Annotated in this window: 50 protein-coding genes, 6 tRNA genes and 1 pseudogene (1 of these 57 cut by a window edge); 35 read left to right on the top strand and 22 right to left on the bottom strand. The window is 39.9% G+C overall.

Annotation, left to right across the window (positions count from 1 at the left end):
• Together I6L31_RS05320 and I6L31_RS05315 are read right to left on the bottom strand one after the other, a co-directional pair.
• Positions 1-43 carry the 5' end (the start) of a cell division protein ZapA gene (locus I6L31_RS05320; RefSeq protein ID WP_004987106.1) on the bottom strand. It extends 242 nt beyond the left edge of the window, so only the first 43 of its 285 coding nucleotides appear in the window; it begins with the start codon at positions 41-43; its stop codon lies off the left edge, out of view.
• Positions 40-612 (bottom strand): hypothetical protein, encoded by a 573-nt coding sequence (locus I6L31_RS05315; RefSeq protein WP_004987105.1) that lies wholly within the window; start codon positions 610-612, stop codon positions 40-42. The genes I6L31_RS05320 and I6L31_RS05315 overlap by 4 nt, the downstream gene beginning before the upstream one ends.
• Positions 613-676: 64 nt before the next feature.
• Between I6L31_RS05315 and I6L31_RS05310 the strand changes: the two genes are divergently transcribed.
• From I6L31_RS05310 to I6L31_RS05290, 5 genes are all read left to right on the top strand, one after another.
• A complete protein-coding gene (locus I6L31_RS05310; RefSeq protein WP_004987104.1) occupies positions 677-1,309 on the top strand; it encodes a UPF0149 family protein in 633 nt (210 codons plus the stop codon).
• A gap of 58 nt (positions 1,310-1,367) precedes the next feature.
• Positions 1,368-2,693 carry a Xaa-Pro aminopeptidase gene (pepP, locus tag I6L31_RS05305; protein ID WP_004987103.1) on the top strand — a complete coding sequence of 442 codons (1,326 nt, stop codon included), beginning with the start codon at positions 1,368-1,370 and terminating at the stop codon, positions 2,691-2,693.
• A gap of 26 nt (positions 2,694-2,719) precedes the next feature.
• Complete coding sequence (gene ubiH / locus I6L31_RS05300) at positions 2,720-3,925, top strand: 2-octaprenyl-6-methoxyphenyl hydroxylase (RefSeq protein ID WP_004987101.1); 1,206 nt, start codon at positions 2,720-2,722, stop codon at positions 3,923-3,925.
• The gene (locus I6L31_RS05295; RefSeq protein WP_004987099.1) at positions 3,922-5,154 is read left to right on the top strand and encodes an FAD-dependent monooxygenase; all 1,233 of its coding nucleotides are present in this window, start codon (positions 3,922-3,924) and stop codon (positions 5,152-5,154) included. The genes ubiH and I6L31_RS05295 overlap by 4 nt, the downstream gene beginning before the upstream one ends.
• A gap of 172 nt (positions 5,155-5,326) precedes the next feature.
• Positions 5,327-5,581 carry a hypothetical protein gene (locus tag I6L31_RS05290; RefSeq protein WP_004987097.1) on the top strand — a complete coding sequence of 85 codons (255 nt, stop codon included), beginning with the start codon at positions 5,327-5,329 and terminating at the stop codon, positions 5,579-5,581.
• 43 nt (positions 5,582-5,624) lie between these two features.
• Here I6L31_RS05290 and rsmI read toward each other — a convergent pair whose 3' ends face one another.
• Positions 5,625-6,470 (bottom strand): 16S rRNA (cytidine(1402)-2'-O)-methyltransferase, encoded by an 846-nt coding sequence (gene rsmI / locus I6L31_RS05285; protein WP_005005050.1) that lies wholly within the window; start codon positions 6,468-6,470, stop codon positions 5,625-5,627.
• A 12-nt stretch (positions 6,471-6,482) separates the two neighbouring features.
• Between rsmI and I6L31_RS05280 the strand changes: the two genes are divergently transcribed.
• From I6L31_RS05280 to I6L31_RS05265, 4 genes are all read left to right on the top strand, one after another.
• Positions 6,483-7,421: a penicillin-binding protein activator gene (locus I6L31_RS05280; protein ID WP_005005048.1), complete on the top strand. Its 939-nt coding sequence runs from the start codon at positions 6,483-6,485 to the stop codon at positions 7,419-7,421.
• A gap of 12 nt (positions 7,422-7,433) precedes the next feature.
• The gene (locus tag I6L31_RS05275) at positions 7,434-7,838 is read left to right on the top strand and encodes a YraN family protein (protein WP_005005045.1); all 405 of its coding nucleotides are present in this window, start codon (positions 7,434-7,436) and stop codon (positions 7,836-7,838) included.
• 68 nt (positions 7,839-7,906) lie between these two features.
• Entirely contained in the window at positions 7,907-8,608 is a 702-nt protein-coding gene (locus I6L31_RS05270; protein WP_005005041.1) for a BON domain-containing protein, read from the top strand.
• Positions 8,598-9,482, top strand: coding sequence for an alpha/beta hydrolase (locus I6L31_RS05265; protein ID WP_005005038.1), 885 nt, complete (start codon positions 8,598-8,600; stop codon positions 9,480-9,482). The genes I6L31_RS05270 and I6L31_RS05265 overlap by 11 nt, the downstream gene beginning before the upstream one ends.
• A gap of 50 nt (positions 9,483-9,532) precedes the next feature.
• Here I6L31_RS05265 and nudC read toward each other — a convergent pair whose 3' ends face one another.
• The 3 genes from nudC to dnaQ all read right to left on the bottom strand — a co-directional run bounded on the left by nudC (position 9,533) and on the right by dnaQ (position 13,630).
• Positions 9,533-10,279, bottom strand: coding sequence for an NAD(+) diphosphatase (nudC, locus tag I6L31_RS05260; RefSeq protein ID WP_004998703.1), 747 nt, complete (start codon positions 10,277-10,279; stop codon positions 9,533-9,535).
• Positions 10,279-11,925: a hypothetical protein gene (locus I6L31_RS05255; protein WP_005005033.1), complete on the bottom strand. Its 1,647-nt coding sequence runs from the start codon at positions 11,923-11,925 to the stop codon at positions 10,279-10,281. The genes nudC and I6L31_RS05255 overlap by 1 nt, the downstream gene beginning before the upstream one ends.
• Before the next feature lie 229 nt (positions 11,926-12,154).
• Entirely contained in the window at positions 12,155-13,630 is a 1,476-nt protein-coding gene (gene dnaQ, locus I6L31_RS05250) for a DNA polymerase III subunit epsilon (protein WP_035272344.1), read from the bottom strand.
• Between the two features lie 210 nt (positions 13,631-13,840).
• On the opposite strand from dnaQ, the gene I6L31_RS05245 reads away from it, so the two are divergent.
• The 6 genes from I6L31_RS05245 to I6L31_RS05220 all read left to right on the top strand — a co-directional run bounded on the left by I6L31_RS05245 (position 13,841) and on the right by I6L31_RS05220 (position 24,023).
• Entirely contained in the window at positions 13,841-17,083 is a 3,243-nt protein-coding gene (locus I6L31_RS05245) for a LysM peptidoglycan-binding domain-containing protein (RefSeq protein ID WP_005005031.1), read from the top strand.
• Positions 17,084-17,144: 61 nt separating this feature from the next.
• The gene (locus I6L31_RS05240; RefSeq protein ID WP_051070642.1) at positions 17,145-18,974 is read left to right on the top strand and encodes an extracellular solute-binding protein; all 1,830 of its coding nucleotides are present in this window, start codon (positions 17,145-17,147) and stop codon (positions 18,972-18,974) included.
• Positions 18,975-19,004: 30 nt separating this feature from the next.
• On the top strand, positions 19,005-20,078 hold the full coding sequence (yejB, locus tag I6L31_RS05235; RefSeq protein WP_005005028.1) for a microcin C ABC transporter permease YejB: 1,074 nt from the start codon (positions 19,005-19,007) through the stop codon (positions 20,076-20,078).
• The gene (locus I6L31_RS05230; RefSeq protein ID WP_005005027.1) at positions 20,078-21,091 is read left to right on the top strand and encodes an ABC transporter permease; all 1,014 of its coding nucleotides are present in this window, start codon (positions 20,078-20,080) and stop codon (positions 21,089-21,091) included. The genes yejB and I6L31_RS05230 overlap by 1 nt, the downstream gene beginning before the upstream one ends.
• Positions 21,066-22,664, top strand: a complete 1,599-nt coding sequence (locus tag I6L31_RS05225; RefSeq protein WP_005005026.1) for an ABC transporter ATP-binding protein — start codon at positions 21,066-21,068, stop codon at positions 22,662-22,664. The genes I6L31_RS05230 and I6L31_RS05225 overlap by 26 nt, the downstream gene beginning before the upstream one ends.
• A gap of 114 nt (positions 22,665-22,778) precedes the next feature.
• Positions 22,779-24,023, top strand: coding sequence for an NADH:flavin oxidoreductase/NADH oxidase family protein (locus I6L31_RS05220; RefSeq protein WP_005005021.1), 1,245 nt, complete (start codon positions 22,779-22,781; stop codon positions 24,021-24,023).
• Positions 24,024-24,128: 105 nt separating this feature from the next.
• On the opposite strand, the gene I6L31_RS05215 is transcribed toward I6L31_RS05220, so the two are convergent.
• From I6L31_RS05215 to uraH, 3 genes are all read right to left on the bottom strand, one after another.
• Positions 24,129-24,204, bottom strand: a tRNA-Glu gene (locus tag I6L31_RS05215).
• Between the two features lie 23 nt (positions 24,205-24,227).
• Positions 24,228-24,303, bottom strand: a tRNA-Glu gene (locus tag I6L31_RS05210).
• Between the two features lie 247 nt (positions 24,304-24,550).
• Positions 24,551-24,961, bottom strand: a complete 411-nt coding sequence (uraH, locus tag I6L31_RS05205) for a hydroxyisourate hydrolase (protein WP_004987069.1) — start codon at positions 24,959-24,961, stop codon at positions 24,551-24,553.
• A gap of 355 nt (positions 24,962-25,316) precedes the next feature.
• Between uraH and I6L31_RS05200 the strand changes: the two genes are divergently transcribed.
• Positions 25,317-27,548 carry an NADP-dependent isocitrate dehydrogenase gene (locus I6L31_RS05200; RefSeq protein WP_005005014.1) on the top strand — a complete coding sequence of 744 codons (2,232 nt, stop codon included), beginning with the start codon at positions 25,317-25,319 and terminating at the stop codon, positions 27,546-27,548.
• 64 nt (positions 27,549-27,612) lie between these two features.
• Here the strand turns inward: I6L31_RS05200 and I6L31_RS05195 are convergent, their stop codons facing one another.
• Complete coding sequence (locus I6L31_RS05195) at positions 27,613-28,230, bottom strand: hypothetical protein (protein WP_005005012.1); 618 nt, start codon at positions 28,228-28,230, stop codon at positions 27,613-27,615.
• Between the two features lie 58 nt (positions 28,231-28,288).
• Positions 28,289-29,092 carry an rRNA large subunit pseudouridine synthase E gene (locus I6L31_RS05190; protein WP_005005011.1) on the bottom strand — a complete coding sequence of 268 codons (804 nt, stop codon included), beginning with the start codon at positions 29,090-29,092 and terminating at the stop codon, positions 28,289-28,291.
• Positions 29,093-29,288: 196 nt separating this feature from the next.
• On the opposite strand from I6L31_RS05190, the gene icd reads away from it, so the two are divergent.
• The 6 genes from icd (at position 29,289) to I6L31_RS05160 (ending at position 37,840) form a co-directional block, all read left to right on the top strand.
• Positions 29,289-30,548 (top strand): NADP-dependent isocitrate dehydrogenase, encoded by a 1,260-nt coding sequence (gene icd, locus I6L31_RS05185; protein ID WP_005005009.1) that lies wholly within the window; start codon positions 29,289-29,291, stop codon positions 30,546-30,548.
• Positions 30,549-30,879: 331 nt separating this feature from the next.
• Positions 30,880-32,271 carry an L-cystine transporter gene (locus I6L31_RS05180; RefSeq protein ID WP_005005006.1) on the top strand — a complete coding sequence of 464 codons (1,392 nt, stop codon included), beginning with the start codon at positions 30,880-30,882 and terminating at the stop codon, positions 32,269-32,271.
• Between the two features lie 31 nt (positions 32,272-32,302).
• Positions 32,303-33,130: a PhzF family phenazine biosynthesis protein gene (locus I6L31_RS05175; protein WP_005005003.1), complete on the top strand. Its 828-nt coding sequence runs from the start codon at positions 32,303-32,305 to the stop codon at positions 33,128-33,130.
• Between the two features lie 122 nt (positions 33,131-33,252).
• On the top strand, positions 33,253-34,485 hold the full coding sequence (locus I6L31_RS05170) for a voltage-gated chloride channel family protein (protein ID WP_005005001.1): 1,233 nt from the start codon (positions 33,253-33,255) through the stop codon (positions 34,483-34,485).
• Between the two features lie 97 nt (positions 34,486-34,582).
• Positions 34,583-37,354 (top strand): M16 family metallopeptidase, encoded by a 2,772-nt coding sequence (locus I6L31_RS05165; protein WP_005004998.1) that lies wholly within the window; start codon positions 34,583-34,585, stop codon positions 37,352-37,354.
• Positions 37,355-37,516: 162 nt separating this feature from the next.
• A complete protein-coding gene (locus I6L31_RS05160) occupies positions 37,517-37,840 on the top strand; it encodes a hypothetical protein (protein ID WP_004998678.1) in 324 nt (107 codons plus the stop codon).
• Positions 37,841-37,964: 124 nt separating this feature from the next.
• Here I6L31_RS05160 and I6L31_RS05155 read toward each other — a convergent pair whose 3' ends face one another.
• Complete coding sequence (locus tag I6L31_RS05155; RefSeq protein ID WP_004987043.1) at positions 37,965-38,366, bottom strand: DUF3144 domain-containing protein; 402 nt, start codon at positions 38,364-38,366, stop codon at positions 37,965-37,967.
• 109 nt (positions 38,367-38,475) lie between these two features.
• Between I6L31_RS05155 and I6L31_RS05150 the strand changes: the two genes are divergently transcribed.
• Positions 38,476-39,108 carry a hypothetical protein gene (locus I6L31_RS05150; RefSeq protein WP_005004996.1) on the top strand — a complete coding sequence of 211 codons (633 nt, stop codon included), beginning with the start codon at positions 38,476-38,478 and terminating at the stop codon, positions 39,106-39,108.
• 42 nt (positions 39,109-39,150) lie between these two features.
• Here I6L31_RS05150 and I6L31_RS05145 read toward each other — a convergent pair whose 3' ends face one another.
• Entirely contained in the window at positions 39,151-40,611 is a 1,461-nt protein-coding gene (locus I6L31_RS05145) for a CYTH and CHAD domain-containing protein (RefSeq protein ID WP_005004995.1), read from the bottom strand.
• A gap of 227 nt (positions 40,612-40,838) precedes the next feature.
• Between I6L31_RS05145 and I6L31_RS05140 the strand changes: the two genes are divergently transcribed.
• The 3 genes from I6L31_RS05140 (at position 40,839) to I6L31_RS05130 (ending at position 42,797) form a co-directional block, all read left to right on the top strand.
• Positions 40,839-41,222: a DUF962 domain-containing protein gene (locus I6L31_RS05140; RefSeq protein WP_004987025.1), complete on the top strand. Its 384-nt coding sequence runs from the start codon at positions 40,839-40,841 to the stop codon at positions 41,220-41,222.
• A gap of 363 nt (positions 41,223-41,585) precedes the next feature.
• Entirely contained in the window at positions 41,586-42,482 is an 897-nt protein-coding gene (locus tag I6L31_RS05135; RefSeq protein ID WP_004987024.1) for an OmpW/AlkL family protein, read from the top strand.
• Between the two features lie 138 nt (positions 42,483-42,620).
• A complete protein-coding gene (locus tag I6L31_RS05130) occupies positions 42,621-42,797 on the top strand; it encodes a hypothetical protein (RefSeq protein ID WP_004987023.1) in 177 nt (58 codons plus the stop codon).
• A 92-nt stretch (positions 42,798-42,889) separates the two neighbouring features.
• Here the strand turns inward: I6L31_RS05130 and I6L31_RS05125 are convergent.
• Positions 42,890-43,272 (bottom strand): annotated as a pseudogene (locus I6L31_RS05125) (DUF2726 domain-containing protein).
• A 53-nt stretch (positions 43,273-43,325) separates the two neighbouring features.
• Positions 43,326-43,401: transfer RNA gene (locus tag I6L31_RS05120), tRNA-Asn, on the bottom strand.
• A gap of 486 nt (positions 43,402-43,887) precedes the next feature.
• Between I6L31_RS05120 and I6L31_RS05115 the strand changes: the two genes are divergently transcribed.
• Both I6L31_RS05115 and I6L31_RS05110 read left to right on the top strand, forming a co-directional pair.
• Complete coding sequence (locus tag I6L31_RS05115) at positions 43,888-44,370, top strand: Lrp/AsnC family transcriptional regulator (protein WP_004998658.1); 483 nt, start codon at positions 43,888-43,890, stop codon at positions 44,368-44,370.
• A complete protein-coding gene (locus tag I6L31_RS05110; protein ID WP_004987018.1) occupies positions 44,363-44,998 on the top strand; it encodes a YitT family protein in 636 nt (211 codons plus the stop codon). The genes I6L31_RS05115 and I6L31_RS05110 overlap by 8 nt, the downstream gene beginning before the upstream one ends.
• 122 nt (positions 44,999-45,120) lie before the next feature.
• Here I6L31_RS05110 and I6L31_RS05105 read toward each other — a convergent pair.
• Positions 45,121-45,196 (bottom strand) — tRNA-Asn (locus tag I6L31_RS05105).
• A gap of 7 nt (positions 45,197-45,203) precedes the next feature.
• Positions 45,204-45,279: transfer RNA gene (locus I6L31_RS05100), tRNA-Asn, on the bottom strand.
• A gap of 407 nt (positions 45,280-45,686) precedes the next feature.
• On the opposite strand from I6L31_RS05100, the gene I6L31_RS05095 reads away from it, so the two are divergent.
• The 4 genes from I6L31_RS05095 (at position 45,687) to acnD (ending at position 51,421) form a co-directional block, all read left to right on the top strand.
• Entirely contained in the window at positions 45,687-46,367 is a 681-nt protein-coding gene (locus I6L31_RS05095; protein ID WP_004987017.1) for a GntR family transcriptional regulator, read from the top strand.
• 44 nt (positions 46,368-46,411) lie between these two features.
• Complete coding sequence (gene prpB, locus I6L31_RS05090; RefSeq protein WP_005004988.1) at positions 46,412-47,296, top strand: methylisocitrate lyase; 885 nt, start codon at positions 46,412-46,414, stop codon at positions 47,294-47,296.
• Between the two features lie 337 nt (positions 47,297-47,633).
• Entirely contained in the window at positions 47,634-48,791 is a 1,158-nt protein-coding gene (prpC, locus tag I6L31_RS05085) for a bifunctional 2-methylcitrate synthase/citrate synthase (RefSeq protein WP_004987012.1), read from the top strand.
• Positions 48,791-51,421 carry a Fe/S-dependent 2-methylisocitrate dehydratase AcnD gene (gene acnD / locus I6L31_RS05080; protein WP_005004986.1) on the top strand — a complete coding sequence of 877 codons (2,631 nt, stop codon included), beginning with the start codon at positions 48,791-48,793 and terminating at the stop codon, positions 51,419-51,421. The genes prpC and acnD overlap by 1 nt, the downstream gene beginning before the upstream one ends.
• Before the next feature lie 45 nt (positions 51,422-51,466).
• On the opposite strand, the gene I6L31_RS18440 is transcribed toward acnD, so the two are convergent.
• Together I6L31_RS18440 and I6L31_RS05075 are read right to left on the bottom strand one after the other, a co-directional pair.
• Positions 51,467-51,601, bottom strand: a complete 135-nt coding sequence (locus tag I6L31_RS18440) for a hypothetical protein (RefSeq protein WP_005004985.1) — start codon at positions 51,599-51,601, stop codon at positions 51,467-51,469.
• Between the two features lie 176 nt (positions 51,602-51,777).
• Entirely contained in the window at positions 51,778-52,515 is a 738-nt protein-coding gene (locus tag I6L31_RS05075; RefSeq protein ID WP_005004982.1) for a hypothetical protein, read from the bottom strand.
• A gap of 576 nt (positions 52,516-53,091) precedes the next feature.
• Here I6L31_RS05075 and I6L31_RS05070 point away from each other — a divergent pair.
• A complete protein-coding gene (locus I6L31_RS05070) occupies positions 53,092-53,235 on the top strand; it encodes a zinc ribbon-containing protein (RefSeq protein ID WP_005004981.1) in 144 nt (47 codons plus the stop codon).
• A gap of 99 nt (positions 53,236-53,334) precedes the next feature.
• Here I6L31_RS05070 and yddG read toward each other — a convergent pair whose 3' ends face one another.
• Positions 53,335-54,210: an aromatic amino acid DMT transporter YddG gene (yddG, locus tag I6L31_RS05065; protein WP_005004979.1), complete on the bottom strand. Its 876-nt coding sequence runs from the start codon at positions 54,208-54,210 to the stop codon at positions 53,335-53,337.
• A 359-nt stretch (positions 54,211-54,569) separates the two neighbouring features.
• On the opposite strand from yddG, the gene glnA reads away from it, so the two are divergent.
• On the top strand, positions 54,570-55,979 hold the full coding sequence (gene glnA / locus I6L31_RS05060) for a type I glutamate--ammonia ligase (protein WP_004987001.1): 1,410 nt from the start codon (positions 54,570-54,572) through the stop codon (positions 55,977-55,979).
• 161 nt (positions 55,980-56,140) lie between these two features.
• On the opposite strand, the gene I6L31_RS05055 is transcribed toward glnA, so the two are convergent.
• Positions 56,141-56,216: transfer RNA gene (locus tag I6L31_RS05055), tRNA-Asn, on the bottom strand.
• Positions 56,217-56,454: 238 nt separating this feature from the next.
• Between I6L31_RS05055 and I6L31_RS05050 the strand changes: the two genes are divergently transcribed.
• On the top strand, positions 56,455-56,880 hold the full coding sequence (locus tag I6L31_RS05050) for a hypothetical protein (protein WP_005004977.1): 426 nt from the start codon (positions 56,455-56,457) through the stop codon (positions 56,878-56,880).
• Positions 56,881-56,913: 33 nt separating this feature from the next.
• On the opposite strand, the gene I6L31_RS05045 is transcribed toward I6L31_RS05050, so the two are convergent.
• Entirely contained in the window at positions 56,914-57,594 is a 681-nt protein-coding gene (locus I6L31_RS05045; RefSeq protein WP_005004976.1) for a GntR family transcriptional regulator, read from the bottom strand.
• Positions 57,595-57,671 lie beyond the last annotated feature (77 nt).

The raw sequence follows: 57,671 nt of genomic DNA, 5'->3' as shown, positions 1-57,671 counted from the left end.
TTTGTTCAATTAGACGCAATTCAACCATTACCTGTTCACTCATGATTGAATCTCCTCTTGGTTATCTACACTATTTTCAACACTAGGATCAGCCAATTGTTGAATTTCCTGCGCATGTTGATCTTGTTCTGTACCTAAAATAGCCAAACGCTGAATAATCGCCTCGACCTTAGATTTGGCGAGTTCATTTTTTTGAAGTAGACGTTCGCGATCTTGTTGGATGTCGTGTAATTCTTGCTGAGAGTGCTTTTGTTGTAACTGCAATTTTTCTTTAGTCACACGTAAATCATTACGTTCTGCCAAAATTTCCTGAAAACGATTTTTAAGATCAGTACAACTTTTTTCCAAACGACTATAACGATCAGCAAGGGCTGTGGCATCGATATTGAGTTGCTGAAATTGATTTTGTAACTGGGAAAGTTGTTCAGTCAGGTGTTCAACTTCTTCCTGTTTGGAGGTGATGATCCCATTTTTTTGCACAATTTGAGCATGATGCTGCTCTTCATCTTGTTGCTTTTTTTGAGTCAGTGACTCATTTTCACTTTCAAGGTGATGTAAACGCGTTTTCAAAACGCCAATATGCGCCTGTAGACGCTGTAATTGTTCTAACATAACGTAGTCGCACAGAATTGCAATCAAAGGTAATATATACGAAGTATAGAGATTGGATAAGCGAATGCAAGACGATATTTCAGGTTGGAATGAATGGTTCACAAATTTTAACGGAATTGAGGAGATTTCAAGCCCAAGTGAGCTTCATGGCTTACTAACGGGCATCGTTTGTGTCACCGAAGCACCAAGTCGTGATGAATGGTTACAAATTTTAAATACACTTAATGTCCCTCAATTAAGTGATGAAGCACTTGCACTGCTTAGTGATGAAGCAGAAGATGTTGCACATGCCTTATCCGAAGATGAACTGGATTATTTACCCATGCTTCCAGATGATGAGCATTCTTTGCAAGAACGTGTTCAAGCCTTAGCAGACTGGAGCGCGGGTGTGGTACTTGGCTTTGGATTGGCATCAGGTCATATTCGCAGTGATGAAATGGAATTGATTGAGCATTTACAGGATGTTGCTGCCGTTGAGTTTGAAGACTCAGATGATGACGAAGAAGGTGAAAATAGTTACGAAGAACTGTATGAATTTGTTCGTTTAATTCCTGTAAGCCTTTCAATGGGACGTAAAAAAATTCCAGTAGAAGAAAGTTCATTACTCAAAAACTTTCATGCCAAGAGCCAAAACGATCCTGCACGAAAAGATAACCAAAGCATTGTTGAAATGTTTACACCGCATCGTCCAAGCTAATTGGGCGATGTGAGCGTTTAAATTTTTTACCACTTGATAATTAAAGACTTATAGCCTCATGAAATTGACTCAAGCAGATTTTGAACTTCGTCGAGACCGCCTCGCTCAACACATGGGGCCAAACAGTATTGCCATTATTGAAACCAGTCCTGTTGCCTATCGTAACCGTGATGCAGACTACAAATTCCGTGCCGATAGCAGTTTTTTCTATCTAACAGGCTTCGCTGAACCTGAAGCTGTGGCGGTCATTGAAACTTTCGATACGGTGGATGATTACACCTATAGTTTGTTTTGTCGTGAACGTAACCGTGAAATGGAAATCTGGAATGGTTATCGGGCGGGGATTGATGGCGCAATTGAAGACTATGATGCAGATGAAGCCTATGCGATTGATCTGCTTGATGAAGAGATTGCGGAAAAACTATTAAATAAAGAGCGACTTTATTATCGCATTGGTCATCGTGCTGAGTTTGATGCACGTGTGAGTCAGTGGATTAAACACGCCGATGCTCAGCAACGTCGTGGCAATGGTGCGCCATCGCAAATTCTGCAATTGGATCGTATCATCGACGAAATGCGTTTGATTAAATCCAAGCAAGAAATTGAACTGATGCAAATTGCATCGGATATCAGTGCTGCTGCGCATACTCGTGCCATGCAAAAAGTTCGACCTGAAATGATGGAATATGCGTTAGAAGCTGAACTAAATTATATCTTTGGACAGCATGGTTGTGTGCCATCGTACAATAGTATTGTTGGGGGTGGAGCAAATGGTTGTATCTTGCATTATGTCGAAAATGACAAAGCACTGAAAGATGGTGATTTGGTTCTGATCGATGCTGCTTGTGAATATCAATGTTATGCATCCGATATTACTCGAACTTTTCCTGTGAATGGTCAATTTAGTCCTGAACAAAAAGCACTTTATGAGGTGGTGTTAAAAGCTCAGTATGCTGCCATTGATACGGTTCGTGTGGGCAATTCTTATCGTGAACCGCATGAAGTAGCGGTGCGTATTTTAACGCAAGGACTACTTGATTTAGGCTTGCTCAAAGGTGAGCTGGATGAGTTAATTGAAAATGAAGCATTTCGCCAGTTTTATATGCATGGCACAGGGCATTGGCTGGGGATGGACGTGCATGATGTGGGCAATTATAAAAAAGAAAATGAATGGCGCCCATACGAAGAAGGTATGGTGGTGACCGTTGAGCCAGGACTTTATATCGCACCTGATGATGAAACAGTCGATGAAAAATGGCGTGGTATTGGGATTCGTATTGAAGATGATGTGGTCGCTACTGCGCAAGGCCCGCTGGTTTTAACGGGCGCTGTAGTTAAAGAAATTGAAGAAATTGAGCAACTCATGGCACAAGCCAAACTATAACGATAAACGTATTGAGGAGTTTTACCGTGCAAAAAGTCATTATTGTCGGTGGGGGAATGGTCGGTTTAAGTCTAGCGCTAATGCTGGCCAAACAAAATATTGCGGTTCAATTGTTGGAAGCAATTCGTTATCCAAATTATGAAGATGATCAACTTGCACCGTATCATTCAAGTTTCGATGCTCGAAATACCGCATTGTCACGACGTAGTGTCATGATTTACCAGCAGCTTGGTTTGTGGGACGCTTTACAGCAGCATGCGACCCCAATTTTACAAGTGCATATCACAGAGCAAGGCAGTTTTGGTAAAGCTCGTTTAGTGGCAGAGCAGGAAAAAGTCGAAAGCTTTGGTCAGGTGATTGAAAATGCATGGCTAGGTCGAGTGTTGTTGACTCAAGTGCGTCAGCAAGCATTGATTGAACTGATTGATGGTGTGGAAGTCACTTCACTTGAACAAGATCAGCAACAAGTTACGATCCATGCTCTACGCGATCAAGAAAATTTAGAGCTTCAAACCCAATTATTGATTGCTGCTGATGGTCGTGATTCTTTCTGTCGTCAGGCGATTGGTGTTGGCGTTGATGTGCATGATTATGACCAAGTGGCGATTGTCACCGCTGTACAAACATCAAAACCGCATCAACATGTCGGATTTGAGCGTTTTAGTGCACTGGGTCCATTAGCCTTGCTACCTTTGCCGGGCGAATATCGTCGCTCTGTGGTTTGGCCTGTTAAAAAAGGCACAGAAGCTGAATGGTTAGGTGAAGAAAACGATCAGCATTTCCTCGATGCTTTGCAACAAACCTATGGGGATCGTGCTGGAAAGTTTGAAAAGACGGGTAAACGTTTTAGTTATCCTTTGTCACAAGTGCTGGCGCATAAACAAGCTGTGGGTCGTGTGGTATTGATGGGAAATGCTGCACACACCATTCATCCCGTTGCTGGGCAAGGTTTTAATTTGTGTCTACGTGATGCGGATGTATTAGTGCGTTTTCTCACTCAACATTTAACGCAATCTGAAGATATCGGTGATCCTGAAAATTTACTGGCTTATGAACAGTCGCGTTTAAAAGACCAACAACGAGTGATTAAATTTTGCGATTCAGTTGTTCGTGGTTTTAGTAATCAAAATCCCGTTTTAAAATTACTGCGTAATACAGGTTTGGTTGCGTTTGACGTTGTTCCAGGGATTAAACCACTCGTTGCCAACTATGCGATGGGGTTAAAAGCATGAGTGAAATTCTTGATGTAGTGATCGTGGGTGGTGGTCTGGTCGGTGGTTTGACCGCCTTACTATTGGCCAAAGGTGGTGTGCAAGCGACCGTATTAGATGCTGCACCTGTGCTCGATCCTGAACAGGTTAAAAATATTCTAAATCCACGGGTATTGGCACTGAGTCAGGCAACGATTCATTTATTAAAAACCGTAGATGTTTGGAATGATTTACCCAGACAGATGCCTTATACGGGCATGCATGTCTGGAATAAAAATGGCTATGGTGAAATTGAATTTGGTCAGGCATCAGCCGCTTTTCCGACACCTGATCAGGCTTTGGGTTCTATGGTTGAACCCAGTTTACTTAATTTGGTCATTCAACAAAAAATGCTACAACAGATTCAGGACTATCGTACTCAGGTAAAAGTCGTTCGTGTTGAACAGCAGGTGCAAGGTTGGATTGTTGAACTGGCAGATGGTCAAGTGTTAAAAACAAAATTAGTCATTGGGGCGGATGGTGCAAACTCTTTTGTACGTGATCAGGCTTATATTGAATTAGATGTTTTAGACTATCGTCAAGCTGCGATTAGCTGTGCCATTAAAACCACAAAACCACACCAATATGTGGCACGACAAATCTTTTTACCCACAGGGCCGTTAGCCTTTTTACCAATGGCGAGTCTGGATGAGCAGGAAAATGGATATTGGCAATCGATTGTCTGGACATTGCCTGATGATTACGCCGAGGAATATTCAGATTTAAACGATGCTGAATTTTTACAACTTTTAACTCGCGAAAGTCAGCATATGTTAGGTGAAGTTATCGAGGTTCGCTCCCGTGCGAAATTCCCGCTTAAAGCGCGTTCAGCACAGCATTATGTGAAGGCTGGTCTGGCGTTAATTGGGGATGCTGCTCATGTGATTCATCCTTTAGCAGGACAGGGCGTGAATATTGGCTGCTTAGATGCCGCAGTGCTATGTGATGTCTTGCTGCATGATCTGCAACGTGGTGTGTGGGCGCATGAACAGACTTTAGCGCGTTATGAACATGAGCGTAAGGGACAAAATCTAGCCATGATGCATAGTATGTCTACCATCGGATGGCTAGAAACGACAGAATTAAGACCACTGATTTTTGCACGAAATTTGGGCTTAAATCAGGTCAATCATTCTCCTTTATTGAAAGATGCCTTTATGCAACAAGCCAGTGGTTTACCGAGTTTAAAGAACACGCGTTATGCAATTTGACAAGAGAGTAGATATTTTTTAAACAATCATTTATATATTATTACCAATATGGTTAAAAAAGATACGAATATGGAGTAAAAGCCTCTTTGCGAATGCCAAAGAGATTGCTACATTTCTTCGTAATTTATGATGAGTCTCATAAAACATTTACTGATCATGATGGGGAGCAAAAATGACAGATACAAATGATTATGATGAAGCTGAAGATTCAGCTGTCGATGAAGATGAAGCCAAAGCGGCTGAACGCGGTGCCAGTGATAGCGAAGAAGGTGGAAATTTAAGTGACGCTGATCTTGCTGAGGCCGAAAGCCTCACCGTAACTGCAAAGCAAAAGCAACGTCAGGCACTTGAAGATGAGATTGCAGCCTTTCTCGCCAAAGGTGGAAAAATTACTGAAGTGCCTGCTGACGAAGAAGCAAGACATTAACCCTAAGCATCACTTCGGTGATGCTTTGTTTTTTTGAAGTGATTTAATCCGTCTGATCTTGATTCAGATCTAGTGCGCGTTGATACGCCACTTTCTTTTTTACGCCTGTTAAATCGGCTGCCAGTTGAGATGCCGCTTTAACTGATAAATCTTGCAATAACCGTGTGAGCAATTGATCCATTTTTTCCTGATCGAGATCTTTGTGTTCAGGATTACCACCGACCACCAACACAATTTCACCCTTTTGTTGATGATGATCCTTTTCAATAAATGTCACTAACTCTTTTAAGGTCATTTTTTTAATGGTTTCAAAGGTCTTGGTAATCTCACGGGCAAAACCCACTGGACGATCTTCACCAAAAATTGCGGCCATATCTTTGACGCAATCTAAAATACGATGCGGCGCTTCATAAAAAATCAATGTTTGCGTTTCATCTTTGAGTTTTTCAAGTTGACCGATTCGCTGTGATGACTTAGAAGATAAAAAACCTTCAAAACTAAAACGATCGCTTGGCAGTCCGACTGCACTCAATGCTGCTATTGCAGCACATGCACCAGGTACAGGCGTGACTCGAATACCATGTTCCTGTGCGGCACGAACCAATTTAAAACCGGGATCACTGATTAATGGTGTACCTGCATCACTAATGAGCGCGACATTTTTGCCTGATTGAAGCGTCTCGATCAGTTGTTCAATTTTGTTACTTTCATTGTGATCATGGCATGCGGTGAGGGGTGTTGATATATTATAATGCTTAAATAACTGCGCAGATTGACGGGTATCTTCTGCTGCCACAATAGAAACTGATTTAAGAATATCAATAGCCCTAAAGGTCATGTCATCCAAGTGCCCAATTGGGGTTGCTACAACAAATAACTGAGCACTCATAAGGTTTACTCCATGTTGAATAATAAAAAAAAGTGGCTGCTGGTCGGTTTTGCAGCTTTTATATCTCAAGCGCAGGCTGAAGTGTTGGTCATTCTACCTGAATCGGGTCCTATGGCGCGAGCCACAAGCAGCATTAAGTCTGGTTTTATGAGTGCGTATGCATTGTCTGAAGATAAAGTACCGCTTAAATTTATCAATTCTGATAAAAAAACGATCAAAACCATTCTGGCTAAACATCTTAATAATAAAACCCAGTTGATTGTTGGACCATTGGCTAAAAATGAAGTAGAGCAAATTGTCGCGATTAATCCCAAAGTCCGAGTTTTGGCTTTAAATGAAGTTGAAACGCAATCACCTAACGTGATCCAGTTTAGTTTGTCCAAACAAGATGATGCTTATGCCTTGAAACAGATTATGCAAAAAGACAAAGTTTCACAGTTGCTCGTATTGCGCCAAACAGGTCGAGAGCAGGACAGTGAGTTGTATCTGATGTCGATTATGTCGCAGTTTGGTCAATCTGTGGAAGTGGTTCAAGAGATACCTAAAAAGCTAAAAAAGGGGCAGGGATTATTGCTTTTGGGAGATGATGCGTGGATGAATCAGCTTTCTCATCTACCTAAAAATAATGTTTATGCTCAACCGACCGCTATTGAGGAAAATCAGCCGATTCCAAATGGGCTAAAATTTTGTGATGTTCCTGCTTTATACGAACATCAGTGGGATGATGTTGCACAGGCTTATTTGCAGCAGCCTGTCAGTATGCCGTATCAGCGCCTGATTGCTTTTGGAGCGGATGCATGGATGCTCGCGGAACTTTATTTAAAAACCCCAAAAATTCAAAATTTCACATTACAAGGGCGTACGGGCGATCTGGATGTGAATGCGCAACGAGTGACACGAATTCCGCATTGTTATCAAAAACAAAAAAATAACATTTTACAACTTCAATAACGAAGCGTATCCATGACAACCAATCACCAACATGCACTCGGTCAATGGGCGGAACAGCAAGCAATGGTCATTTTACAACAACGGGGCTTTCGACTGGTGACGCAAAATTTTCATTCTCGATTTGGAGAGGTGGATTTAATTGTGGAGCGAGGTCAGGAACTTGTTTTTGTTGAGGTTAAAGCACGTTCATTGGGTGGCTATGGACAGGCCAATGAAATGATCCGTCCTACTCAACAACGCAAAATTATTCGTACTGCTGAATATTTTTTGATATGTCATCCAGCCTATGATCAGTTTTATTGTCGTTTTGATGTAATTTGTTTTGATTTTCCACAGAAAATTGCAAAAACAGTACAGCAAGATTTTTCTAAACTTCGATATGATCAGCAATGGATTGAAAATGCATTTACTTTGTAACCAGAGTTCATTACTCTTGAGCGAGATGCAAACATGATTTCAAAACAGTTTTCAGGGAGCTTTGCTGAGTGTTTAAACGTATTGCAATAACGGCGTTGTGTGTCGCGAGTTTATCTGGCTGTGCCAGCTTTATTTCTGGTGGAACTGGATCTGCGCCAGTGGGTACAGAAAGTGGTGCACGTAGTTTGGGTCAGGTGTTTATTGATTCTTCTATTAAACGTACTGCAAGTATCAATTTATATAAACTTGATCCGCGTTTTAAACAGTCACGTGTCAACATTGAAAGCTTTCATAGCAATGTTTTATTGACAGGGCAGGTTCCTGATGAGCATCTTCGTCAATTGGCTGAAGACAATGTTAAGTCAATGAGTGATGTAAAAACAGTACATAATTATATTACTGTAGGTCCTCAAGTCAGTTACTCCACTATCATGCAAGATTCTGCTGTAACTGCAAATACACGGGGTTTGTTGGTCCGTGCACCAGTGGTTTCTGACACCAAAGTGTTGGTGCATACCGAAGATGGTGTGTTGTATGTCATGGGGCGCTTAAATACGGCTGAAATTAATGATTTGAACGATGTCCTGCAAAAAGTAGGTAACGTGACAAAAATTGTGACCTTGATTGATAATATTGACCAACCAAATGCAGGTACCACCGCGAGTTCACTAGTTGCAAGTCCGATGGTGGGCAATGCAACAGCGCAACCAGTGGTGCAAACACCTGTTGCCATTGATCCTGATCAAGGTGAGCCTGTGAATGCTCAATAGTCCAAACAAGATCTTGAAACAATTACAACAGCGATTTGAGCAAGTCAAACATCACTATCATGAGTTTCGCTTATATGATTTGGGAAGCTATGCGCTTAATTTTCTAACACCCAAATCGACTTATATCGCGCAAAAGAATATTGCTTATGGGCTTAAAGCACGGCAGCGTCTGGATTTATACCGCGCAAAAAAACCATTAAAACAACAGCCCCTGATGGTATTTATTCATGGCGGCGCTTGGCAGCATGGCGATAAAAAAGATTATGGCTTTATAGGGGAAAGTTTTGCTCGCGAGGGATATGATGTCGCTGTGATTAATTATCATCTTGCGCCTGAATATATTTTTCCAAGCTATATTGATGATTTGGCATTGGCGCTCAATTTTCTGGATCAACATAAAACTAAACTGAAAATTTCAACTGAAAATATAATTTTGATGGGACATTCTGCTGGGGCATTTAATGTCATGTCAGTGGTGTATCATCCACACCCCAATTTAGTCCATTGTCGGGACAATATTAAGGCAATTATTGGAATTGCGGGACCTTATCACTTTGATTATAAGGGTGATCCTTTGGCACAGGATGCATTTGATCAGGAGATTCCGTATCAACAGGTCATGCCTTATTATTTTGTCGACTCTAATCAAATTCGGCATTATTTATTAATGGCGGAAAATGATCAAATTGTTGCAGCAAAAAATACGATCGATTTTGATCATATTTTGAGACAACATGGCAATCATAGCCACATTGCGATTATTCCCAAAACAGGGCATATCTCCATTATTGGTACCTTATCGAGTTTATTTAGTCGATATTTTAAGACCAAACGTACTATTTTGAGTTTTCTAAAAGAGAGTCTGGAAACCTAAAATAAAGCTTCCAGATTTATCTTGCTTCGACCAGCGTTATGAGATTTTCATCAAGCTTGATGATGCATGACTTGCATAATCATGGCATGCGCAATACTTCCTTTAAAAGGAATTTCAGGCAGTTGATCAAATTTAAAAAATTTCGCATCGCTAATTTCTTCTTCCTGAAGCTTGATCTCGCCTGAATCGTATTCTGCCTGAAATGCAATCATGAGATTACTTGGAAAAGGCCATGGCTGACTGGACATGTAACGAATATTTTTAAGTTTTAAACCGACTTCTTCTAGCGTTTCACGTTGTACTGCTTCTTCAAGTGTTTCACCCACTTCAACAAAGCCCGCAATCAGTCCATACATATTACTTTTATTATGTGCATTTTTAGCCAGTAAAACTTCATCCTGACCTTTGGTAATAATCGTAATGACGCAAGGCTGTACACGTGGATATTGGTGATAACGACAGGCAGGGCAGACCATGGCATATTCGGTAGGGTGAATCTGGGTTTCATGGCCGCAGTGACTACAAAATCTATGATTACGTCGCCATTCGAGCAATTGAACTGCACGGCTGGCTTTTTGAAATTCATCGACAGACCATAAGGTAATGAGTTGTCGAATCGGGATCAGTTGTAGGCCTGCTGGGATAGGTTCATGCTCTAGTAAATCACGGGCAATGACTTCATCACCCGCTTTAAACTTTAAATCACTTGCCAGTGTTGCAACTTTGGGAAGTTGGTAATTTTCATCGACAAGCAGTTGTTGATTATGAAAAATATAGGCAAGTGAAAGTTGTGACATTAGGCCGCCGCTGTTTGTAATTTCTGACTATTTTCCAATGCTACATCAAACATCGACTGTAAAACAGGTTGTTTATTTTTTAAATTGTCAATCAGCATATCCAGACTTGCTAACACGTTTAAAATCAGACAAATTTGTTCAAGATTCAGCGTTTGTTGTTGTTCGTTTCTGCTATGCACAAATTCCGCAGTGTTTAACAATGCAAGTTGTTGCTCCTTACTTCCCAGAAATAAGGCTGCGCCTGACAATTCTTTTAGATGAACACATAAAGGTTCAAGCAATGCTGCTTCTGGTTGTTGCTCATACTGTAATAGCATTTGAATGACCATTTCAATCAAGGCCTTACTTTCTGTAAGCAATACCTGATGCGCTTCATCCAGACGATCTAATGAAATATTCATATTGTTGACACGAAGCTGTAAACGGCTAGATAAGTAATTGCGCTCCAAAATGCCAATCGAATTCATCGCCGCCAATATACTTTTCATCAACTGCTGAGCATAATTTTCATCGTTAAGAATTGTCGGTTGATTCAATGCTTCAGACTGACGATATAGCTCTTGATAGGCTTCATTGAGATTTAAGACTTTAAACACGTTGGCCAGATTTTTTAAACTTGTCTGTAAATCCTGAATTTTTTCTGTCGACATATTTTGATAGTTATATTCAATGTCGTGACGAATTTGAGTCATGGCATCGGTAATCAGCTTACTGGCAGTATGAATGGTGGTGTAATCTGGGCCATACAAATGACGACTTAAAACTTCAAGTTGGGTGTCCGAAAGTTGCTCATCACCCATATTGAGTTGTTGGCGAATGTGTTCGGAAATCTCGTCTTCCTGACTGATGCACAGACTCAAAATATCGGCAAGATCTGCGCTAGTTGCAGTAAAATTCTCGGGGTGTTGAAGAAACTGTCCTATATTGGTTTCTAACTGAATAAAAACACGTAAACGCGCCTGATTTAAAATGAGGTGATCAAGATAACCCAGTGCAATATTGACTAATTCCCAGTATTGCTGACTAGGCGTATTTCGCGCAAATGATGCAAGGTAAACGCCAACAATTTTAATTGCCTGAAAATCCAATGATTGCGCAGTATGTTGAAGTAGTTTATGCAAGCTTAGTTTATAAAGTTGATGCACATAAGCTGATTTTTCTAACTCAGGTGTCGCTGCTAAATTAAAATTAGGCTGGAAACAATCCAGTAACGGTAAAATCTGTGCGCCTTCTCGTGTTTGTGGTTTACCGAGAGCGAGTTCAAGCCGATTAAGAGTATCGATTAAAAATTGGGGAACTTTGACTTCACGTAAGCAAATAAATTCGATGTAGCGTTTCAGCATAGTGGTGCCTTCACTCAAGGCAATCACATCCTGAGTCTGAATATTGTGCGGTTCAGACATAATTTTGCGCATCAATGACGCTGAGTAATCTGTAATGAGTGCCAAGCGTGGCATATCAATCATGGCTAAAATACGAGCGCATTGTTCAAATTGATTGAGTGCATCATCGATACCAAAAGGCAGCGTTTGTTCTTCTGCCAATGTACTCACTGCGTTTTCAACCAATTTGATTGAATTATCAATTTCATTTTTTATTATCAATAATGCAGTTGGGTCGAAGTGAATAGAGCTTTGATAAGACATGTAAGCTGCACCTTTCCTATGTTATTGGTGTCAAATTGCCTGACAGACCAGATTAAATCCCAGATCACCAAACATACACATGCATCCCCACACATGCTGTCGTATGTTATTGATTGCTAAGTTCAGGGTGACTTGGGTGATCGGTTCTGATCATCAGCACTTTATTTATCAACTAATATAACTGAACTTTTAAGGCTTGGAATACTAAAACCCAAGCTTACTACGAATTTTATTTGGCAAAAAAGCAAGGCTTACCCTGTTTTTCCTCAAATTGTTTGACCCAAGTCTCATGTCTTGCTAATTCTTCGGGTTCAGGCAAAATCACAGGCAGATCAATCTGCACACGCTGTCTGCTATTTTGCTGTCCATGATTTTCATTTTGTGACAGGGCATCCATATCAAAAGAAACCTGTCCACCTGTCATGGCCAGATAGACATCGGATAAAATCTCGGCATCTAGTAACGCACCATGGAAGGTACGATCACGCGCAGGAATGTCGTAGCGTCTGACCAATGCATCTAATGAATTTTTTTGTCCCGGATGCTTACTTTTAGCCAATGCCAAGGTATCGGTAACAGTACACACTTCTGAAAGCGCAACTAAACCAGCGCGTTTGAACTCGGTATCCAAAAAGTTCATATCGAAGGTGGCATTATGCGCAATGATTTCTGCACCTTTGAGATAATCAAAGAGTACCTCTGCAATTTCTGCGTATTTAGGCTTATCTTTGAGAAAATCATCGCTGATGCCGTGAATATTTTCAGATTCACCTACAGGTTTTTCAGGATTGATATAAATATGAATCGAACTGCCTGTTAGCTTACGATTGATCATTTCAATCGCACCGACTTCAATTATTCGGTCACCATCCTGAAAGTAAAAACCAGTGGTTTCTGTATCTAAAATTAGTTGGCGTGGGCCTTGAATATTTAGGGTGGCTGCTGTTGTTACCACATGTGGATGCGTTTTGCTTTGATCGATACGGTTATTGGTTAATTGGGTTGCTGTTTGTTCTGGTTCACTTGCTGACCCAACTATCTTTTCATTTTCTATTTCTACCAACGCTTCATCGTCTGTAGGGTCTATAGGATATTCATTGATGGTTAAATCTTCGCTATCAACGTCATGATTATCAAAAGCATCCTCGAGAACATCTAGTCCAAACGGGTCATCGAGCAGCCAGTCATTTTCAGATTTTTTTTTTGCCTCGGTCTTTATTTTTGCATCTAGTGGAGTCAGTTGATGTCCTATCCATTCAGCTTCAGGCACGACCACATGCTGCTTTTCAGGATGCTGCACGCCTAAATTGGCCAGTTGATCTGCCATTTCATTGCCTGCATGTCCTGCATGTCCTTTAATCCAGTTCCATTCGATGTTCCGCCCAGCACAAACTTGATCCAGTTGTTGCCAAAGCTCAGGATTTTTGACATCTTTCCAGTTTTTCTTTTTCCAACCGTGAATCCATTCAGTAATGCCTTGTTTGACATAATTGGAATCTGTCCAGATGATGAGTTTTGCATCCTTTGGACAAAAAGAAACACCTTCAATGGCAGCGGTCAGTTCCATGCGATTATTGGTGGTTTCAGCTTCACCACCAAAGAGTTTGTGTTCAGCATCTTGAGTAATGATATAGGCACCCCAACCACCTAAGCCAGGATTACCCTTGCAGGCACCATCAACATAGAGCGTGATTGTTTGTGAGATCATATCAAACCTAAAACTAAAAAAATGAACTTAACGTCCCGTATTGTATATGCAAATCGTGCTTTTCGAGCCGTAGATTCACTGTTTTTTTTAATTTCTTGTAACATTTCCACGCAATTCACGTTAAATTATTGCCTTGTCTAAGCGACATGCTTCACTACAATGGCATATCAAAGAATTAAACTTTACGCGAGTTGTTTGGAACATTTTATGTATAAACCGACCAATATGGTGTGGCAATTTCCCGCAGCATCACTTTTTAAAATTACGATATTGGCTTCTGCTTTGGCAGCATTGGGTCTCACCACTGGCTGTTCCTCAACTCCACAGACTGCAAAAACAAATACAACAAAACAAGTTGGTGGTTCAGGATACCTGGATGCCAGCAGTCTGGATTCACTTGAAGATTTGCTTTCTGCAACAGATATGCGTGCGGTTGAAGGTGATCGCTTACAGATTTTAAAACACGGTGATGTCTGGAAGCGCATGACCGTTGGTTTTAAAATGGACTTGAATCATTGGGATCCACGTATTGAAGCACAACGTAGCTGGTTTATTTCACGCCAGCCGTATCTGGATCGTTTAAGCGCACGTGCCAGCCGCTATTTATATCACACGGTGAAAGAGGCAGAACGTCGCGGCATTCCAACTGAATTGGCATTACTGCCTGTAATTGAAAGTTCATACGATCCCGCAGCGACCAGTAGCGCAGCCGCAGCAGGATTGTGGCAGTTTATTCCAAGTACAGGTCGTATTTATGGTTTAAAGCAAACCAGCCAGTATGATGGACGCCGTGATGTCGTGGAATCAACTCGTGCAGCCTATGAGTTTTTAGGAAGCTTATATAATCAGTTCGGCTCGTGGGAGTTAGCTCTGGCAGCTTATAATGCTGGACCAGGACGTATTCAGCAGGCGATCAATCGAAACCAAGCCGCGGGTTTACCAACGGATTATTGGTCACTCAAATTGCCACAGGAAACCATGAACTATGTACCGCGTTTTCTGGCAGTTGCTCAAATTATTAAAAATCCTAAAGCCTATAATGTAAACTTACCGCCGATTGCCAATCGTCCTCACTTTCGTGAAGTCATGCTCAATGCACCTGTTGATTTAAATCAAATTGCGTCTTTGACAGGGTTAAGCCGTGCTGAACTTTATGCATTGAATCCGGGTTATCGTGGTGAACGTATTGACCCAGAAAGTCCAATGCGTATTTTGATTCCTTCAGATGTCAATCCATCAGTGGATGCTAAGCTCAAAGCTTTAAAATCATCCTCTGGATTCTGGGCAAGCAATAACACAGCAGCTACGCCTAATGCCAATGTGACTGTTAACACATCCACGCGCGGTTCTACTCAAACTGTAACGCCAAGTCGTACAACACCACCCGTCATGACCGCGAGTAGTATCAGTCGACCTTCGACCAGCAGTACAGTTGTTTCATCGATCACTCGACCTTTGAAAACCACGCCGCGTAGTGCAGATGAGCTGGCTGCATTTGCGGCCAGTGCGGATATTCCGAGTGCACCCCGTATTCCTGTTGCAGTGACGCCTGCCAGTAATGTGAAAGCCTTAAGTGCCGAACCACCAATTTCCAAGTCTGAGCGCGAACAAATTGTGGCATTGGTGAAGCAAGAAGGAGTTAAGGAAACAGTGACTCAGGCTTTAGAACCACAACCGACACAGGCTGAAAAAGATCAGGTGGTTGCAGAACTCAAAGCGATTGCACCTAAAGGCACCGAAATTGTGGATCCTTATGATGGCAAAATCAGATTAACTGCGATTCAGACCAGTCAGTCAGTTGCCGATACTGAAGGTAAGGAAGTGACCAAAGGCTTTGCTTACCCTAAAGCTGTAGCTGCAACTGTCAATGCAGATAGTTATGAGGCACAAAATAATAAAGATAAGCCTTATATTAAAACGGATACTGATATTGTCGTGGTACAGCCTTCAGGCAAACGTTCAACTTATACCGTTCAGCCAGGCGATACTTTAGCCATTATTGCGGCTAAAAATGGGGTGAGCTGGCGTGATATCGCAAAATGGAACCAGATTGATCCGAACAATACTTTGTTTGTTGGGGCAACTTTGTATTTGTATGATGCCAAACCGCAAGCGATTGATCGACCAGTTCCTGTTAAAGCCGAGTCCAAACCTGAAAGTTATACGGTAAAAGCCAACGACAGTCTGACAGGTGTTGCGGATCAATTTGGTCTCACAGTCAAACAACTGGCTGACTATAATAATTTGTCTGTGACCAGTGGTTTATTTGTTGGGCAAAAACTTTCTCTTAAAGACAACGGTACAACACATAATGCAGGGTCGAATCGCAATACAGAAGCGAAAAGTGATGCAAAGACGACACGTGTTGCAACCAAATCCTATACAGTGAAGCGTGGTGAATATCTTAAATTGATTGCAGATCGTTATGCTTTATCAAATCAGGAGTTGGCTGATTTAACCTCAGGATTGACCGCAAGCAGTAGCTTATACGTGGGGCAAAAAATTAATGTGCCTTTGCATGAAGTGACTGTACGTGATGATGACAAAGCAGATCCAAAGGAAACACGTAACAGCAAATTAGCCAATCAAGTTAAAACTGAAAATTATCAGATACAACGTGGCGATACTTTATCGAGTATTGCAGCAAAATCAAAAATGACGTTGGCTGAACTTGCAAGCTTGAATAATATTTCAACTAATAGCGGTGTTCGAGTTGGACAGACCTTAAAAATTCCTGCGGATTCTAGCGTTCCTGAGCAATACACCGTTCAGTCAGGGGATAGTTTAAATAGTGTCGCCAATAAGTTTGATCTGGAGCTTTCTGATCTTGCGGAGCTCAATGGTTTAAGTCGTAGCGCAGGTTTACGTGTTGGACAAAAATTAAAACTAACGGGTGACATTCCAGCTTCGGCAAAGGTTGAGGTACAAGAAACTTCACCAGATACGCATACAGTCAAATCAGGTGAAACGCTAGCGAGTATCGCAAGCCGCTATCATCTTCAGTTGAATTATTTGGCTGCTTTAAATGGTCTAAGTCGTAACGCTAATGTACGCGTAGGTCAAAAGTTAAAATTGGAAGGTGATCTACCAAAAACTGAAACTACCAAAGATGACAGCCCAAAAAGCAGATCAAAAGGCAAAACAGCCGCAAATACTGAATCTTATACCGTAAAATCAGGTGAATCACTTAACAGTATTGCCAGTCGTTTAGGCATGAGTGCAAAAGATTTGGCAGATCTAAATAATCTCAATGCACGTGCATCGTTACAGCGCGGACAATCATTGCAAATTCCAAAAACCATTACTGAATACACGGTTAAACGGGGCGATACGCTGATTGGTTTAGCGAGTAAGTTTGGTATGGCAATTACCGAGTTGGCAGATCTAAATGACCTGAAACAAAATGCACAGCTTCGTATTGGTGATGTCATTAAAGTTCCAAACTTATAAGTTGTAACGGATGATGGATTTGATTTCAGGACGAGGCTTGCATAGCGCCCATCATCCAATGATGGGTCAGCTGATCAAAAGTACTATTTTGGCAGTGATTTTTTATGGCGGTACTGTTAATGCTGCGGTACAGACGACGCCTTATATCGCTATACATAGTAAAGCCAAATATAGTGGATTGAGTCATATGCCTTATGCCAATCCGCAGGCGCCCAAAGGTGGCATACTGAGTGAATATAGCAATGGTACTTTTGATAACCTGAATAGTATGAATGGCAAAGGCAGTTCTACAGACGGTATAAATTTTATATTTGACAGCCTGATGTCGCCTTCGCTTGATGAGCCTGCGGTGATGTATCCACTTTTGGCGAAGACTGCTACTTTTGATCCTGAACATACCCATTTTGTTATTTTTGATTTAAATCCAAAAGCAAAGTTCAGTAATGGTCAGCCTTTGACAGCAGAAGATGTCAAATTCAGTTTTGATACCTATCAAAGCAAGGCTAATCCGGGTTTGCAAATGTATATTGCAGATTTGGCAAAAACCGAGGTGTTGTCTAAATATCAGGTCAAGTTTAGTTTTAAATCTGAAAATAATGCTGAAATGCCCATGATTTTGGCAAGTCTTCCCATTTATTCCAAACAAGACTGGAAAAATAAAGATTTTAGCCGCATTACCATGGAGCCGATTTTAGGTTCAGGCCCATATCTGATTGAACGCATTGATGCAGGACGCAGCATTACTTACAAGCGCAATCCAGATTATTGGGGCAAAGATTTAGCCGTGAATCGTGGACGGTATAACTTTGATCGCCTGAAATATGTTTATTACCGTAATATGGATATTGCTTTTGAAGGATTTAAGTCTGGGCAATATACATGGCAAGAAGAATTTACTGCCAGAAAGTGGGTCACTGCCTATAATTTTCCTGCAATAAACAACAAGATGGTCAAAAAATTTGAGTTTAAACATCGTAATCCGATGACCATGCAAAGTATTGTAATGAATACCCGTCGTGCGCCACTCAATGATATTCAATTTCGGCGTGCTGTCAGTTATGCCTATGATTTTGAATGGCAAAATAAAGCCCTGTTTTATGGCAAATATCGACGTTTACAAAGCCATTTTGATAATAGTGAATTGGCAGCGAGAGGGAAACCTTCAGCAGCAGAACTTCAAGTTTTACAGCCGTATCTATCCAAATTAAATCCGATTGTGAAACAGGGTGTACTTGCAGACTGGAAATATCCCGTGAGTGACGGCAGTGGTTTTAATCGTCAAAATTTGCTGACCGCAAGACAGTTATTGATTGATGCGGGTTATAGCGTTAAAGCAGGACAATTACGTGATCATCAGGGTAAGCCGATTCAGTTTGAATTGTTAATCCATCAGGACGGTTTACAACGTACTCTAATGCCATTGGTGCGAAATCTTAAACGTCTCGGGATTACAGTATCGATTCGACAGGTCGATGTGCCACAGTATTTAGAGCGTATGCGCCGTAATGATTTTGATTTAACGACCTTGGCGATGCCACAGTCTTTAACACCGGGAAATGAACAATTTCAATTCTGGAGTAGTTCTGCCGCAGATCAGGTGGGCAATTATAATTTTTCAGGTATTAAAGACCCTGTGATTGATGCAGTGATCCAAAAACTGGTGAAATCTTCTAGTCGAGAGGAACTGATCACCCATACCAAAGTGCTAGATCGTTTGTTACGTGCAGGTTATTATCAAATTTTAACCTATGGAAAGGGGGAGAACTGGTATGCCTACTGGGATATGTATGAACATCCTCAAACCTTGCCGACACTTTCGGTAGGACTGGATTACTGGTGGTCGAATCCTAAAAAAGCGCAAGCGGTTGCAAATTATTTGCGCCGACAATAAATCATCAAAAGACGCCAAAGGAACCAAAACATGGGCACCTATATTATTAAGCGACTTTTACTCATTGTTCCGACCTTATTTCTGATTTTACTGATTAATTTTTTAGTGGTTCAAATTGCGCCAGGTGGCCCTGTTGAGCAGGCAATTCATCAGGCTGAAAATTTTCAGGGGATCAATCAAAGTGGTGGCGGTGAAACAGTCAGTATCTCATCTGATCGATCTTATCAGGGAGCTAGAGGTTTAAGCCCTGAAATGATTGAGCAGATAAAAGCCCAATATGGTTTCGATAAATCTGCGCCTGAACGCTTTTGGTTGATGTTAAAAGGTTATTTGACCTTAGATTTCGGCACCAGTTTTTTTAAGGATAAACCCGTTACCCAACTGTTATATGAAAAAATGCCAGTAACCATTTCGCTGGGGCTCTGGAGTACTTTGTTGATTTATTTAGTATCGATCCCCCTTGGGATTCGTAAAGCTAAACAACATGGTTTATTTTTTGATAAAGCAACATCGATCCTGCTGGCTGTTGGCTATGCTGTGCCGACTTTTGTATTTGGTGTATTACTGATTGTATTTTTTGCAGGCGGTTCATATTTTCACTGGTTCCCATTACAGGGTTTAGTCTCTGAGAATTTTCATCAACTTAGCTTTTTTGAGCAAGTTAAAGACTACTTTTGGCATATGACCTTGCCTTTGTTGACGATGGTGTTGGGCGGTTTTGCAGGCTTAACTTATTTGACCAAATATTCTTTTATGGAAGAACTGAATAAACAATATGTACTGGCAGCACGTTCAAAAGGATTAAGCGAAAATAGGGTGCTTTATGGTCATGTTTTCCGTAATGCTATGCTGATTGTGATTGCAGGTTTACCCGAAGCCCTCATTGGCATTTTCTTTGTCGGCAACTTGTTTATTGAAATTATTTTTAATCTGGATGGCGTGGGCTTACTCGGCTTTGAGGCAATTACCCAACGTGATTATCCTGTGATTTTTGGTACTTTATTTTTATTTACCTTGCTTGGTTTGGTTTTGAGGTTGATCAGTGATGTGTTGTATCAGGTGATCGATCCACGAATTAATTTTGAATCACGGGGAGCAAAATAATGTCCCCAATGATGCAGGCGCGTTTTAAACGTTTTAAACACAATCGGCTGGGTTTTACTTGTTTCATTCTGTTCGTATTGATTTTTATTTTGTCGTTGGGTGCAGAGTTTATAGCCAATGATAAACCGATTTTAGTCAAATACGATCAGTCTTATTATTTTCCAGTGATGAAATCCTACCCTGAAACGACCTTTGGCGGTGTGTTTGAAACCGAGGCAGATTATAAAGATCCAGCAGTTCAAAAATTAATTGATGATAAGGGGTGGGCAGTATGGCCGTTAATTCCATTTTCTTATCAAACTCCAAATTTGGATTTAGCAGTGCCTGTACCTTCACCACCAAGCCAGCAAAACTGGCTCGGAACAGATGATCAGGGGCGCGATGTATTGGCACGGATTCTTTATGGCTTACGTGTATCTTTAATCTTTGGTTTTGCGTTAACTTTTTTTGCCGCAGTGATCGGAATCATAGTTGGCGCGATACAAGGCTACTATGGTGGATGGATTGATCTGATTGGCCAACGCATTCTTGAGGTATGGGGTGGTTTACCTATGCTGTTTATGGTCATGATTTTGGTCAGTATGTTTACCCCAAGTGTGTATTGGTTGTTTCTGATTATGCTGTTGTTTGGCTGGCCAGCACTGGTTGGACTGGTTCGGGCAGAGTTTTTACGAGCAAGAAATTTTGATTATGTCCGTGCCGCGCGTGCTTTAGGGGTAAAAGACCGAACCATTATGTTTCGGCATATTTTACCCAATGCCATGAGTTCGAGTTTATCGCAGCTTCCTTTTATGCTCACCGCCAATATTACGGCACTCACCGCACTGGACTTTTTGGGCTATGGCTTACCACCTGATGCTGCTTCATTGGGTGAATTATTATTACAAGGTAAAAATAATTTAACCGCGCCGTGGTTAGCACTCTCAGGTTTTTTTAGTTTGGCTGTGGTGTTATCTCTTCTTATCTATGTTGGGGAGGCGACGCGTGATGCATTCGATCCAAGACGACAATAATCAAATGCAGCAAATGACTTGCCTGAAAGTAAGTGGCTTACATATTGAAAATGAAACGGGTCAAGTATTGGTTCAACAACTGGATTTTGAACTGAAACAGGGTGAAACCCTAGCAATCGTGGGAGAAAGTGGTTCAGGTAAATCCATCAGTAGTCTGGCGTTATTAGGCTTATTACCTCAGCATTTAAAAATAACGGGTCAAGCTTTATTTGAAGGTCAAGATCTATTGCACCTCAATCAAGCGCAGTATCGACAGATTCGCGGTCAAAAAATTGCCATGATTTTTCAGGAACCGATGACGGCATTAAATCCATTACATCGGGTGGAAAAAATCGTCGGTGAAACATTGCTGCTAAAAGGATGGTCAAAGCAGCAAGTTCGAAGCCGCGTACTGGAATTGTTGCATGATGTTGGAATCCCTGAGCCTGAAACTAAGCTGAGACGTTATCCTCATGAATTATCGGGTGGTCAGCGTCAACGGGTCATGATTGCGATGGCGTTGGCGCAAGAGCCTGAGATTTTAATTGCTGACGAACCCACCACTGCACTAGATGTCACGTTGCAGGCACAGATTTTAAATCTGCTTAAAACGTTGCAGCAAAAACGCAATATGGCCATGATTTTGATTAGTCACGATTTAAATCTGGTCAAACGCTATGCAGACCAAGTCATTGTCATGAACAAAGGTGGTGTCGAGGAGCAAGGGCAGGTCAATGATGTTTTTAATCATCCCAAAACCAGTTATACCCAACATTTGCTCAATCATGATTTCGGTCATGCATTAAAACTCCAGTCTGGGCAGCCATTACTTGAGCTGCAACAGCTTGAGGTCAAATTTCCAATTAAACAAGGGTTACTCAATCGAGTTAAGGATTATGTGGTTGCATTAGAACCGATGGATTTAACCCTTTCTCAGGGCGAGTCGATTGGGATTGTAGGGGAAAGTGGTTCGGGTAAAACCACACTTGCACTGGCAGTAACTCGCTTGATTGAGTGCGATGGGAAAATCATTTTATTGGGCAAAGACTTAAATCATTTAAAAGAAAATCAACTTCGCCCGTTACGCACAGATTTTCAAATTGTATTTCAGGACCCATTTAGCAGTTTAAATCCACGCATGACGGTGGCACAAATTATTGGTGAGGGACTCGTTCTCAAACACATTAAAGCAGATGAAATGGATGATTTGATTGACGATGCACTATTGAAAGTGGAATTGCCGATTGAATTTAAACAGCGTTATCCTCATGAGTTATCTGGTGGACAAAGGCAACGTATTGCTTTGGCACGCGCATTAATTTTGAAGCCTAAGTTGATTATCTTGGATGAGCCTACATCGGCATTGGATCGTACGACACAGCGTTCAATCGTCCAGTTATTGCGACGCTTACAGCAACAACAGCAGTTGAGCTATTTGTTTATTAGTCATGACTTACAAGTCGTCCGCGCTTTATGTCAGAAAGTTTTGGTATTGCGACATGCAAAAGTTATTGAATATCAAGATACTGAGCAACTTTTTTTAAAACCGCAATCTGAATATACCCGTCAGCTCATTGCTGCAAGCCAATATTAAACTTTTGCATATAATTGACATGTGGTATTGTCAATTTGCAAATACAGGATGACTTTAACTTCAATTTTTAATTCAAATTGGAAGAATAACTCCGATTTTTTAAAAGAGAAAAACATGACACAGATTGCCGATTCAATTCAAATCAGAAATACCACATTTAAAAATCGCTTAATTAAGGGAGCGATGAGTGAAGCATTGGCAAATGATGCAGGACAGCCGAATCAACTACATCTTGGGCTTTATGAAGCATGGGCGAAAGGAGGGCTGGGTTGTGCCATTACAGGCAATGTGATGGTCGATATTCGTGCTAAAAATGAGCCTGGCGTTGTTGTCGCTGAAAGTGAGCGTGATCTGGTTGAACTAAAAAAATGGGCAGATATTGGCAAGCAGTACGGAATGGTGCAGTTAATCCAGTTATCTCATCCGGGGCGTCAGTGTCCGAAAGGATTAAATAAAGAAACGGTGGCGCCTTCTGCTGTGCCATTTAGTCCTATGCTTGCTACCATGTTTGGAACGCCTCGTGAGCTTCGACAAGATGAGATCCTGGATATTATTCAGCGTTTTGCGAAAGCCGCAAGTATTTGTGAAAAAGCGGGTTTCGAGGGTGTACAGCTACACGGTGCACATGGTTATTTGATTAGTCAGTTTTTATCGCCATTGACCAATAAACGTCAGGATCAATGGGGCGGTTCGATTGAAAATCGTATGCGCTTCCTGCTTGAGATTTATAAAGCAGTACGTAAAGCGACTTCAGAAAACTTTATCATTTCAGTTAAACTTAATTCGGCTGACTTTCAACGCGGTGGCATTACTGAAGAAGATGTAATTACAGTATTTAAAGCCATTGATGTCGTTGGAATCGATTTAATTGAAATCTCTGGCGGAACCTATGAAGCCCCTGCGATGGCAGGTGCGAAATCAGAAAAACGTAAAGCCAGCACCATTGCGCGAGAAGCCTACTTTTTAGACTTTGCAGAAAAAATTCGTCAACAAGTTACATGTAAGCTGATGGTTACGGGTGGTTTTCGTACAGTGGCAGGCATGAATGCCGCTTTGCAAAGTGGTGCTTGTGATTTTATTGGTATTGCACGTCCATTTGCAGTTGAAACGGACTTAGCAAATCGTTTGATTGCAGGGCAGGATGTCAAATATGCAGTCAAACCAATTAAAACAGGATTACCATTTGTCGATAAAATGGCGATTATGGAAATTATTTGGTATGCGGCGCAATTTAGAAGTATTGGAAAAGGCAAAAAGCCAAATCCGAAACTATCGCCGCTTCTTGTATTTTTGAATTATGCGAAGGGTAATATCAAGGCTGTGATTAAAGGTCAGGTGAATTCACGCAAGTCTGCATAAATATATTGAATGGAAATAGGGATTCGTCAGAATCTCTATTTCCTCATGATCGATTTGATAGAAATAAAAAAGCCACTCGCATTATGCAGTGGCTTTTTTGGAATTTGGCGTCCCTACGGGGATTCGAACCCCGGTTACCGCCGTGAAAGGGCGATGTCCTAGGCCTCTAGACGATAGGGACTTATATGAGGCTGTATCTGAAATTGGCGTCCCTACGGGGATTCGAACCCCGGTTACCGCCGTGAAAGGGCGATGTCCTAGGCCTCTAGACGATAGGGACGTTTCAGAGGTGGGCGTATAGTAGGGTGATTTGAGGAGGGTGTCAAACGATTTTAATGATAAAAACAATAAAATAAGATTAAGCGTTTAAAATTAAATCAATGAGATGTAAATTTCAGCAGTTTTATCGATTTAGATCAAATGTATCACTGAAACTTGTAAATGAAGTGGGTAACAATCTCTCCATTTTAATAGGTAAAAGAGTGCACCCACTCAAATCATCATCAGCTATTTCATATTACTAGACATTAATTTCCACGATAGGTTGAATAGCCATAAGGGCTGATTAAGAGTGGAATATGATAATGATCAACAGCTCCATCAATCACAAATACAACGGGCACTTCAGGAAAAAATGAACGTTGATTATGTTCTCGAAACCAATCCCCAGTTTTGAATGTCACCCGATAAGTTCCTTTAGCTAAAGTTTTTTCATCTGGATAAAGTGCAGTGATACGTCCATTTTCATCGGTTTTACCCTGATTGATTTGCACCCACTTTTCACCTTGTTGAGCTTCAAGAACAACATTGACATCAGCAGATGGCAAACCATTTTCAAGATTAAGTACATGTACACTCAGTGGATTTTGAGCAAATACCAGACTCGAAGCGCTCAGGCTGAGTGCAAAAAGTGTTGTTTTATACACAGTTTTTCTCATAGAAATAACAAAGAATTTTATTTTATCGATTTATTTATCTCATTTTGATAGAAAATATGTAAAATTAACTGAAAAAAATAAGGCCATCTTCATTGAAATACAGGGATTTGGCCTCATGTAAGACCTGTATTGAGGTACAACGGTTTATTTAAACGAAAAAAATAATAAATTTAACGAATATTGCTGAGAAGATTTACTTTTACTATTTTCTGGCGAAATGTCGTTATCACTAGATATTACGTTGACTGAAATGCAATGAGAGTCGATACTCTCAGGGTTTTATTTAAGCAAATCGGTTCGTAGGAGAGGGTCACAAGCTCATTCCTCGCAACGCAATCCAAAGCAGGAGATATATATGGCTGGTGGAAAGTCAACAATCATTTACACACTGACCGATGAGGCGCCACTTTTAGCGACCTACTCACTGCTTCCAATCATTGAGACTTTTACCAAGCCAGCTGGCATTGAGATCGACAAAAGCGATATCTCTGTGTCTGCACGCGTACTCGCAGAGTTCTCTGAATATTTAAAAGATGAGCAGAAAGTACCTAACAATCTTGCAGAACTTGGTCGTCTTACCCAAGATCCAGATACCAACATTATCAAGTTACCAAATATTAGTGCTTCAGTGGGTCAATTAACTGCATGTATTAAAGAGTTGCAGTCAAAAGGTTACGCAATTCCTGATTATCCTGAAAACCCAACCGCTGACGAAGAAAAAGCGATCAAAGCACGTTATAGCAAGTGTCTAGGTTCTGCGGTAAATCCTGTATTACGTGAAGGTAACTCCGACCGTCGTGCGCCTGCTGCGGTAAAAAACTACGCAAAAAAACATCCTCATTCAATGAGCGAATGGAAGCAATGGTCTCAAACGCATGTTTCACATATGGAAGAAGGCGACTTCTATCATGGTGAAAAATCATTGACACTGGACCGTGCGCGTAAAGTGAAAATGGAATTAATCACCAAAAGCGGTCAAAGCATTGTACTTAAACCTGAAGTCGCTTTGCTTGATGGTGAAATCATTGACTCTATGTTTATGAGCAAAAAAGCACTTTGCGACTTTTATGAGAAACAACTTGAAGATTGTCGTGAAGCGGGCATTTTATTCTCATTACACGTGAAAGCGACCATGATGAAGGTGTCACACCCGATCGTATTTGGTCACTGTGTCAAAATTTATTATAAAGACGCATTTGAAAAACACGGTAAGTTATTTGACGAATTAGGTATTAACGTCAATAACGGTATGGCAGGTCTTTACGAAAAAATCGAAACTTTGCCGACCTCATTGCGTGAAGAAATTATTGAAGATTTACATGCATGTCAGGAACACCGTCCTGCATTAGCAATGGTAGACTCAGCCAAAGGCATTACCAACTTCCATTCACCAAACGATATCATTGTTGATGCTTCTATGCCTGCCATGATTCGTGCGGGTGGAAAAATGTGGGGTGCAGATGGTAAGCAGTATGATGCTAAAGCGGTGATGCCAGAATCAACTTTCGCGCGTATTTATCAGGAAATGATTAATTTCTGTAAATGGCATGGTAACTTCGACCCACGTACCATGGGTACAGTGCCAAACGTAGGTTTGATGGCACAAAAAGCGGAAGAGTACGGTTCTCACGATAAAACCTTTGAAATTCCTGAAGCGGGTGTTGCCAATATTACTGACCTTGAAACAGGTGAAGTTTTACTGTCTCAAAATGTTGAAGAAGGCGATATCTGGCGCATGTGTCAGGTTAAAGATGCACCGATTCGTGATTGGGTAAAACTTGCTGTTACTCGTGCGCGTAACTCGGGTATGCCTGCTATTTTCTGGCTTGACCCATACCGTCCACACGAAAATGAATTGATCAAAAAAGTTGAAAAATACTTAAAAGATCATGACACGACTGGACTTGATATCGAGATTATGTCGCAAGTCCGTGCAATGCGTTACACGCTTGAACGTGTGGCACGTGGTTTGGATACGATTTCTGTTACGGGTAACATCTTGCGTGATTACTTAACAGACCTATTCCCAATTATGGAACTCGGTACTTCTGCGAAAATGTTGTCTATCGTTCCGTTAATGGCGGGCGGTGGTATGTACGAAACGGGTGCGGGTGGTTCAGCACCAAAACATGTACAGCAGTTGGTTGAAGAAAATCACTTGCGTTGGGATTCTTTAGGTGAGTTCCTTGCCCTTGCTGTTTCTCTTGAAGAGTTAGGCATTAAGGAAAATAACGAGCGTGCCAAGTTACTGGCTAAAACTTTAGATCAAGCAACGGGTAAATTACTGGACAACGATAAGTCTCCATCACGTCGTACTGGCGAGATTGATAACCGTGGTAGCCACTTCTATTTAGCATTGTACTGGGCTCAAGCACTTGCTGCTCAAGATGAAGATGCTGAGTTAAAAGCCAAGTTTGCACCACTTGCGAAAGCTTTGGCTGACAATGAAGATAAGATCGTTGCAGAGCTCGCAGCAGTTCAAGGTAAACCTGCTGATATCGGTGGTTACTATGCGGTTGATCCAGCGAAAGTGGAAGCAGTAATGCGTCCAAGTTCGACATTGAATGCCGCGCTAGAAACGATTTAAGTCAAAATAATACGGGTTATTTTACCCATATTGTGAAATAAACCGATGCAAAAGCATCGGTTTTTTATTCTAGAGAAATGTATTTTCTACAAACATTCATTAAAGCGGAGTGCGCATATTGGAATTCATTATGAAAATCGTATCGATCATCCTTAAACTCTAGAAATTCTAAGGCAGACCAAGGATAAAACATTTCTAGATAGTTTAAATATTTTTGTATAAGCTCCCAATTTTTCTCATCAAATTGCCCTTCAAGTAAAATTTGAAGTTGTTGTGTTTTTGAGCGTAACGGAACTGCTGTTTCTATAAGCTCTGCATACGTAACTTTATATTCTGACTCTTTTGTTTCTATTGAAAATGTATAGGTTAGAACATAGATTTTAGATGTAAACTGTCCATGTAAATCCCATATATCATTAATTAATCGTGAGATCAAAGATAGATTATGTTGTGTTTTCCAGTTAAGAACTAACACAGCAGCTGTTATTGCTGCGAATACTGTGGCTGCGCTACCTAATAATGATGTGATAAGAGAGATATTATTTTGATTTTCTATTTTTATTAAGAAGTTCCCAAACCAGATGTACAGTAGATTTATTAGTAAAAAAATTGAGATAAGTAGAAATGGTAAATAAGTTGAAATGAGTAATCTGATTATTTTAAATCGTATATTTTTAAGCATATTTTCAAACTCCACTAAATTTTAAAGCCCACTTATGGGCTTTAAAAATACTTAAATCTCAACGACCATTACGGTTACGACCACGCGGTGCTTTAGTATTTGGTCGAGTTGTACCATTGGTCTTACGACGTGGCTTTTCACTTTCATCCATTTGCCAAATACGCTTGGTACCTGATTTTTTCTTATTCGGGTCTTTCTTGTCACCTTCTTTTTTCTTTTGATGCATAGGCTTACCGCCAGTCCCGCCTGGTTTCTTCACATAAGAGCGAGAACGGTAAGGCTTGTCCTCAGGCAGGTCTTTAAAATCAGGGAAAAGCAACGGCTCGATTTCAGTTTGTTCGCCCGGTTGTAAACCTAGACGGATCAAATTGATTGAACCAATTTGAGTACGGATAAGACGTAAGGTAGGGAACCCAACAGCGGCAGTCATACGGCGAACTTGACGATTACGACCTTCACAAATTTGCAGTTCTATCCAGCTCGTCGGAATGCTTGCGCGATAGCGAACAGGAGGGTCACGATCCCATAACCATTCTGGTTCATCAACTTTCATCGCAGTGGCAGGTAAGGTGAGACCATCAGCCAGCTCTACGCCTTTACGTAATTGTTGCAACGCTTCTTCAGTGATATCTCCATCCACCTGAACCAGATAGGTTTTATATTTTTTATTACTTGGATGAGTAATGAACTGATTTAAACCGCCATGATCAGTTAAAAACATCAATCCTTCTGAATCTAAATCCAAACGTCCTGCAATACGTAATTCAGGATCATGAATAAAACTTGAAACAGTTAAATGCGCAGTATCTTCCCGAAACTGGGATAAGACATCATAAGGCTTGTTAAAAACAACAATTTTCATATCAATAAACTACTTTGGTTATTGGTCATCACCGTTAATAAAAGGTTTTTATTTAATGGAGAAATGTAGTTATTCAACCTTAAAATCTCAAAAAAACCTGTTTTGGATTAGACTATTAGCGATTAAAAAATAAACTTTAACGTATGTCCTCAGTGGCACACGTGATTCGCCAGTTTAAAAAGGGAGAACCTAAACAATGGGTTATCAAAAGATCGTGGTTCCAGCGGATGGTGACAAAATCACAGTCAATGCAGACTTATCACTTAATGTTCCAAACCATCCAATCATTCCTTTCATTGAGGGTGACGGTATTGGTGTGGATATTACACCAGCTATGAAGGCAGTGGTAGATGCTGCTGTGCTAAAAGCGTATGGTGGCAAGCGTTCAATCGAATGGATGGAAGTATACTGCGGCGAGAAAGCAAATACTATTTATGGCACGTATATGCCCGAAGAAACTTTTGAAGCATTACGTGAATATGTCGTTTCTATCAAAGGTCCACTCACGACACCTGTAGGGGGCGGTATTCGCTCACTGAATGTTGCTTTGCGTCAGGAATTGGATTTGTATGTCTGTATTCGACCTGTTCGCTGGTTTAAAGGGGTTCCGAGTCCTGTTCAACATCCCGAACACACCAATATGGTGATCTTTCGTGAAAATTCAGAAGATATCTATGCAGGGATTGAATGGAAAACTGACTCGCCTGAAGCCAAAAAAATAATTAAGTTTCTTGAAGAAGAAATGGGCGTGACCAAAATTCGTTTCCCTGAAAGTTGTGGTATTGGGGTTAAACCTGTATCTAAAGAAGGTACACAGCGTCTCGTGCGCAAAGCGATTCAGTTTGCGATTGATCATGATAAACCAAATGTCACTTTGGTACACAAAGGCAACATCATGAAATATACCGAAGGTGCATTTAAAGAATGGGGCTATGAACTTGCCATTGAGCGCTTTGGTGGTGAACTCATTGATGGCGGACCTTGGGTAAAAATTAAAAATCCTAAAACTGGCAAAGACATTATTATTAAAGACGTGATAGCTGATGCTTTTCTGCAACAAATTTTGTTACGTCCTAGCGATTATTCTGTGATTGCAACCTTAAATCTAAATGGCGATTATATTTCCGATGCCTTAGCTGCTGAAGTGGGTGGGATTGGAATTGCGCCAGGTGCAAATATTGGCGGAGCTGTTGCGGTTTATGAAGCAACGCATGGCACAGCGCCGAAATATGCAGGTCAGGATAAAGTCAATCCGGGTTCGATTATTCTTTCGGCTGAAATGATGTTACGTGATATGGGTTGGACAGAAGCTGCGGATTTAATTATCAAAGGGATTTCTGCTGCAATTGCTGCAAAAACCGTAACCTATGATTTTGAACGACTCATGCAAGGCGCAACACTATTGCGTTGTTCTGAATTTGCACAAGCGATTATTCAGCATATGGATGATGAATAGTTTGAAAATAACCTCTCATCCTAGAGAGGTTAATTTTTTGGACTTCATCATGTGTTGAAATAGTAGACTTCTTTCATCATTGTTTAACCCCCCCTTTATTTTTCTCCCATAGAGCAAATTAAAAGGGAAGAATGAAAGAAGTTGAGTATTGGATGCTAAATAAATCAGTCATGTTATATTTTAACAAATTCATTTAAATAAAATACTTAGAAGTAAAAACTATAAACATAGGCGTTACTGTCTAACCAATTAAATCATGAGGGGCTAGTTTCGTAACAGCTATCTATGCTCCAATATTACCAACGATTTTTGTCAACTTTCAGGTGTCTGTATGAACTGGCCCTTGCTGATCAATATTATTATTTTTATTGGATTAATTATTTTACAGACGCGGACGCATAAAACTCACTGGAGTTTGTCAAAAAAAGTCCTCGCAGGTTTGTTGCTGGGTGTGTTGTTTGGATTGAGTTTACAACTGGTGTATGGTGAGTCGAGTCCAGTGATTAGCGCATCCATGCAATGGTTTAATATCGTGGGTAATGGCTACGTCAAACTGTTGCAAATGGTAGTGATGCCTTTGGTTTTTATCTCGATTTTAGGGGCTGTGGCTAAACTGCATAATGCCAGTTCGTTGGGCAAAATTAGTTTTTATACCATTGGGATTTTGTTGTTTACTACGGCAATAGCCGCTTTTGTCGGTGTCGGCGTAACCCATTTATTTGGCTTAACAGCTGATGGTTTGGTGCAAGGCACACAGGAAACAGCCCGATTATCAGCACTACATAGTGATTATATCGCTAAAGTCACGGATTTAAATGTACCACAGTTATTGTTGTCATTTATTCCTACCAATCCTTTTGCAGATTTAACGGGTGCAAATCCGACATCCATTATTAGTGTAGTGATCTTTGCTGCTTTCTTAGGGGTGGCAGCATTAAAGCTGCTAAAAGATGAGCCAGAAAAAGGACAACGTGTATTACGCGGAATCGAATCTTTACAAGGTTGGATTATGAAGCTCGTACGTTTGGTCATGACTTTAACCCCTTATGGTGTATTTGCGCTCATGACCAAAGTCGTTGCAGGCTCAAATATGGCGGATATTTTAAAGCTGGGTGGATTTTTGATTGCGTCTTATCTGGGTTTAGCGATTATGTTTGCAGTACACGGCATTTTATTATCGCTATCAGGGATTAATCCACTCCGCTTCTTTAAAAAAGTCTGGCCAGTTTTAACCTTTGCATTTACCAGTCGTTCCAGTGCGGCAAGTATTCCTTTAAATATTGAAGCACAAACGCAGCGTTTAGGTGTACCTGAGTCAATTGCCAGTTTTTCAGCATCTTTTGGTGCGACCATAGGTCAAAATGGTTGTGCAGGTTTGTATCCTGCGATGCTGGCAACGATGGTTGCACCAACTTTAGGAATTAATACTTTTGATCCTCTATGGATTGCAACGTTGATTTTGGTTGTCACTTTAAGTTCGATTGGTGTCGCAGGGGTGGGTGGTGGTGCAACGTTCGCGGCATTGATTGTATTGCCTGCCATGGGTTTGCCTGTGACTTTGGTTGCACTTTTGATCTCGATTGAACCGTTAATTGATATGGGACGTACCGCATTAAATGTGAATGGTTCAATGACCGCAGGTACCATCACCAGTCAATTGATGCATCAAACCAATAAAGATATTTTAAACAGTGACGATGATTCTAAGCTGAGTCATGGTTAAATTCAAAATTTAAAACAAGGAAAAATCTAGAATGAAAATGTATCAGGTCGATGCTTTTACCCTGCAATTATTCAAAGGAAATCCTGCTGCGGTTTTGGTGGTAGAAGCTTGGCCTGATGAAGCACTCATGCAATCGATTGCTTTTGAAAATAATCTATCTGAAACGGCGTTTGTCAAAAAACTTGATGATGAAAACTATGCGATTCGTTGGTTTTCACCGTCGGATGAAGTGGCTTTTTGCGGTCATGCAACCCTTGCAAGTGCATTTGTACTATTTAGAAATTACACACAGGCAACAACGCTACAATTCCATGTTAAAGATTTAGGCATTTTTATCGTGACTCAAGCGGAAGATGGCAAAATCTTGATGAATTTTCCAATTCGCCGTGCTGAAAAGTTGAGTGAGTATCCTGCTATTTTAGATGAAGCATTGTCAAAACCATTTAAAGCGGTATATGCCAATCCGCAAGCTTATATTGTGCAGTACGAAAGCGTACAGGATGTCTTGGATGAACAACCTGATTTAGTCAAACTCAAGACATTGGGTAAAATGCGTACTGCAATTACAAGTTCAACACTGGATGTTGCGATCACCGCATCGGATAGTATCGAATATGACTGTGTATCACGTTATTTTGCACCTGCGATTGGTATCGATGAAGATCCAGTCACAGGTTCAATTCATACCGCAATTGTCCCTTTGTGGGCAGATCAATTGAATAAAACTGAGCTGATTGCTTATCAAGCTTCAAAACGAGGTGGTGTGTTATATAGTCGTCTTTTAGAAAATGATCGAATTGAAATAGCGGGATATGCGGTGTTATATATGCAAAGTGAGATCGAAGTTCATGCATTATAAAAATACATTCTTTTTTCAAGTGGAATAAATTACTGCCACGCGTTAAGCTTATTTTCATGTCGTCAAATCATAATCGCGATATATTTCCACTATTAATACAATAGCTATAGACGCAAGTATTTATGAAAGTTTTCCCGTCCTCTGAGTACACACAGATCATTCGTTACACAGCGTACTGGGTGGTTGCTTCTGTGATGATTGGGTTAATTTCAGGCTTGTCATCCAGTCTTATTTTTGTCTGCTTTGATCTTGCCAATCAAACTCGAATCAGCTATCCATGGTTGGTCTATTTCTTGCCGTTTATTGGCTTATTGATTGGATATTTGTTTTATTACTATGGGACGCCGATTGAGAAGGGAACTCATTTGCTGATTGATGAAATTCATCACCCTCGGGCTTTTATTCCCAAACGAATGACACCTCTGGTTTTTTTTACAGCAATCTTGACGCAAATTTTTGGCGGTTCTGCTGGACGCGAAGCACCTGCGGTACAACTATCGGGTGCGTTGACCGATCATATTACCCAAGCGTTTAGAGTGCCTGGAGATAACCGAAAAATATTTCTGATTGCCAGTATTGGTTCAGGTTTTGCGGCTATTTTTGGGCTGCCATTGGCTGGGGCAATCTATGGTTTAGAAATTACTGCATTAGGCAAATTGCGTTATTCTGCGGTGTTTCCTTGTTTTGTTTCTGCACTGGTTGCCTCGCAGATTCCTGAATTATTTCATATTAGTCATCCTCATCAGTATTATGTTGTTTCGAGTTTCCCAGATTTAAATTTCACTACTATCTCAAGCCTTATTGTCGCGGGATTATTATTTGGATTTGTGGCTCGCATTTTTATTGCTTCTATTTTATTCGTCAGTAAACAACTCAATCATTACGTGCGCTTTATGCCATTTAGACCGATGGTGGGCGGTATTTTAATTATGTTGATGACGATTATCGTGGGGCATCAAAAATTTAATGGTCTAGGTGTTGGCAGTATTATCTCCTCGTTTTATATCGATTTACCCGTAACCGATTTTCTCGGAAAAATCATTTTTACCGCAACCACCCTCGGTTCAGGTTTTAAAGGTGGGGAGATTACGCCACTATTTTTTGTTGGTACAACTTTTGGCAACGCCTTAGGTCAGTTTTTACCTTTACCGATTTCATTGCTTGCAGGTTTGGGTTTAGTGAGTTTATTTGCTGGTGCAAGTAAAGCACCACTGACGTCTATTGTACTGGCAATTGAGTTATTTGGAGCAGATATCGCGCAGTACGCAGTCATTACCTGTTTGTTGGCTTATTTGTTTTCTGGAAATTGTGGTCTATATATCCAGCAAAATTTAAAATTACGTGGTGAAGAGTAACCGCGTTTTCAAAACTTCACTATAAAAATATTGTGGATTTTCATACTATAACGGCGTTCAAATAATTCATATGACTTAATTAATTTTTGGAATTTTTATGTTAATGCGGTTTAAACAACTTACTCTTTCGTTGTGTTTTCTTGGTTTAAGCACAACTGCTTGGTCACAAACCGTATTGGTCAAAAGTGAAAAGAATATCGAAGAATATAAGCTGGATAATGGTTTTCGGGTCGTTCTTGCCCCAAACAATAAAGAAAATAAAGTCTTTGTAAACACCATTTATTTTACAGGTTCTTTAAATGATCCAAAAGGCAAGGGAGGACTGGCGCATCTTTTGGAACATCTGGCATTTAAAGGCACGCAGGATGTCAAAGGGGATGAGTTTCAACGTAGGCTTGATCAGTACACACTCATGACCAATGCCAGTACAGAATATTATTCTACACGTTATACCAATCTTGTGCGTCCAGAGCCACAAGCCTTAAATGAAATTCTATATTTAGAATCACAACGAATGGATAAATTGGTATTACAGAAAAAATTTGTACCTTCTGAGATTGAAATCGTCAAACGAGAACGTGAAATCCGCATGGATCAGCCATTTTCAGTGCTGATGGATCAAATGTTTAAAGCGGCGTATGGCAATCAATATTTGGGTCGCTTACCGATTGGTGATTTACCCGAGCTCAAATCGATTCAACTGGATGAAGTCAATAAGTTTTATCGAACATGGTATGCACCTAATAATGCTGTAATGGTCATTTCAGGGAAATTTGACAAAGCAGAAGTGTTGAAGAATATCGATAAAAACTTTAGCCCAATTGCTGCACGTACGATTCCTGCCAGTGTACAAGTGCCAAAACTGGATTCAAGTAAAATCAATCCACGCAACTTTTTAGTTCAAAAGGGCAGTGATTTGGCCAAGTTTCATATTTATATGAATGGACAAAATCAGAAAATCCAACCTGCATTGGCACTTTCGCCGTTACTTTATACCATGCAACCGAGTGGACATTTATATCAGGGATTAGTTGAAACGGGGATTAGTACCGCAGTTCAATCGACCACATGGTTAGATCAGGATTTTAACCTTGTGTTTTTAGGTGCAATTTATGCACCGAATAATGATGAGAAAAAAGTTGAATCTACCCTGATTTCTCAGGTGGAAAATGGCAAAGCATTTGACGACACTGAGTTAAAACGTGTCAAAACTCTGATGCAAAATCAGGCCGATCTGATCATGAATGACGCAACTGCTTTGGGTTCGCGTTTGAGTGATTATATTGTCTCCTCAAAAGGTAATTGGGGGCAATATTTTAATGATCTGGATGCGGTGCAGAAACTCAATGTGAATGAGGTTAATCAAACTTTTAAACAGTTTTTAACGCCTGAACATCGTATTGCGGGGGATATTAAACCCACCCCAGAAGAACAGAAAAAGGCACTGGAACAAAAAAAGCAGCAGGAAAAACCAAAAACGCTAGATCAACAACAAGCTGCTGAAGAACCTTTAAAAGATGCCAGTATCTATAAGCAGGAAGTCAGTCAATATGTAAAATCATCAGCAGATTATTTACAAAATACTGAGAAAAAAATTCAACGTGGCAAACTTAAAAACGGTATGCAATATGCGTTGTTCCCAACACAAACCCGAGATGATCGTGTTTATGCTACGATCACGCTTGATTTTGGTACGGAAAAATCTCTATTTGATAAAGGTACAGTGCTGGATTTAACTTCTTATTTGTTGCTGCGTGGTTCAGACAAATATACTTTACAGCAAGTTGCTGATAAATCGATTGAAGCGGGCGGTGCTGCGACAGCGACCAGTGCAGATAATGGGATGACCATTAATATTCAAGCGCGTAAAGACAAATTTGAAGACTTTTTTAAATTTGTGGTCGAGGTGATGAAACATCCAAGTTTTGAGCAAACCCAGTTTGATTTGATTAAGTCACAAAGCTTGGCCAGTCTGGATCGTCCATATACTGAACCTGAGACTGTAGCTGCTTTGAATTTGGCACGACTTATTGAAATTTATCAACCGGGCGATTTGCGTTACCACTTTGAACCTGAGTTTGCTAAAAAACAGCTCAATCAAGCGATGCAGGCACAAGTCAAACAGCTTTATAATCAATTCTTTGCCATGAATCATGCTCAAATTGCAATCACAGGCGATTTTGATGCTAAAAAAATGCAGCAATTCATCGCTCAATCATTTGGTTCTTGGTCAAGTTCACAGCCTTATCAGAAAATTTTATCGACAGATACAGATTATCCTGCTCAAAAAGTACATGCCTTGTCTGAACAACGCGAATTTGGAAACTATCAAAGTATTTTGACTTTCCCGGTGGGGGTGGATCATCCCGATGCACCTGCGTTGATTGTCTTTACCAATATTTTAGGTCAATCACAATTATCTTCACGTTTAGGGCAGGAGCTTCGTGAGAAAAATGCGCTGGTTTATGGCTTTGGTAGCGATTTGCAATTGGATAGTGACACCAATGTGGGTGCATTAACCATTGAAGCTAACTATACTGCAGGGCGTAGTGAGCAAGTTTCTCAAACGGTGCATCATGTCTTGCAAAATTTATTGCAAAATGGAGTCACCGAACAAGAATTAGAATCTGCCAAGGCTGATATTTTGAAAAAACGAGTCACCACATTAGAAGATGAACGCAGTATTCACCGTATGCTGAATAGTCAGTTAGAACGTGGTAAAAATATGCTGGATCGAGGACAACGTGATCGAGATATTGCCAAGTTAAGCAAGGCGGATATTGATGCTGTGATTAAAAAATACATCAAGCTCGATCACTTTGTTGAAGTCATGGCTGATCAATATGGTCAAACTGCAAAGAAACCTTAAAACTTAGTTGTTCAATGGGCTGCCCAATCCATCTGCCTAAGTTTTAGGAGTAGATGATTTGGCAGCTTTTTTATAAATGCGGATTTGGATTTGACTCAATAGTAAAAAAAAGGCTATGTTAATTTTGTTGAAAATATAAAAGTTCAAAATAAAGGTAAAATCATGTTGAATAAAAGCACAAGATCGTTCGTTATCATTGCATTAATTACATTATTGGGCAGTCCAGCCCTTGTTTTAGCCAGCACAGAAACCAGTACAGTTCGCAGTCAAAATGGGAGCTTGGTTTATCTTGGGGATAGTTATGCTAATCTAATGCAAAAAATGCAGCAAGCGCCCGTTTCTCAGCGCAGTTATGAGTGGGAAGAAAATCGCAAAAAATTAACCGCAGTCGATTATATCTATTTGATTGATAATACCTATTATACGGTGACGGTGGTGAATAATGTCGTTAAAAAAATTGTTTGGGATCGTAAAATTGATCACTAAATTTTATAGACTTCTTTCATCACTGTTTAGATTGTCTTTATTTTCTCCCAAACAAAGAAATAAAAGAACTGATGAAAGAAATCTTAAGATAAAAGACATAAAAAAAGCCCGCAAGGGCTTTTTCTCAATGGTTGTGATCGTGTTTATGATCATGCTTATGCGTATGAAATTCTTCATTTTCACGAAAGCGTAAATAGTTATCAAACTGTTCGCAATACTCGTCATAATTATCTTCAAGCATCATTTGGAACTGTTGCAAAACATACGACATCACTTGTTGTTTGGCATCACGCATTTCATTGCCATCTTTAAAGTTATTGGCAGCAACCCAAGTATTAAAACGCGCTGTTCCAAATAACATGGCTGCACTGACCTGACCGCGAACTTCGGCAGGATTTGGTTTTTCACCCTTCTTAGGGCGGCAAAACTCATTGGCAAGTTTAATAAACTCATCAGCACGCTCAAAAAAAACTGCATTTAAAGCTTCTTCTTCAGTGATATCAGTGGCATCAATTTTTTGAGACATGGCTTTTTCCAACACAAACGAATGCAGCTATTATACGTGAAAGCCTTGCATAAACTAAACCTTTGATCTAGGCTTAAAATAGCCTAAGTAAATTTAAAGCAGGTGCTTTATGCCAGATGCAATTGCCATCCAACGTTTAAAAACGGACATTGCTGTATTGCGTCAGCATAGTTGGCCACCTGAACATCTGGAGCATGTCGAAGGTTTACCGATTTATTATGGTTTGCAAAATGAAGTTGAACAATATTATCTTGAATGGAAAGAATTGATCGAAAGGGCGCAAGCGCTATGCCAGCCTTTTATGCAAGATGAAGTCTTAGATGCAATTCATTTACCTAGCCATTTAAATTTACCACTATTCTTCTTTCATGTTGATCGGATTCGGATTAATAAAACTCGGGCGAAAGAATCCAAGACCTTTAGAGGTGTTGCCAGCTTAATCGAAAAATGTGGACAGTTTGACACAGATCAAATTTTTGCCATGCAGCAATGGCTGGAAAGCGGTGACACAACCGCTTTAGTGGCTCATCGCGAATTTATTGATTTAAGAACTTATGTTTTTCAGCATGGGCAAAGTGACTATACCCGTACCCGATTTTATGTAAATGGTATTATTCTAGGCGTTGAACCGCATTTTAAACTGGTCGATGCTCGTGAAAAGCCAAGAAAACAACGTAGTGATAGTTATCAAGACCCAATTGCAGACAATGGCGTCTGGAAAGTCTTTGCTAAGCATCGTTAATATAAACATGAGACCTAAGTCTAAAACTTAGATCTCATTAACTTACCAAAACACTTTAATGTCTGCCAATTTTTTCAACGCTTGTTCGGATTCATGTAAAAGTTGCTGCTGTTTGGCTTTACTCCAACCCACGGCAAACCAGTACTCAGCTTGTTGATCGGCAGATTGACTAAAGACCTGCTCAGTCACGTGTAAATCGTTATATAAACCGAGTTTGTCTTGAACAGCTTGCAATTGTTTTACATATTTTTTTACCGATTTTCCATCATATAAGCTTGAAACAAACTCGATGCAATAACGTAATCGCTTACACCGTTTACGGGTACGATGTCTTGTTTCAACTTCAAGTTGACTAAAATGATCAGCATCATGAATGATGTTCTGATGCAATTGGTTCAATGACTTCTCGATCTTTTTCTTGAGTTTTGATGATTCTTTATGATTTGTTTGCTCGTGATAAGTAAATGCTAAAAGTTGTAGCAGCAAGCACATGGTTTCTGTTTTTTGAAAAAGTAGATGAAGCTGTTCATCTATTATTGCCGTTTCAGGTAAATTTTGAAAAGGCGCATCTGCTTTTAATAATTCAGGCAATATTTCATCCCGAACCACATCTAAATCACGAGTTGTCCCAAGCGCCTGAAAAATTTGCTTAAGCTGCGGCTCCCATAAAGGATCAATATCTTCTGACCAAGATTTAAAACTTTTAAAAATACTACGCATACGTCGAATCGCGATACGTGCCTGATGAATGTGTTCAGGATCAGCAAACCCATCTGCAATCACTGCGACATTGGGTAATAACTGTTGCAATGTATTTGACACCATTTTTCGTATGGCGGCATCTGGGGAATCTTTTTTACTTAATATCAAACTTTTGGCTTTCACCGCAGGAGATGCTTTTTGTTGAATTGACAATAAATTACCCCGTTCAGCTTTACTACGCACATCGAGCCAAAGCTGATATTTTTTCACCCATTCTTGGGTAAATAAAATCAATTGTTCGGGTGAACCTTGCTTTAACTCAAACTCAACTTCGCAAATTTTTTCGGATAGCTCTGCTGCGGAAACGATGCCATCATCCAGACAAACTTCAATGTCTGTTTCATCAATGGAAAAAATTTTAAAAGTACGCTGAACATCTGTTTTAAATTGCAGCATTAACTGCTGTTGTTCACCTAATACTTGGTCAAGTAAATCTTTAACAACTTTATTTTCAGAAAATAGCTCAAGATTTAATTCGGGTTCAATATCACATTGACCTAAATGAACTTCATGTTCAATGCGTTCCAAATGGTTTTTACCCGAAGCTTTAAAAGTTTGTACCCAATGATCACCTTCCTGACGTAACCGAATAGCCATATGATTTTGCGCAAGTAAACGTTCAGTCGTGTCATAGTACTTGGCTTGTAAACGAATTTTTTGGGCAGTTTTGGGCTTTAGTGCTTGCAATACACTTTTTTTCTTACTCTCAGGAAGCTGAAATTTTAGTTCAATTTCGACCATGCGCTTACTCCTAAAACTTCTTTAGATTTTAATGGTTTAATTTTGCTTAAGCATAACATTAAAAGCTGTTTTGAAATTGTAAGATTTCATGAGGTTAGCTTTGATCGTTGTATATCAGAATACATCTAACATGTTCTATTACTCCATTTCATATTACCAGAAAACAGGCTTTTTAAAGATTGAGCTTTCAGGTAAAGTCAGGAATAAATAGTCTCAGGATGATGACCATGAATGCGCCAGTAAAGTTTCAAAAAAATTCCAACAGCAACCTAAATATTCAATTACCCATTAGAAATTATCAGGAATTTTATCACTTCTATCTCACCGAACATCGCAATATTTTAAGCCGTCGTTTACATGTTACGGGAAGTAGTGTAGGGCTCTATTTTTTGAGTAAAGCAATTCGTAAGCGTCAACCGAGGTACATTGCTTATGGATTATTTTCAGGTTATGCCTGTGCGTGGATTGGACATTTTGTTTTTGAAAAAAATAAACCTGCCAGTTTTAAGCAGCCACTTTATAGTTTTATTTCAGACTGGAAAATGTTTTCAGATGTGGTTCGAGGTCGACTCAGTTTAAAAGATCGAAAATTGGATAAAATTAATAGTTGAGTATTTAAAAGCTTAACAATCAGTAAAATGATGATGCTTTGAATCAAGCAAGTTTAGATATATTCATTACTATCTTATAAAGTTAATTTTTGATTATTTAATTTATTTTTAAGGTAACTCATTTTTTAAAATATAGGTAAGTCGTAATTGATTATTACTTGCCTTTTTAGTGAATAAAATTTGAGGTGTTATGTTGATATTGATAAAAATAATTTTAATAAAATTCATGCAATTATAAGAAATGAACTGGTTAAGTTATAAATCTGTATTGATCTTTTAAGTATTTATTCTAATAATTGTCAAACAATAAGGTTTGGACGCCTTAGACCTTATCGTATTTACGACAAATTGATAGGATTTCCCATGAGAAAATTAACAACAGCACTCCTACCAGTAGCATTACTTGCTACAAGCTTTGCAACACACGCAGCAACTTCTGACGGTAAAACTATTGGGGTTTCAGCAGGCTGGATGCACATCATGCCTCAAGGTGAGAAACAAGGTGTTGCAGGAAGTTTAAATTTAGGTTCAAAAATCTCAACTTCTGATCCAGATGCAGGCTTTGAGATTGACGATGCTGATACTGGCGCAATTCTGTTTGATTACTATGTAAATGATAATGTATCTTTAGAATTTGTGGGTGGCTATCCACCGAAAATGAAAATTGATGGAAAAGGCACAATTCTAAAAAGTATTAGTCTAGGCAATAATACACTTGCAGGTCCATCAGTAAATCTTGGAAATATTGGTGAAGTAGGGGATGTGGATGCATATACACCTGCATTATTGGCTAAGTATCAGTTTGGGACTGTAAATAGTAAATTTCGTCCATTTGTTGGCGCAGGTATCATGTATGCTCATTTCTCAAATTTCAAACTTAATGGCTCAGTCAATCCTGCTCTAAATGCTTCTATGACGAGTTATCTAGGTACTCCAAGTGGTCAGGCAGTTTCAGGATATTTAGCATTGACTAATCCACAAGTGGCTAAAGCAATTGCAGCAGCGGGTGGTAATTTCGGTTTAGCTGTATCAAAAGTTGATATTGATGATGCGGTTGCTCCAATTGCAACCATTGGAGCAGACTATAATTTTAATAAAGACTGGTTTGCGACAGCTTCTGTATCTTATGCACATCTTCAAACAACTGCTAAATTAGATATTACCTCTAGCACTTTAGGTGGTGCGAAAGTTGTATCAGGTCAAAGTGAAATTGAAATCAATCCAATCGTGACTTACGTGGGTATCGGTTACCGCTTCTAATACTTTAAGTATAAAAAGACCTCGATTTATCGAGGTTTTTTTTATGGGAAAAAATTAAAAATAGATTGGACTTTCACATTATTTAATTGTGATTTTTGCTATAGTGATGCAGTTTATTATCCAGATAAGAGTAGTTAAATGTTAGAAGCTCATCATCGTAAAGCATTATTTTTTATGGGATTGGGGTTATGTTTTCTATTTTTTCTTATTGGAATGGCTTTTTGGGCAGCAAAAAGCGATGCAGAAAATCAGCGTCAATATCAGCAACAACGCGCAGAAATTGCCAAAAAATATAACCAATCTGATGCTGAATAAAACAGAATTTTATCAGCTTAAAATCTGAATGATTACAAAATGTCTTTATGTAATTGACGAATACTGGGGACGTTAGTATATCGAAAAATGCACTATGTCAATGAAAAATATATAAAGAAACTATTTGATAACTTTATTTAATTAGGAAAAGTGAATGGTCGTCGAGTTCTATGACCGCGATCACTTCAAGCGCATCATTTAAAATGACAAAATCTGTGACTTTTCGATTAAATTTACGTCTAATTTTATAGTGATTACTGGTAATCAAAGCACTAAAAGCGACTTGTGCCAGAACATGATGATTGGGAAAAGCACTTTTCAACCGATGAAACATTTTTGATTCAAAAGGTGTGATAGGAGCGCGAGCAAAAAACTGTTGTCTGGAAAAGAAAAATGATTTAAAGCAAGTAATTAGAAGCAATAGACTGGATATACAGCCTAAACTTAAAAAGAATATTTGAGATGAACTCAACACACTTTGCCTATACTAAAAAGAAAACCCACTCTAAATAGAGTGGGTTAAAAATTTGGCTCTCCCACCTGGGCTCGAACCAGGGACCTGCGGATTAACAGTCCGTCGCTCTACCGACTGAGCTATGGGAGAATCTGGAGTAGGATTCTAAAAGGCAATCGGTTTTCGGTCAAGCTTTAATAAGCTGAAATTATTAAAAAAAGTTTAACTGATTTAAAAATAGTCAGATGCTAGTTGCTTAGCTTTATTTTTAGATTTTTATTCAATCATTTTAATCAAAACAATAGACTTCTTTACATGATTCTTAGATTAGCGTTTGAAATGCAACGCCATGTTGTAGCCATAATACCTGTCTCGGACTTATAAAATACGTCTAATATTAATTCGAATCTGTTTATGATAATTTGCAAGTGTTATACAATATTTTTGCGTTTTACGATTAAATTTGAATTTTTATTGTATTTTATTATTTTAAGTGCAATTTAATTGCGTTTTATCGGTACAAACGCTTATTATTGCTGCTTAATTATAGTATCAACTCATTTATTGTGGTTTTCATTCAACTGATGTTGAATTTAATTGAAAACACAATAAATTTCAATTGGGTAAAGACCTGATATGAATGATTCACTTGATGAATATGATTTTAAAATCTTGCAGCATCTGCAATGTAATGGTCGATTAAGCAATCAGGAATTGGCTGAAATCATTGGTTTATCAACTTCACAGTGTTCTCGTCGTCGTATCGCGCTTGAGCAAAATGGCATGATTCAGGGCTATTATGCCCAGTTGCATCCTGAGGCTGAGTTACAGCCGATCATGGGAATGATTGAAATCAAGTTACTTCAATATAGTGATGATGTCTTGAACAGGTTTCTGGATTTTGTACAACATGAGAACATGATTCGTGAAGTTTATAAACTGACGGGTAATTTTGATTATTTATTAAAAGTGATGGTGCGCGATTTAAATGAAATGAGTCAACTGATTAATAAGCTGACTACGCTAAAAATTGGGGTAAGTAATTGTCATACCTCTATTGTTCTTGAGCGTATCAAAGAAAATTATCAAATGATGAATCTGGATCAATCACATGACTAATCTGACTGCTGATCTAAATCTCAATGCTGAGATCAAAACTCGACCACATACTTATATTGAAGATGGTCTTGCGATGATTATTGCGACCTTTATTATCTCATTTGGCATGATGTTGATGCAGCAGGCGGGAACACTGACAGGTGGGACAGCAGGTTTATCTTTATTGATTCATTATGCGACAGGACTAAAATTTGGTCTGGTTTTTTTCTTGATCAATATTCCATTTTATTATTTGGCATACAAACGCTTAGGTATGCCCATGGTGATCAAAACTTTCGTGGCGGTCGCGCTACTTTCTGTGTTAACAGAATTACATCCTTATTTTATTCATGTTGATGGCTTAACTCCATTGTATGCTACGGTTTTAGCCAATGTGTTAATGGGCTTGGGTTTTCTGATTTTATTTAGACATCGTTCAAGTCTGGGTGGTTTTAATTTGCTGGTTTTATTTATTCAAGAGCGTTATGGAGTTCCAGCAGGCAAAGTTCAAATGGGTTTGGATATTAGTATTTTACTGGCATCAGTTGCGTTCGTCAGTTGGACATTACTGGCTATTTCTATTTTAGGTGCAATCATCCTTAATTTGATATTGGCACTTAATCATCGTCCAGATCGCTATGTAGCTTAAATGATCTATACGCTTAAAGCAGCAGGGGCAATCCTCGCTGTTTTATTTACTTCTCACAAATAGACATCCAGCCATGACAATAAAAAAAGCCTACATTAAATATGTAGGCTTTTTTTGAATCTTGGCTCTCCCACCTGGGCTCGAACCAGGGACCTGCGGATTAACAGTCCGTCGCTCTACCGACTGAGCTATGAGAGATTAGTTTTGGCTCTCCAACCTGGGCTCGAACCAGGGACCTGCGGATTAACAGTCCGTCGCTCTACCGACTGAGCTATTGGAGAATCTGATGCGCATTCTAGGCACATCTTATGTACAGGTCAAGGATAAAAACTGAAAACAACATTTAAATGATTTATTTATCATCAAAACATAAACTTATGCTGCTTTATTCGGCATGCACGATGTCTTTAAAATGGTTTTAACCAAAGAAGATACAAACAATTGTCTTTTTGAGCATAACAATCTTATGAAAATGTTTTCTCATGGTCTTGAGTATTAGGCTAAGCAAAAATACATTTATTGTTTAATCTATAATTAACTGACTGAAATTTAAAATATTTATTTTTATATCCTTTGTTTTTTCATTTTTATAGTTATCATACAAAAGTATAATTGTTGACAATATTGTTGATTTTAACCAATTAAACCTTTATTTTTGACTTATTAAATATTAATTGTTGACAATGTCGTGACAACTGAAATAACTCAACCGATTAAAGAGCTAAACTCAATCACGCTCACCGATCAGATATTTAGAAAGATTCAAACCGCAATTGTCAGTGGTGATATTGCCCCAGGTACTAAAATTTCTGAGCCTGAGCTTGCTCGCGTTTATGGGATTAGCCGTGGGCCATTACGTGAGGCGATTCATCGTCTTGAAGGGCAAAAGCTGGTTGAACGTACTGCGCATGTCGGTGCGAGAGTCGTGTCGTTGTCACATCAACAGCTTTTCGAGCTATATCAAATTCGTGAAACTTTAGAAGGTTTGGCTTGTCGTTTAGCTGCACAGAGTATCGATAAACAGCAAATTTTAAATTTGCGTGAAGTGTTGCACTTGCATGCGCAAGATCCAAACTTTAAAGAAGGTAAAGGTTATTACTTACAAGAAGGTCAGGATGATTTTCATTATTGCATCATCAAAAACTGCGGTAATAAAACTCTTGAAAAAATGCTGTGTGATGAGCTTTATCATTTGATTCGTATGTATCGGGTGCAATATTCCAAAACGCCGAATCGTCCACACAAAGCGCTGTCTGAACACATTCGTATATTAGATGCGATCGCAGATGGCGATGCTGAACTGGCAGAGCTTCTGATGTGCCGTCATATCGCTTCATCTTATCGCAATATCCAAAAACATTTTATTTAACCCGATGTTATAGATCAGTTATAAAGACAAGGAGTAACAAATTCATGTCAGTATTATCCGCAGGACAAAAGTTTAGAGAAGCAGTTGCCACTGAGCATCCACTACAGGTTGTGGGTGCAATCAATGCTAACCATGCTTTATTGGCACAACGTGCAGGCTACAAAGCCATTTATTTGTCTGGTGGGGGTGTTGCAGCAGGTTCATTGGGTTTACCTGATTTGGGGATCAGTAACCTTGATGATGTTCTAACCGATGTTCGTCGTATTACCGATGTTTGTGATTTGCCATTATTGGTCGATGTCGATACAGGTTTTGGTGCTTCTGCTTTTAATATTGCGCGTACCACCAAGTCGATGATTAAATTCGGTGCGGCTGCAATGCATATTGAAGATCAGGTGGGTGCAAAGCGTTGTGGTCATCGTCCGAATAAAGCCATTGTGACCCAGCAAGAGATGGTCGATCGTATTAAAGCGGCGGTCGATGCACGAACCGATGAAAACTTTGTGATTATGGCACGTACTGATGCTTTGGCTGTAGAAGGTTTACAAGCTGCGATTGATCGTGCGGGTGCATACATTGAAGCGGGTGCAGATATGTTGTTCCCAGAAGCGATTACAGAGCTGGCCATGTATAAACAGTTTGCCAATGCCACGAAAGTGCCAGTTTTAGCCAATATAACCGAGTTTGGTTCTACGCCATTATTTACTACGGAAGAATTAGCATCTGCCGATGTCAGTATTGCGCTCTATCCACTTTCAGCATTCCGTGCCATGAACAAAGCAGCGGAAAATGTCTATGAGACGCTGCGTAAACAAGGCACACAAAAGAATGTGGTCGATACCATGCAAACCCGTCAAGAATTGTATGAGCGTATTAATTACCATGCGTTTGAGCAATATCTTGATGCATCATTTGAAAAAGCAAAATAAGAAAGCCCTTAATTCATAAGAATTTAGGTTGAAATATGCTATGCAGGAAAGTCATCTGCAACCTGAGCACACCAAAGCGATTGAAGCTTTGGTGTAGCGCAAGACAAGGGAAATGCGTAGTTTGTTGTTCAAGCATAGCTTTCACCTTGCGGTACGGCAAAGATTATTAATCTTTGCTATTCGTACCTCAGGTTTTGCAGATGACAATGGTTTTGCCTACTTTTCCCGTAAGAAAAGTAGGTCGAACCGAAGGTTTATCCTGAAACAGGATGAGAACTCGGCACGACTCCGTTGAGTTACTCAAAAATAAATTTAATAGATAGAAAAGGACAATCTTATGAGCAGTAATGAAACAACCACAGGCTTCAAACCAAAAAAATCAGTTGCACTCAGCGGACAAGTGGCAGGCAACACTGCACTCTGTACCGTAGGTCGCAGTGGTAATGACTTACACTACCGTGGTTATGACATTCTCGACCTTGCAGTCGGTAGCGAATTTGAAGAAGTGGCGCATTTACTGGTACATGGCAAACTTCCAAACAAAGCAGAACTCAAAGCCTATAAAACAAAACTTAAAGCACTTCGTGGTTTGCCCGCAGCACTCAAAACGGCGCTTGAACAATTACCACCATCTGCACACCCTATGGATGTGATGCGTACAGGTGTTTCAGTTTTAGGTTGCCTAACCCCAGAACATGAAGACCATAACGAAGCGGGCGCGAAAGACATCGCTGACAAATTAATGGCAAGCTTGGGCTCAATGTTGTTGTACTGGTATCACTTTAGCAACAACGGTCGTCGTATCGAAGTTGAAACCAACGATGACTCAATCGCTGCACATTTCTTGCATTTACTTCATGGTGAAGCGCCATCTGAAGAATGGATTCAAGCCATGCATACGTCTTTGATTTTGTATGCAGAGCATGAGTTCAACGCATCAACCTTTACTTCACGTGTGGTTGCAGGTACAGGTTCAGATATGTACTCAGCAATTACTGGCGGTATTGGTGCGCTGCGTGGTCCAAAACATGGTGGGGCGAATGAAGTTGCATTCGTGATTCAACAACGTTATGACAATGCTGATGAAGCAGAAGCAGACATCCGTAGTCGTGTTGAGAAAAAAGAAGTGGTGATTGGTTTTGGTCATCCCGTCTACACCGTTTCTGACCCACGTAATGAAGTGATCAAGAAAGTGGCGTGTGATCTTGCCGAAGCGCAAGAGAACAACAAGATGTACCTCATCGCTGAGCGTTTAGAAGCGGTGATGAAAGAAGTGAAAAACATGTTCCCGAACCTGGACTGGTTCAGTGCGGTGAGCTATCACTTGATGGGTGTTCCAACCGCAATGTTTACCCCATTATTTGTGATTGCACGTACCGCAGGTTGGTCAGCACATGTGATTGAACAACGTCAAGATGGTAAGATCATTCGCCCAAGCGCGAACTACACTGGCCCTGAAAACTTAGAATTCAAACCATTGGCGGAGCGTGGTTAATGACAAATCAATACCGTAAACCGCTGCCAAATCAGAATGGCAATACCCAGCTCGAATACTATGACGTGCGTCAAGCCGTTGAAGATATTCAGCCAGGCGCATATGAAACTTTGCCATACACCTCGAAAGTACTGGCTGAACAGCTGGTGCGTAAAGCTGATGCAGAAAACTTAACTGATTATTTAAAGCAATTGATCGAACGCCGTCAGGACATGGATTTTCCTTGGTATCCTGCACGTGTGGTCTGTCATGACATCTTGGGTCAAACTGCATTGGTTGACCTTGCAGGCTTGCGTGATGCGATTGCTGATAAAGGTGGTGATCCTTCTAAAGTCAATCCTGTGGTGCCAACCCAGTTGATTGTAGACCACTCATTAGCCGTGGAATTTGGTGGCTTTGACCCTGATGCATTTGAGAAAAACCGTGCAATTGAAGATCGTCGCAACGAAGACCGTTTCCATTTTATTGAATGGACGAAGACTGCATTTAAAAATGTTGACGTGATCCCTGCGGGCAACGGCATCATGCACCAAATCAACTTGGAGAAAATGTCTCCAGTGATCCAAAACCGTGATGGCTTGGCGTTCCCTGATACCTGTGTTGGTACAGATTCACATACCCCACATACCGATGCGCTTGGCGTGATTTCAGTGGGTGTAGGTGGTTTAGAAGCTGAAAATGTCATGTTGGGTCGTGCATCGTGGATGCGTTTGCCCGATATTATCGGTGTTGAATTGGTCGGTCAGCGTCAAGCAGGGATTACTGCAACTGATATCGTATTGGCACTCACTGAATTTTTGCGTAAAGAACGTGTGGTAGGCGCATATTTGGAATTCTTTGGTGAAGGTGCGGGCAGCATGTCGGTGGGCGATCGTGCCACGATTTCCAACATGACCCCAGAATATGGCGCAACCGCGGCCATGTTCTATATCGATCAAAACACCATTGATTATTTACGCCTGACCGGTCGTGAAGACGCACAAGTGGCATTGGTGGAGCAATATGCCAAAGAAATCGGGCTTTGGGCATCGGATATGACCCAAGCGGTTTATCCACGTGTGCTTCGTTTTGATTTATCGCAAGTCACACGTAATATTGCAGGCCCTTCAAATCCACATGCGCGTGTATCTACGGCTGATTTGGCAGCCAAAGGCATTGCAGGCAATTTGGATGCGGCAAAAGCGCAAGAAGCGGAAGGCTTAATGCCTGATGGTGCAGTGATTATCGCAGCCATTACCTCGTGTACCAATACCTCAAATCCACGTAACACCGTAGCGGCAGGTCTATTGGCACGTAAAGCCAATCAATTGGGTTTAGTGCGTAAACCGTGGGTGAAATCGTCTTTTGCACCTGGTTCTAAAGCGGCTGCGCTTTACTTAGAAGAAGCTGGCGTACTCGAAGACCTTGAGAAATTGGGTTTTGGTATCGTGGCCTATGCCTGTACCACCTGTAACGGGATGTCGGGCGCACTTGACCCTGTGATTCAACAAGAAATCATTGACCGTGACTTATATGCCACCGCCGTGCTTTCAGGCAACCGTAACTTCGATGGTCGTATCCATCCATATGCAAAACAAGCGTTCTTGGCATCTCCACCGTTGGTTGTGGCCTATGCAATCGCAGGAACGATTCGTTTTGACATCGAAAAAGATGCACTGGGTACAGACAAAAATGGTCATCCAATTTACCTGAAAGACATTTGGCCATCCGATGCAGAAATTGATGCGCTGGTCAAAGAAGCGGTGAAGCCTGAACAATTCCGTAAAGTCTATATTCCAATGTTTGATTTGGGTGTAACGGAAGAAGCGGAAAGTCCACTATATGATTGGCGTCCGCAAAGTACTTACATCCGCCGTCCGCCGTATTGGGAAGGTGCATTAGCTGCTCCACGCACTTTAACTAATATGCGTCCGCTTGCGATCTTGGGGGATAACATCACCACTGACCATTTATCGCCTTCCAATGCGATTATGATGGATTCGGCTGCGGGTGAATATCTACATAAAATGGGCGTACCTGAAGAAGACTTCAATTCATACGCAACGCACCGTGGCGATCATTTGACTGCACAACGTGCAACATTTGCCAACCCGAAATTGTTTAATGAAATGGTGGTTCGTTCAGACGGCACTATTAAACAAGGTTCAAAAGCGCGTGTAGAGCCAGAAGGCGAAGTGATGCGTATGTGGGAAGCGATTGAAACCTACATGAACCGTAAGCAACCGTTGATCATTGTCGCGGGTGCGGATTATGGTCAGGGTTCAAGCCGTGACTGGGCTGCCAAAGGTGTACGTCTTGCAGGTGTTGAAGCGATTGTTGCCGAAGGTTTTGAACGTATTCACCGTACCAACTTAGTCGGTATGGGCGTGTTACCGCTTGAGTTTAAAGCTGGTGTAAATCGTAAGACCTTAAAGCTAGATGGTACTGAGCTGTATAGCGTGATTGGTAATATTGCACCGCGTTCGACTTTAACTTTGGTGATTGAACGTGCCACAGCGGATGGTAAGGAAGAGATTGTTGAAGTGCCTGTGACCTGTCGTTTAGATACAGAAGAAGAAGTGTCTGTATATGAAGCGGGTGGTGTATTACAGCGTTTTGCGCAAGACTTTTTAGAAGGTCAAGTGGCGTAATATTTAAGAGAGCCAATAGCTCACTTGTGAACTATTGGCTATTTTTTACGTTCGAACTAAAAAGCAAAAACATTCAGCTGTTTTAGGATAGACATCTTTACCTGAACGCCAATGTTTAAAGCTCTTACAGAATACCCAGCGATAACCTGCAGGCGCAGGAAATGGTGGTTGATGTTTCATTCTGAACTCCATTTCGAGTTCCTTGACATCAGCTTATTTTTTTTACACAATAAAAATGCTTACTTTCCTATGTGTATTTATAAGTCTGACCCTCCGTTGGATAACTCGATACACCCATGGAAGATTGTTTTGCTAAGTACCTATGTTTGCAGACATAGGTACTTATTACATAAAGTCTATTCTTCAGATTTATTTAATTTCTCAATTAGCATCCTCTTTATCTTCTTTAATGTAATATCAATAATAGCCAAATCATCTTCGTCATTAATTACTAAGTTTACATTGGTATTTGGTCCCGTAATTAATATAGAGTAATTCTGGTTTTCTTTGTTCCATTCCAATGTTTTTTGCTGCTCATATGTTGGTGGAGATAATGCTGGAGCAGTTGAAGGACTTTCCTTATCACTTATTATTGGTTCTTCAAGAAAGTTATCTTCCTGAAGACCTCTATAATTGATAAATCCATCATCACTAAGAATCTCACACTTTTTCGCTCCATCAATAAAGTATCTCTCTACTCTTGAGCTGTAATTGTCGGGTATATTGAATTCTTTAATTAGTAACTTTTCAAAATGGCTTAGGGGTAGTGATTTATTATTAAATCTTTCTACAATTTCTATAAATAGTTGTGGTGTAAGAAAAGCTGTTCTAAGCTCTCTGATTTCTTCTTCTGGAGTGTATGCAAGTTTATAATTTTTAAATAAATTTGTAATATCTAGCTGGCCCCGATTATTTATCAATAAACCAAATGCAACGGCAGCACTAATAATTGCTGAAAAAGCCCCACTAACTTTTTTTCCAAGTTTTTCAGCGGCCATTTCACTTGTACAACTTCCACCTAAGTCAGAAACTGCATTGGCAAGTTCCAAACTGCTCTCAAAAGATGCTCTTGGATAGTAACTTGTTTTTTTCATTTTCTCTGCCTATAAGCTTTATTATTCCTATATTAAGTTTATAAAAAGAGAAAGTAAAGAGAGTTTTATTTTATTTAAGAGAGAGTATTTTTAAAATAAATTTAAGTTATTGTTATTTATATATTTATATATTTAATTATTTTCTTAATTATTCTTTATTTATTTTTTTTTTGCTGTTTTTTGAAAGAAATTATGATTTAATGGTATTAGCCTATCTACAAATTTGTATTCTTGAATTTAATACTAGATAGTGTGGTTACTTATGAATTGGTAGTGATACCTTATTCTTATATTTGGAATGCTTTGGCAAGTAATTTGATAGCTTGGCTTGCCTAAATGGCATATGACAAGCAAGCTTTCTTTGAACTGAAAAATTATTGTCATTTAGCGAAATTTTATGAATATAAAAAAGTCCGACATCCTGTCGAACTTTTCGTATTTGATCATTAGATATGTCTCTTGTCGTATCTTACTTTTCACCTTTCCGCCACCACCACTCGTCAGAAATGTCAATCATTCACCAATCTTATCAAGTTATAATATATATACCATTTCTAAAATCTATGGAGAGCAAAAATGGTTACTGCTGGCGAAAAACCTGGAACAGGCTTCTATTTTTGTATTCAATGCGGACATCGCGTTTATTTAGAAATTGGTACTGATCGTTTACCTCCGTGTACCAAATGCCTTGGCAAGCAATTTAACAGTAAGCTTGTTTAAGCTGCACACATCAAACAGTTATCCGCTGTTTTGAATGAAAGCCCTGTCCATCGACAGGGCTTTTTATTATTCTCGCTTATAAAAATAGGTGGGTAAAATTTAATTCTCAATATCTCGACTAAATTTCCAACATACGATAGCGCCGAAACTCACTAAACACGTTCCAATCCAAAACGTCCCTTCTGGAACTGTTCGTAGCAATACACTGGCAAATATACTTGATAGAACAGGGGTAAAATAAGTCGCCAATAATAACAATTGAATCTGTCCAAATTGTAAGCTTTGATTCCAGTTTTTATAGGCAATCCCAATTAAGGTTCCCATGACAATGATCACAAGCCACAGTTTTAAAGAAGGCATTTGCCACTGCTGATGTGTCATAAAAAATAAAATCCACAATGCGATAGCCGTAAAACAAAAAAATAAAGGGACGCCATTATGACCCTGTGCTAATTTTCGAGTCAGCACACAATATAACGACCATAAAATTGCCGCGATAAAAGCCAATAAATAGGCGACAGGATTTTTAGAAATAGTATCTAAAAATAAAGACAAATGAAAAAGTTGAGGGTTAATGACTATCCCTAACCCTAAGACAGAAATAGCGATGCCTAAAAATGCAGGGAGCTGAAAAGAAAGCTGTCGATACAGATAAGCAAACAATAAAGTCAAACTTGGCCATAAATAGTTAATCATCGCCAAGATCAAAGCTTCTTCATGTGTATGAGATAGACCAATTGAAGTTAAAAACAAAATTTCATAAAGAACAAAAAAACTGCCGCAATAGATTAAATATTTTGGTGGTAATGCTATTTTTAAGGCTTTGGGGTTGGATAACACAATACTGAATGCACTGACGCTATAAAGTAGTGCAATACCAAGCATAGGGGTTAATTGCTCGGTCACCAGTTTGACACCACCCACGATACTCGCCCAAATCAAAATGGAAGAAAATCCAAGAAAATTGGCAGTCATGGGTTTCATCTAACATTACCAGTGCAAACAATTTGTTCATTTTAAACAAAATAAGAATGATGAGGATATTTTAATTTCAAAGTTATGCACCGCATTAAGACAAAAAAATGAAAACGCACCAATATGGTTCATAAATTTAACAGTTAAATTGCGCTAAAATGAAAATGTTTGAATATGGTGCAATTAAAATTGCAAGCAGTATAATAGCAATGGGATAAACAGGTCTTTTTTAATATTCTGCTAAAGAATTCAATAAATTAGAATAGTCTCAAAAAGTTGGTATGGGAATTGCTTTATAACAGCCAACGACTAACACGCACTTCACAAGTGCAATAATACTTCATTGGAGCATACAGAGCATGGCGAACAAGGTCCTCGAACTCATCAAAGAAAGTGGCGCTAAATGGGTCGATTTTCGCTTTACGGATACTAAAGGTAAAGAGCAACACGTTACTTATCCAGCAGATTCAATTGATGAAGATACATTTGAAGACGGTAAAATGTTCGACGGTTCTTCAATTGCAGGTTGGAAAGGCATTGAAGCTTCTGACATGATTTTACGTCCGGATGCAGAAACTGGTTTTATCGACCCGTTCTTTGCTGAACCTACAGTGGTTGTAACTTGTGACGTTATTGAGCCTTCAACTGGTCAAGGCTATGAACGTGATCCACGCTCGATCGCTCGTCGTGCAGAAGAATATTTAAAATCAACTGGTATTGGTGATACAGCATTCTTTGGTCCAGAACCAGAATTCTTTGTATTTGACGAAGTGAAATGGGACATCGACATGTCTGGCGCTCGTCATACATTGATCGCTGAAGAAGCTGCATGGTCGACTGGTAAAGACTATGAATCTGGTAACTCAGGTCACCGTCCACGTGTTAAAGGTGGTTATTTCCCAGTTCCACCAGTGGATTCTTCACAAGATATGCGTGCAGAAATGTGTGCAAAAATTGAAGACATCATGGGGCCAGGTCGTGTAGAAGTACACCACCATGAAGTTGCATCTTGCCAGTTAGAAATTGGTGTGAGCTTTAATACACTTGTTCGCAAAGCTGATGAAGTACAACAATTCAAATATGCAGTTTGGAACGTTGCTCATCAATATGCAAAAACAGCAACCTTTATGCCTAAACCAATGGTAGGTGATAATGGTTCTGGTATGCATGTTCACATGTCGATCTCTAAAGATGGCAAGAACTTGTTTGCTGGTGATGAATATGCTGGTTTGTCAGAAATGGCACTTTACTTCATCGGTGGTGTCATCAAGCACGCTCGTGCATTGAATGCAATTACAAACCCATCTACAAACTCTTATAAGCGTTTGGTTCCTCACTTCGAAGCACCAATTATGCTTGCTTACTCTGCACGTAACCGTTCAGCGTCTATTCGTATTCCTTACGTGTCTAGCCCGAAAGGCAAGCGTATCGAAGCTCGTTTCCCAGATCCAATGATGAATCCGTACTTGGGCTTTGCAGCATTGTTGATGGCGGGTATTGATGGTATTCAAAACAAAATCCATCCGGGCGAAGCGGCTGACAAAAACTTGTATGATCTTCCTCCTGAAGAAGAAGCAAAAATCCCAACAGTGGCTCACAGCCTAGATATGGCGCTTGAAGCACTTCAAAATGACCACGAATTCCTTCTCAAAGGTGGCGTGTTCACGAAAGAAATGTTGGATGCTTATATCGAACTTAAAACTGAAGATGTACGTCGTTTAAATACTACGACTCATCCAGTTGAATTTGATATGTACTACAGCTTGTAATCCATATCAATTTAAGAAAGCTCGCGTAATGCGGGCTTTTTTTATACTTTAAATTTTATGCTATATTGATGGAATCAAGAAAATAGAATAATAGTGAAGACTTAAATCATAAATTTCAGGCATAAAAAAACCCGCTTTAATGCTGCGGGCTTTTTTGTATTTGGCTCTCCCACCTGGGCTCGAACCAGGGACCTGCGGATTAACAGTCCGTCGCTCTACCGACTGAGCTATGGGAGAATCTGAAAGCGATTATAAGGGGATTTTAAATACGGTCAAGTCCAATCTGTCATGTTTCTTTCATTTTCCGTGTGTATGATGTTTATTTGAACAAATACTATATCGGACATAAAAATACTTGTGCTTTGAGTTGTAGATTGCTATGTTTGACAGCGTAAGAGTGTTTGAATGGACATTCAAACTGTGTGGATTTAACCCAACTTGCCAGCACTAAATGGCTAAATCGGAGGGCAGTATTATGCCAATTCTTCATATTCAAGATATCTTCTCTCAATTTAAATTTTATCAAGCTCAATATCTGGATATTGTGCGTGATCCCGCTTTGTATTATCAGTCTGTAGAAGATGCTCACATTCATTTTTCTATCGTGAGTGAAGAAAAAATCTACCTAGGTGATTTGTTGCAATTATGGTTTGGGGATAAATGGACTGAGCATCAGGTAAAAGTTCTAAATGATGTCAATCATGGACTATGGACGCAATTGAGCGAATGCTGGTACAACTCTTTATTTCTTTTTGCAATCGAGCGTAAAGGTTTATTTGCCAAAACTTCTGCGCTGGCTTGGAGTACAGAAGAACAACAGATTAAACAAATTACCCTAGATCAAACCTTGCCTTATTATTGTCATTATTTAAGTCTGGAACGACCTAAACGTTATAGTTAATGGGTTGAGATATTTTCTATGGAGCTTTGCTAGTTAAAGCTCCGCAATAGAAAAATCAAAATTGCGCAGAACGATTTTGGTGGTGGTTAATATATGATCTTTGATTTGTTGTTGAGCCATTGCTGTATCGCGCTCAAGCACAGCATTGGCAATATTTTGATGTTCCAGTTTTAAATCGCGATCGTGCTGATCAAGTACAGCAGAAAGTCTACGATAGCGTTCATTTTGGACACTCAATATTTTACGAATATGCTGTAACCAGTAACTATCACACGAAGCGATCAGTGCATTATGAAAGGCATTGTGTGCTTCTTCCCAGAGATTATCAGTAAGTTCAGGCGCATTGGCTTGACGTTCAGGTAAGTGATTTAAGCGATGTAAACTTGCGAGGATATTGGCTTCCCAAGACAAATCACCTTTGGTAATTGCTTGCTCAAGACACAAACTTTCAATATGGATACGGGTATTCGCCAAATCCTGTAGGTCTTTGGTTGAAATTGGTGAGACTCGAAAGCCTTTTTGTGCCTCAGAAATAATTAACTCCTCAGAACACAAGCGCGAGAGTGCCTCACGGACTGCACCTAAAGAGGCCGCATATTTTTCACAAAGTTCATTGATTTTGAGTTTAGAGCCCGGTGCCAATTTGCACGAAAGAATGTCATCACGAATTGATCGATAGGCAATTTCAGTTTGGCTTAACGTTTTTGAAGTCATCTTTTTATGGCTAACTTTTATCTCATGATTGAAAGTATACGCAAAACAGAATGAAATATAAATATTTTATAAAAAAA

Origin of the sequence: Acinetobacter septicus (genome assembly GCF_019355975.1) — a bacterium.
In the GTDB taxonomy this organism is placed as follows: domain Bacteria; phylum Pseudomonadota; class Gammaproteobacteria; order Pseudomonadales; family Moraxellaceae; genus Acinetobacter; species Acinetobacter ursingii.
This window is presented reverse-complemented; position numbering and strand designations above follow the sequence as displayed.

Coding starts and splice junctions, on each gene's coding strand:
- I6L31_RS05315 (WP_004987105.1), bottom strand. CDS start 612: ATGTTAGAACAATTACAGCGTCTACAGGCGCATATTGGCGTTTTGAAA.
- I6L31_RS05310 (WP_004987104.1), top strand. CDS start 677: ATGCAAGACGATATTTCAGGTTGGAATGAATGGTTCACAAATTTTAAC.
- pepP (WP_004987103.1), top strand. CDS start 1,368: ATGAAATTGACTCAAGCAGATTTTGAACTTCGTCGAGACCGCCTCGCT.
- I6L31_RS05295 (WP_004987099.1), top strand. CDS start 3,922: ATGAGTGAAATTCTTGATGTAGTGATCGTGGGTGGTGGTCTGGTCGGT.
- I6L31_RS05290 (WP_004987097.1), top strand. CDS start 5,327: ATGACAGATACAAATGATTATGATGAAGCTGAAGATTCAGCTGTCGAT.
- rsmI (WP_005005050.1), bottom strand. CDS start 6,470: ATGAGTGCTCAGTTATTTGTTGTAGCAACCCCAATTGGGCACTTGGAT.
- I6L31_RS05280 (WP_005005048.1), top strand. CDS start 6,483: ATGTTGAATAATAAAAAAAAGTGGCTGCTGGTCGGTTTTGCAGCTTTT.
- I6L31_RS05275 (WP_005005045.1), top strand. CDS start 7,434: ATGACAACCAATCACCAACATGCACTCGGTCAATGGGCGGAACAGCAA.
- I6L31_RS05265 (WP_005005038.1), top strand. CDS start 8,598: ATGCTCAATAGTCCAAACAAGATCTTGAAACAATTACAACAGCGATTT.
- nudC (WP_004998703.1), bottom strand. CDS start 10,279: ATGTCACAACTTTCACTTGCCTATATTTTTCATAATCAACAACTGCTT.
- I6L31_RS05255 (WP_005005033.1), bottom strand. CDS start 11,925: ATGTCTTATCAAAGCTCTATTCACTTCGACCCAACTGCATTATTGATA.
- I6L31_RS05245 (WP_005005031.1), top strand. CDS start 13,841: ATGTATAAACCGACCAATATGGTGTGGCAATTTCCCGCAGCATCACTT.
- I6L31_RS05240 (WP_051070642.1), top strand. CDS start 17,145: ATGGGTCAGCTGATCAAAAGTACTATTTTGGCAGTGATTTTTTATGGC.
- yejB (WP_005005028.1), top strand. CDS start 19,005: ATGGGCACCTATATTATTAAGCGACTTTTACTCATTGTTCCGACCTTA.
- I6L31_RS05230 (WP_005005027.1), top strand. CDS start 20,078: ATGTCCCCAATGATGCAGGCGCGTTTTAAACGTTTTAAACACAATCGG.
- I6L31_RS05225 (WP_005005026.1), top strand. CDS start 21,066: ATGCATTCGATCCAAGACGACAATAATCAAATGCAGCAAATGACTTGC.
- I6L31_RS05220 (WP_005005021.1), top strand. CDS start 22,779: ATGACACAGATTGCCGATTCAATTCAAATCAGAAATACCACATTTAAA.
- uraH (WP_004987069.1), bottom strand. CDS start 24,961: ATGAGAAAAACTGTGTATAAAACAACACTTTTTGCACTCAGCCTGAGC.
- I6L31_RS05200 (WP_005005014.1), top strand. CDS start 25,317: ATGGCTGGTGGAAAGTCAACAATCATTTACACACTGACCGATGAGGCG.
- I6L31_RS05195 (WP_005005012.1), bottom strand. CDS start 28,230: ATGCTTAAAAATATACGATTTAAAATAATCAGATTACTCATTTCAACT.
- I6L31_RS05190 (WP_005005011.1), bottom strand. CDS start 29,092: ATGAAAATTGTTGTTTTTAACAAGCCTTATGATGTCTTATCCCAGTTT.
- icd (WP_005005009.1), top strand. CDS start 29,289: ATGGGTTATCAAAAGATCGTGGTTCCAGCGGATGGTGACAAAATCACA.
- I6L31_RS05180 (WP_005005006.1), top strand. CDS start 30,880: ATGAACTGGCCCTTGCTGATCAATATTATTATTTTTATTGGATTAATT.
- I6L31_RS05175 (WP_005005003.1), top strand. CDS start 32,303: ATGAAAATGTATCAGGTCGATGCTTTTACCCTGCAATTATTCAAAGGA.
- I6L31_RS05170 (WP_005005001.1), top strand. CDS start 33,253: ATGAAAGTTTTCCCGTCCTCTGAGTACACACAGATCATTCGTTACACA.
- I6L31_RS05165 (WP_005004998.1), top strand. CDS start 34,583: ATGTTAATGCGGTTTAAACAACTTACTCTTTCGTTGTGTTTTCTTGGT.
- I6L31_RS05160 (WP_004998678.1), top strand. CDS start 37,517: ATGTTGAATAAAAGCACAAGATCGTTCGTTATCATTGCATTAATTACA.
- I6L31_RS05155 (WP_004987043.1), bottom strand. CDS start 38,366: ATGTCTCAAAAAATTGATGCCACTGATATCACTGAAGAAGAAGCTTTA.
- I6L31_RS05150 (WP_005004996.1), top strand. CDS start 38,476: ATGCCAGATGCAATTGCCATCCAACGTTTAAAAACGGACATTGCTGTA.
- I6L31_RS05145 (WP_005004995.1), bottom strand. CDS start 40,611: ATGGTCGAAATTGAACTAAAATTTCAGCTTCCTGAGAGTAAGAAAAAA.
- I6L31_RS05140 (WP_004987025.1), top strand. CDS start 40,839: ATGAATGCGCCAGTAAAGTTTCAAAAAAATTCCAACAGCAACCTAAAT.
- I6L31_RS05135 (WP_004987024.1), top strand. CDS start 41,586: ATGAGAAAATTAACAACAGCACTCCTACCAGTAGCATTACTTGCTACA.
- I6L31_RS05130 (WP_004987023.1), top strand. CDS start 42,621: ATGTTAGAAGCTCATCATCGTAAAGCATTATTTTTTATGGGATTGGGG.
- I6L31_RS05115 (WP_004998658.1), top strand. CDS start 43,888: ATGAATGATTCACTTGATGAATATGATTTTAAAATCTTGCAGCATCTG.
- I6L31_RS05110 (WP_004987018.1), top strand. CDS start 44,363: ATGACTAATCTGACTGCTGATCTAAATCTCAATGCTGAGATCAAAACT.
- prpB (WP_005004988.1), top strand. CDS start 46,412: ATGTCAGTATTATCCGCAGGACAAAAGTTTAGAGAAGCAGTTGCCACT.
- prpC (WP_004987012.1), top strand. CDS start 47,634: ATGAGCAGTAATGAAACAACCACAGGCTTCAAACCAAAAAAATCAGTT.
- acnD (WP_005004986.1), top strand. CDS start 48,791: ATGACAAATCAATACCGTAAACCGCTGCCAAATCAGAATGGCAATACC.
- I6L31_RS18440 (WP_005004985.1), bottom strand. CDS start 51,601: ATGAAACATCAACCACCATTTCCTGCGCCTGCAGGTTATCGCTGGGTA.
- I6L31_RS05075 (WP_005004982.1), bottom strand. CDS start 52,515: ATGAAAAAAACAAGTTACTATCCAAGAGCATCTTTTGAGAGCAGTTTG.
- I6L31_RS05070 (WP_005004981.1), top strand. CDS start 53,092: ATGGTTACTGCTGGCGAAAAACCTGGAACAGGCTTCTATTTTTGTATT.
- yddG (WP_005004979.1), bottom strand. CDS start 54,210: ATGACTGCCAATTTTCTTGGATTTTCTTCCATTTTGATTTGGGCGAGT.
- glnA (WP_004987001.1), top strand. CDS start 54,570: ATGGCGAACAAGGTCCTCGAACTCATCAAAGAAAGTGGCGCTAAATGG.
- I6L31_RS05050 (WP_005004977.1), top strand. CDS start 56,455: ATGCCAATTCTTCATATTCAAGATATCTTCTCTCAATTTAAATTTTAT.
- I6L31_RS05045 (WP_005004976.1), bottom strand. CDS start 57,594: ATGACTTCAAAAACGTTAAGCCAAACTGAAATTGCCTATCGATCAATT.